A 57,671-nucleotide genomic window follows, 5' to 3' on the forward strand; every position below is an offset into this window, starting at 1 on the left:
ATGCGGTGGCAACGGTTGGGGCCAATAACACGTCCCTTAAAGGCCTTCCGGCTACATTGATGAAAGAAGCAAGTAATGTTCGCTATCTATCACACATCAAAGCCCTATTCAGCTTGGCTTATTAATTTTTAAGATATAGCCTCATTAAATTTAAGAGGACCATTCATCACTTGGATGAATGGTCCTCTTTTGCAATTAAAGGGCTATATTTAACGAAATCAAATGTTAACCTGGTTGATGCTGAATCTAAGGAAAAATCCCTCAGGTAATTTTGCATTTGTCAAGATCCGGGTTTCTTTTAAACGTTTATCATTATATGAGGAGACTTCCATCAATTCTTCATCCATATAAGCAGGATGGGTCATTATCTCCACGCTCGCCCCATCCAATACCCTCCCCTTCAAGTTTTGAAAGTATTCTTCAACCACCATTTCTCCATAAAAATCATCCAGGAAAACATCTGTAACGGTTTGAATCCCAGCAAGGTGCGTTCCGGCATTACGCACTGGCAATCCATATTTATCTGACAGCTTTTTAATAACCGGTAGAAATGCTGTGATCCCGTGTACATGATGATGGCTGTCGAAATGAGTCGGGAATAGACCAAATTCCAAGAATCTTTCAATTTGTGCTGACCACTCCCTCTCCAATTCGCTCAAGGAAATACCGGCAGGATCCCCATATACCAACCCCTGCTTCTTAAAGAAACCTGATTCGTCAACCAAACTCGGAACATCACTCAACAAAGGTTTTCCCCATGTCAGCACTAAGTGTATACCTACCTTCAATGATGGAGTCTTCTTTGCGATTTCAATCGCATGCTCCGTTGCTTTCGCATTCATCATAATCGTTGCCGAATTGACAATTCCATATTTGTGGCTATCCAAAATCCCATAATTCACCGCTTTAGTTAACCCGAAATCATCTGCATTTACAAGGACTTCAATCATGATAAATTATCCTGCAACTCCTTTTTTTCAAAAAACTGCGGCAGATAAGCTTTATGTGCCTCCAGCATTTCGTCTAAGATAAGTTTGGCAACCCGGTCACTTGGAACGAGTGGATTGATCGTCATGGCAAGCAACGCAGTATCATAGTCCCCTGAAATTGCAGCTTCAATGGCTACCCTTTCAAAGGATTTGATTTGCTGTATTAATCCGCGGACAGCGACAGGGAGCTCTCCTACATTGATTGGCTTAGGACCATCCTTAGTTATCACGCAACTGGTTTCGATCGCCGAGCCGTAAGGAATGCCTTCAATCGCACCATGATTGACCGTATTTACCGCTTGAATATCTCGCTTATCCGTATGCATCGAGCAAATCAACCGCACAGCCGCATCGCTGTAATACGCACCTCCGCGCTCTTCTAACTGCGGCGGCTTGATAGCCAGCTCCTGGTCTTTGTATAACTCGAATAAACCTGCTTCAAGTCTTTGAACGACCTCTGCACGTGTTTCCCCTTTTTCTGCATCCTTCAATTCTTGGGCCAGCACATCTCCCGTTTTGTAATAGTAGTTATGGTATGGACACGGAAACAGGTTTAACGCTCTAAGGAATTCCGGCTCCCAGCCCATTGCATGGATATTCTTCATCGTGACAGCTTTAGCTGGATCCGTAATTAAATTGATGATTTGATCTTTGACACTCTCGCCATCAACGAATACATCCAATCCGTAAACCATATGGTTCAAGCCAGCAAAGTCTATCCGGACTCTTGATGGCTCCACATCCATCAAATCCGCAACACCTCGTTCCATACCAATCGGCACATTGCAAAGTCCGATGATTTTGGAAATATTACTGTGACGCAGAACTGCTTCCGTTACCATTCCTGCAGGATTCGTGAAGTTAATCAGCCATGCTTCCGGACATAATTCCTCCATTTCATGAGCAATATCCAAAATGACGGGAATCGTTCTAAAAGCCTTGAAAAGCCCGCCAGGTCCATTCGTCTCCTGTCCGATCACTCCGTGTTTCAATGGAATCTTTTCATCAAGTGCCCTTGCTGCGAGCTGGCCAACCCGCAGCTGGGTTGTTACATAATCTGCATCTTTAAGCGCTTTCTTTCTATCTAGCGTGAGATGGACATCAATATTCACACCAGCCTTTTCAATCATCCTTCTTGCCAAATTCCCGACAATTTCAAGCTTTTCCTTTCCCGCTTCGATGTCCACAAGCCAAATTTCACTTACGGGAAGTTCTTCATGATATTTGATGAAACCTTCGATCAGTTCAGGCGTATAGCTCGAACCTCCGCCAATCGTGACAATCTTCAGCCCCTTGTTCATTCAGCAGTCCTCTCCTTCACAGCATCCGCATGCAGGAATTCTTCGCGTAGGTCAATCATTTCAATTGCAAGATCCTTTAAAGTCATCGCTGTCATTAAATGATCTTGGGCATGCACCAGGATTATGGGAAGATCAAAATGATCCCCGCCCGCTTCAGCATGAATTAATTGGGTTTGGTATTTATGGGCTTGCAGTAATTCCGTTTCAGCCTCGGCTATTTTCTCGCGGGCAGAATCAAAATTCCTTTTCTTTGCTTCCTGCATCGCTTCCATTGCAAAGCTTCTCGCATTCCCGCTATATAAAATCAATTGAAAGGATAGTTGGTATAATTCTTCTTTTTCCATTTTCATCACTACTTTCTTAAACGCTTAGCGTTTCTGAATCTTTTGTAAGCTCTGTTTTATTTTTGGTATCTATCTTCACTTGAGCATAAACGAATGGTAAATAAATCGCTGTTGAAATGACTAAGTTGATCGCAGCCAAGACCGCTCCAGACACATGCCCGCCTGTGGCCAGGAATCCACCAACAATCGGAGGGGTAACCCAAGGAATCTTAGCAACGATCGGGAAAACCATTCCGCTGCTTACCGCAATATAAGAGATCACCGTTGTAATTACCGGGCCAAGAACAAATGGGATGAACCACATTGGATTCAAAACGATAGGCAAACCGAAAAGAATGGGTTCGTTAATCTGGAACACCCCTGGTGCCCCTCCGAGTGCAATCATCTGTTTATACCGTTTCCGGCCGGCAATGATCATGGCAATGATGAGGCCCAATGTTGCACCAGATCCGCCTAAATAAACAAATGCATCCAGGAAAGAACCAGCCAATACCCCGTATTGGTCCATGTCTTTGACGCCTTGTGCATATAAATCGATATTTTTCACTCCCGAACTTTCAAAAAGCGGTGTCGTTATTCCACCAAGGATATTGGGTCCATGCAAACCGATCATCCATAATAAATGAACAAGAAATACTAGTAAAATAGCGAATGGCAATGAATCTACTGCACTTTGTAATGGAGATACAATCACTTTGCCCAGCCAGTCATTCAGTACCTGCCCATCCGTAGCTTTACGGAATAGCAGTCCGAATACTCCAGCGATAAAGATCGTTGCCATACCCGGCACTAACTTTGCAAACGAACGGGCAACTGCAGGAGGTACCCCATCAGGAAGCTTGATGACTAAATATTTCACCCGGGAAAGTCTCACAAAGATTTCAGTGGCAATCAAGGCAACGACAATACCTGTAAACAGGGCTGTAGCATTAAAATAGTTAACGCTTACAAAACCCCATGCACCGCCTGTTACATCCTTATCGTCGATGGTTAAAGTGACATTTCCGATTTGAGGCAATAATAAGAAGAAACAGGCTGCGGATACCAGCATCGCTTCAAAACCATCGTCATCATATGATCGTGCCAATTTATAAGAGATGCCGAATACCGCGAATACCGTCATGAATGCAAAGGTTCCAAACCAAATATCACCGCCGAGCGTATTCCATGCAGGACCGAAGATGGCCTCCATCATTCTTCCATAAGGCTTGATGACTTGCCCGAGATTATTAAACAGGACGGCGAATGACCCGATCATTGTAATCGCTATCATTCCAATCAATGTGTCACGAATCGCAAGCAAATGCCGGTTATTTCCTACCTTTACCGCCCCAGGCATAATATACTTATCAATAAAAGTCATCATATCCTTATTCTCCTTTTATTAAAGTAGTGGCTTGTTTTAGCACTTCTTCACCATTACATAGTCCATAGAACATTGGATTGATGGTTGCGACTGGAATTCCCTTTTCTTTTCCCGCTTCCTGGAGCTTAGAAAGAAGATATCTAACCTGCGGACCTAATAAAATCACATCGGCCTTATCTATTTCATTGTTCACTTCTGTAGAACCAACCGCCCATATATGACACTCTACCCCTTGTTTTTTAGCACTTTCCTCCATCTTGGTAACTAATAAACTAGTAGACATCCCTGCAGAACAACATAATAAGATATTCATTGAAATTACCCCCCCTTTTTAATGATTGATTATTCAGTATTTTTAAGTAAGTCTAAACCGCATTTTGTGTACACTCATGTTACTTTGTTTTATCACTTCCCTTGAAAGGCTATGAAATGGGTATTATTACCCTATACATACATTGTAGTTACAAATTGAAAAAATATCAACACAATTTTTAATTTGTTACTACAAATTTTCGATTTAAAGTTGATTATTGAACTTATCCAAGATAATCTATATGTATAGATTGGGAATGAACATAGGAGGAATCACTGTGGAGACTATGAATAAAGAAGCGGCATTGCATTCCATAGTTAAGGAATCGATTATCGATCTCATAAAAAATGGCGAATATCAACCGAATACAAAATTACCGACCGAGGCTGAATTTTGTAAAATATACGGAGTAAGCAGGACAACAGTTCGTACGGCCTTACAACAATTGAACGTCGAAGGCTACATCTACCGTGTTCAAGGCAAAGGGACCTTCGTTTCGGAGAATAAAGTGAAGCAATTTCTTTCAAGCACGGTTGAAAAATTCTCTGAGCAAGTCACGATGCAAGGAAAAAACCCTTCTACAAAGGTCATTAGCTTAAAGGTGATTGAAGCAAACGCTACCCTTGCCAAGCTTTTCAAACAAAATATTGGAGACCCCGTAAACAAACTGGAACGGATACGTTACGTTAACGACATTCCCCTTCAATATGAAATTGCCTTTCTCCCTTGGTATAAAACACCTGGGCTTAATATCGAAGCCTGTGAAAGATCACTCTTTAAAGTACTTGAGACACAATTCAATTTAAAAGTAAAAAAAACAGTCGAACACTTGGAGTTTTCACTTGCCGACGATTCCATTTCTGACAAATTGGATGTACCGAACGGTTCACCTTGTTTTTCATTGGAAACATACACATATGAGAATGACGGATCGGTCATTGAATTCTCTAAAACTCTCTTTAGAGCCGATCGTGCGCACTTTGTCATCGAGCGGAACTATTGAATATTATTATATAAAAAAAGACGGCTGCCTTATTAATTAAGGCAGCACATTTTTTTGAGTACTACGGCACTTTGATTCTAATTCAGTATGCTCTCACACCGAATCATGATTTTATAAGAGACTTTTTTACCTTTTACGCTTTACCTTTTTATGGATGAAACCCTCATTGAATTGAAGAGATTTGCGACACTCCGAGAACCCACAGCCGATAGCATTGATGAGGCTTTGCAGACAGTCGGGAGAAAGGGGAGCGGATTTCTGAAATCAACTGAAACAACTGCATGCAAACTCGTTTTTCTTCTAGTGGCAATCATAAAGATCGCCTCTTTTCTTTGCGAGCCTGGATAATTGTTTGCACACTTACAAATACATTCATTAAGATAACTTGGGTGCTTTTAATATTTACTTGTTTATCTCCAAAAAACAATCAGTTTATCATTGCAATCCCGATTATTAAGGGTGGTTAATGCCACCTACAAACCAATTTGAAGGAACACGATAACTGTTGTAATCGTAGCTGAAATTTACTTAGTCCTCATTCTGATCAAGCCATTTTTTTGTGACAGCTATCATCTCTTCTTGTTGTTTCTTTGCTGAGATAGTCGCTTCATTATCTCCCTTTTGCTTTCCGTATATACCAAATTGACCGTGGTTTCCCCCTGTTATTTTATGCATGTTTGCCTCTTTAGATAGTAAGTGCTTTGTCTTCACAATCTTTTCTACTGTAGACAGCCCATCATGTTCTGCATATAACGATAGCATAGGAACTTTCATTTTTGAAAAGTCATTCGAGTTACTGGGATATGAACCGAGGAGGATAATTCCTTCTACCTCTTTTGGATTTTCATAGGCATATGTGGAAGCGGCTACTCCTCCCAACGAGTGTCCGGCAACGTACCATTTCTCCACAGCTGGATATGCATCTTTAGCCTCCACCGCTTTATTTTTATCAAACAAAGCGAAATTGAACCTCATATCCGGGATAACGACTGTATATCCCTCTTTCGCTAATTCTTTTGCATAATAGCCGTATGCTTCGGGCTCAACCTTAGCACCTGGATACAGGACAATGCCCACTTTCTTGGTTTTTGTCGGTTCGAATGTAACAAACCCATTTTCCTTTGTTATATTCCCCCTTCCAACTAACTCATACAATTCATCTGATGGTTTGTATGTTTGTTCTGACCATATGTAAAAGCCGCCGAAAGCGATAATCATTAATAGAATTATACTAACGAGAATATATTTAATAACTTTTTTCATTTTATACCTCACTATACTAGTATTGCTTTTCATTTTCCTCATGTAGACGGATAAGTCATCTCCATTTAGACTAAAAAAGAAAAAAGGTGCGAAATGAGCTGGCTATTATACGAGTATATAGACTTTCCTTAATCTCAGTTTGCGTGCTTATTTATTTTCTTCTTTTGGATTATCACATATTGTTTCTGTGCTATATATCCCACCTTATTAGGTGTAACCTACAATCTTTCCTGAATATGAATTTCACTTTAAACTAAAATTATATTTAAAGTTATTTCTTGTGATATATATATAGTATGAAAAAACAAAATTGGGGGTAAGTAGTTGGATACTATTTTATATTTTTGTTATTCAATTGTTTATATTATTCTTTTTATCATGGGAATAATGTTACTTCGGCAGGACCGTAAACTCTTTTCGTATTCAAGCTTTCTTCTTCTAGTTACTTTCGGGCTTATCGTGGATAACTTAATTATTGCCTCTGGAAAGTTCATTGGTGATGGCCCTTTGTTAGAGTCATTAAATGCTTTACGTTTCTGGAGTCATGGATTTATCACTCCCACATTGATCTTGTTTGGATGGGGAATGGCGAAAAGAATACATATTCCTTTTACAAAAAAAATGATAGCACTCTGTTTTTTCCTTTTCCTTACAGCTGGACTTATCATCTATGAATTTATTGAAAATATGCATAAGACATTTGTACCAATCTACGAGTATGGAGTTTTAAGATATGTTAGTGAGGAATCTTCAGGCCCGCCTTTCATGGTGCTTATAGTAACCTTTATATTATTGGTAATTAGCATCAACATATATATAAGAACACGTTGGATTTGGATGCTTTTAGGGGTCATAATCATGATAGTTGGAAGTGCCATACCTAATCCCATAGAAAGCTCAGCTGTTACCAATGCATTTGAATTAATTTTTTTATGTTTACTATGGCTTACAAACTATAAGCTAGAACCTCGCTCCCTACAAACAAAGTGAAAATGGAAGAGCATAAAACTAAAAGATAAAAGTGGTTATAATGATTCACAATTTGCTTTAGATACTCTTTGCACCCAAGCATCAATGAAAGATTGCTTGGGTGCTTTTATCACCAAAAAACGAGTATCCATTCAATTTAACAGTTGGTATATGACGAATTTCTCAAAAGGATTAGATTCAGTCAAGCCAGGTAACATCACTTCGTTTTTCAGTTCGAAGGCGGTTTGATTTTCGAGGAAAAAAATATAATCCTGTGAAGCATAAAATAAAATCAGTTCGATTTGGCGCGGTTCTTTTTCAAAGGAAAGTAATATGTTATTGATGATTTTCATGAAGATCTGTACCGAGAACGGGTTAAAGAAATAAAAGCGATTGTCTTTCGTATCAATATCATATTCTTCCGCCAAACAACACCGGAATTCTATATTGTTATTGTTGTTTTTCCTTTTCTTCATGTAGCCATTTAGATTGTCGATCGCTTCTTTATAGAAATTTTCATTCATCTCCACGCCAACCACAGATGATTGATATAAATGATGGATGAAAAAATTCAAGCGTCCTTTACCGCATCCAAAATCCACAATGCGATCATTTCTTTTCAGTGCATATTTTTTGAATAAATGTTCTAATGCGCTGTAAGGCGTAGGTTCGTATCGGTGATAATGCAAAGAATCATTGAATTTTTTTTGTTCACCTTCCGTTTTGATGTTCAACATTTCGTCATAATTCGTTTCTTCCATTGTTAATGCACCTGCTTCATGGTTTTTCAATAAAGGGATTCCTAACTAAAAACCCCGGAATAAGTTGATCTAATCCAGGGTAAGGTTTTGTTATAGGAATGTCCAGACAATTAATTGGATTTTGCTTTAGTTACATATTCATTAAAATCAGAGATGCTTGGGTTGGCCATATAATGACCGCCTTCCACTTGGATCGTCTGACCTGTAATGAACTTGGACTCATCAGATGCAAGGAATAGAACGGTATAACCGATATCATCCGCTTCACCATGATATGGCAATGCATTAAATTTGGCAAAAATATCGAGTACGGCCGGAGGCATATTATTTTTCGCTGCCGGAGTTAAAATAAGGCCCGGTGCCACTCCATTACAACGAATATGATCTTTACCATACTGTGCAGCGATATAACGGGTCAAATTCACTACCCCCGCTTTGGACGCACCATATGCAGATCGTACGGAGTCACCTGTAAATCCAGCCATGGAGGCCGTATTGATTATCGAACCTCCTCCCGCTTTAATCATGTGAGGAATCGCGAACCTGCTTCCCAATAGCACACTTTTTAAATTCACATCCATAAGTCGGTCCCATTCTTCCAAATCTAAATTCACGACATCCAGATCTTTATGCAGGTTCGTTAAACCCACATTATTAACAAGTACCGTAACCGTTCCATATTGTTCAATGGTAAAGTCGACTGCTGCCTGGATGGAATCTGCTTGCCCAGCATCCAAGAATACTCCAGCCGCTTCCCCACCTTGTTTTTTTATGTTTTCTGCCGCTTCTTTCGCTCCTGCTTCGTTAAAATCAGCAATCACTACTTTTGCGCCTTCTTTAGCCATTAGTGTGGATATGGATAACCCTATACCTGAAGCTCCACCTGTCACTAATGCTACTTTACCTTGTACTCTTCTCATAATAATCCACCCGCTCTTCAAAAATATGAATATTTTTTCATGACTAACAGTACAAGAATACACCATATATAAAGTTGTTACAAATAATTATACTCGCAGTTCATTTTTTGTAAACATGCCGATTATTAGAATCTGTAAACCTATGAAAAAGTTTAATTCACCAATTTTAAAACAGAAAAAAGCTGAAGCATCAAAAAGTGCTTCAGCTTTTTTCATTTTTCTTCTTCATCATTCCATATGATCCATTCATGAGCCTCAAGAATTTCCAGAAATTTCATCAAGCGAGGTAAGGCTGGTTCCGCTTCCTCACCAAAATGTTCACTCATCGCTTCAGAAATCTGATTTACATTTCTTTGGAACTCCATCTGTTTAATGGCATATGCCCCAAACTTATCAAGCTTAATTTTACGGACTGATGGTTGTTTAAAGAAACGAATGGTAATTCGTTCCACAAAATTGGTCCTTTGAATGACCAAAAAAATTGCTTCCGAAGATTCTTGTACCATAGTGACGCGTTTTTCCAAAAGGGGAACCATGGTTAACAGGTTCCTCTTTTTTGATTGGCGTTTACGAAGCATCTTCTTTTTTCCCTTTGCTGGATATGAACCATAGCAATCCAGCTAGAGCAAGGAATAATAGGAAAGGTAGCAAATTGCTGGCTAATTTAGCCGCAGCCGGAACTTGGACACCTGCTGCGATCAATATGGCAATAAGTACACCAATCAATGATTCACCCGCTATTAAACCAGATGCAAATAATACACCTCTGTCAACCCGTGCTTTAAGCGCTTCTTTTGTTTTCGCGAAGAATTCAACGAAGAAACGAATAAATCCACCGATCATGATTGGGGCACTAGTATGAACCGGCAAGTAAATGCCGACAGCAACAACAAGTGAATTTAGACCGAAAAATTCTAATGTGATCGAAATAGCCGCACCGATAAAGATAAGAGTCCAAGGTAAATCTCCCCCAAGGACACCTTCAGCAAGTATTTTCATTAGTGCCGCTTTAGGTGCAGGCAGTTCTGCAGAACCCATCGTATATGCGTTATCCATCAGAACCAGGATAAAACCAATGACTGAAGCTGACGCAACAACACCGATCATCATGGCAACTTGTTGCTTCCATGGTGTTCCGCCGACGATATATCCTGTTTTTAGATCTTGGGAAACATCACCTGAAACCGCAAGTGCTGTACAAATGATCGCGGCAACCGTTAAAGCGGCTACCATTCCCGTCGTACCAGTAAAACCAGTTGCTTTATAGACAATCGCTACAATCAATAGTGTGGCTATCGTCATTCCTGAGACTGGGGAAGAAGAACTACCGACGATCCCAACAACCCTTGAAGCCACTGTCACGAATAAAAATCCAAAAATCGCGATTGCAATCGCACCAATGATTCCTACATCTGTTATAGGTGTGAAAGCAATGATTAAAATAACGATGATCGTTCCCAGCCAAACGTATTTAGCCGGTATGTCTTGTTCAGTACGGATAGAACCCGATTTTAGTTGTCCTTTATTGGCTTTTACGCCTTTAAAAGTATCAATAACTGAACTGAAAAGTATAGGTAATGTTTTGATCAATGTGATCAATCCGCCAGTTGCAACGGCACCAGCACCAATATAACGTATATAATTATCCCAAATTCCCCATGCATCCAATTCACCGATCGGTACATCAGAAGGGAAAATCGCCGTTCCATTGCTTCCGCCAAAAAAGCTGATGGCCGGTATTAGAACAACCCAGGCTAATAAACCCCCACCTAGCATTTGTCCTGCAACACGCGGTCCAATAATATAACCTACACCCAAAAGGGATGGAAAGGCATCAAGACCAACCACTGCATTTTTAAAATTCGTGATTCCTGTTTCAACCTCAGTCTTGAAAAGCTTAAACCCATCACCAAGCCCTTTAACCACACCGCCGATAACCAAACCGGCTCCGATTAGCTTGGCGCTTGTACCACCCTTTTCTCCTGACTTCAGGACCTCGGCACATGCCGTACCTTCAGGATAAGGCAATGTTTCATGTTCCCTTACAATCAAAAGCTGGCGAAGGGGAACCATCATGAAGACCCCTAAAAATCCCCCAGTTAATACAACGAAAATGATGAATGCTTGACTCACGTCCATGTCCCACATGAATAATGCCGGAATGGTAAATACAGCACCGGCACCAATAGCCTCACCTGCCGTGGTCATCGTTTGCACAATATTGTTTTCTAATATTGAATCCCTGCGAAAAACCCCTCTTAATATAGCCATTGAAATTACCGCCGCGGGTATTGAAGCAGAGACAGTTAAACCAATAAGTAGGCCTAAGTATGCATTTGCCGCCCCGAATACGATTGCAAGAATGATCCCTAGAATGATTGCAGTTGCAGTCAATTCCGGTAGAGATTTAGATGCAGAGACGTACGGGACGAATTTACTCTCTTTTGAATTGTTCGACAATTTAGCCACTTCCTATGTTAAACTTTAAAATCACAGAGAACATTATATCACTGTAATTTAAAGTCATGCAATGGGAAAATTACGCTCATCAAAAGTTTGATTATATCAAAAATTCAGTTTAGTAGATTAGGTTTTAAAATATATAAAAATAATATTTTTCTAATAACCATCGATTTTTGGCTTATTCGTTACACGAAGTCACTGCCTATCATTCATTCAATGACAGTATTTATTAGCTCCATAGGCAAATAGCCCACTGGGTTATTGCACACTAAAATGAGATCTAACATATCCTGAAAAATCAAGTCTTAAAAAAAGGAATGATAATTCATGGTCTCCTATATGGACTATACTTCACCATCCACACAATACTTTTTCGATATTAATAAAAGCAATTTAATGAAAAAAGACAATCAAAACTATATAAATGTATTAGGTATCAAACAATTGAACACACTCGAAAATGTTTCATTATTAGATATTTACCTTAGTACGGACAATGTCGTAGAACCGCATTATCACCAAAATGCCGCAGAGCTCGTGTATTGCATTTCTGGAGCGGCAACCGTTTCATTACTGAATCCTTTTACAAAGCAAATACAAAATTATCCCATTAAACCCGGTCAAGTAGCCAACGTCCCACAAGGTTGGTGGCATTATGAAATAGCTAATACGGATAATACTCATTTGCTCGCCATTTTTAATGCACCAACACCTGAGGTGATCCTCGGTTCCGATATATTGAAATTAACGCCTGCAAATATTATGGCCCATACTTATTGCATGGATGAAAACCAATGGAAAAAAGCAATTGCACCGGTTCAGCCATCAACATTCATCGGTCCGCCAGTCAACTGCCATCGAGCAGATGAAGAGATGCAGCAATATCCTCAATATATTAATCACTATGATAACCAAGTGTATACTGCCCCGGCATACAACTATCAATACCAGCCCAATCCCCCATATTATTATTGAAGATAGTTGTTGGGAACATGATCAACCCTGTTCAAGGCCTATACACCTTCATGGATGACGTCTAAGGGAGAACCTCATTACATATGGGTTCTCCCTTGCTTTTAAAGTCGAATTCATTTTACTTCGCCCCAACTTACATTCTGGCGCCCACCCAATGTCGTTTATGGGTATTAAAAAATCCATAACATGCTGGATACAATTATCCGTTATACAATCTTCATATATTCTACCGAGTTTCTTCTTATAATACAAAAAAACTCTTAACTTGCTCCTCCTAATACAGCACAGATTACTCACTTCAATTTTGCGGTCAGAACTCCTCCTATCTTTAAAGGAATCTATCCTTATCAAAGTGCTCAATCTAGCTCTATAAAATTTAATCATCCATAGTTTAATCGTGCATCAAAGGTTCCATCTATAAGGCTTAATGGAATTTTTATCAATGCAAAATATTTTCTTGGATAAACAGGAAAAATTACCCTACAATTGAAATAGCCGATAAACAGTTTTCACGGTTGGATGATTTATTAGAAAAGAAAGAAACTAAAAGAGGAATGAAATCTTTAAATTACTGAAAGCAATAAAGTTAATTACTAAGAAATATGGAGAGTGTGATACTTGGAATCTATTTTTGAAGAATTCGAAGATATGGATTTTGATGAATACAAACTAAATGAATTAACAGCAGGAGATATCCTTGATGCTGAAACAAATTTAAACATTAATCTCCCAAAAGAATATATTGAACTATTAAAAATCCAAAATGGGGGATATTTAAAATACAATGCTTTACCAGTTAGTTTTAAAAATTCCTACGCTGATGATCATATTGCTGTAGACTTTCTGTTTGGAATTAAAGAGAATGAAGGAATTTATAAATCAAAATACCTTCTTAATGAATGGGGAATTAAAGAAAAAGATTTTGTAACAATCTCCGGGGATGGACACACGTGGCTTGTATTAGATTATAGAAAAAATAAAGATGAACCAGAAATCACTTTTATAGACTCTGAAGGGAACAAAATTTTCGTTATCTTTAAGACTTTTAAAGAAATGATTGAAAATTTATATGAACCCCCGACTGAAGATTTGTCCGCATACATTGGTGGATATGAGTTATCCGTTGAACGTGCAAAAGAGTTGTGTAAAAGTAATGATTCTGAGGAAATTTTAGATGGTATAAGCATATGGGAATGTAGTTATAAAGATTTGACAGAACTCGCATCTATACTGCTTATGTTTCTTGAAACTAACTCAGATATATATATTCAAGAAAGCGCATCTCAATGTTTAGTTAAATTAATTACAAATGAGTTTGTAACTGATGAAATCATAATAAAAAAAGCGTTGCATATTTTAGGCTCTGTAGAAGATAGTGAAATAAATAGTGATATAAAATATTCACACACATTATTACTTGACTTTATAAACAGGAAATAACTCATTTACTCAGAATATTCAGGATCACTGCAGAAAACTTCTCAAGAGCCCTAGTAAAAAAGAGCAAGGACCAATAAATGGGGTCATTTAACTAAAAAAGCAATGAAGAAACCTATTTAATAAGGGTTCTCCGTTGCTTTTAATTACATGATCCGCTTTAAAAACCGGAGTCTTTTAACCTCGTAACACCTCATAATAGATTTATGTTTTTTGCTTCTGTAATAATATTTTTCATTAATGATACAACAGATTGATTTTTAGCTAAGCTTGGACTCTGGCCAGACCATAGGGACATGAAATCTTGATTATTTTGTCCACTGGACGTTTTTCTAATTACTTGAGTTAATAGGTTTTGAACAGGAAAATCGGGTACAAGCAATTCATGCTCCAGCATATCTGCAATAAATTTGTTTTTAATACCTCTTGCCCATTTACCAGAAAAGGCACGAGTAAAGGTTGTCTGGTCTTCATCAGCATTCAAAATGGCTTCTTTATGTACCTTATGTGCCCCACTTTCTATACAAGTCAAGAAAGCTGTACCCATTTGTACACCTTGTGCTCCTAAGAAGAGTGAAGCCATTAATCCTCTTCCATCCATAATTCCTCCTGCAGCAATAACAGGAATGCTTACATTGTCAACAGCCTGCGGAATAAGTGACATTAAACCTACTAGGCTCTCCTGATGACCATCAATAAAGTTCCCGCGATGCCCGCCAGCTTCGCTGCCTTGCATAACAACCATATCCATTCCCGCTTTTTCATTTTCAACGGCTTCCCTTACCGTTGTAGCTGTTCCTATAAGTGTGATGTTATGCTGTTTTAATTCTTCCATCACTTCCTTAGGAGGAATACCAAATGTAAAGGAACAAATAGATACATTCTCTTCAATGACAACCTTCACTTGCTCAATGAAGCTTTCATAAATTTTTTTATACTTAGGAATGTCCATGCTGTCTGTTTGTTCTAAATTTAATTGCTTACGAATGGTGTGTAAAAGCTGGTTAGCTGATTGGACTGCGTCAGGCGTTACGTTAAATTCGTTTGGCACGAATAGATTGACACCAAAAGGACTTGAGGTTAACTGCTTGATTTCTCTAATCTGCTCTCTCGTTTGTATGGGTGTCTGATAGCCTGCTCCGATCATTCCAAGTCCCCCAGCGTTGGATACCTCGGCTACTAAATCCGAAGTGGTGATCCCGCCAGCCATAGGAGCTAGTATAATAGGATTCTTAATCTTCAAATGCTTCATCATTTCATTATTTAACATCAATGACTCCCCCTTTTTTGTATATTAATCTTAATTAATTCCCTTCTGTTTTTTTTATATTGGATGGATGAACGTTAGGGTTGATCTCGAAGTGAATCCCACTTGAAAGCAAAATGGCACCAAAGAAAACAACACTTGCTGCGCCAATAAAAGCAGCATTAAAATCATTTGAGAGTGATGATAAAACCCCAGCAAGGATTGGTCCAATCAACTGTCCAGTAGCATAAATAGCCGTCAAAATGCCAATAGTCCGACTGCTATCAGATGGATTCATTTCCCGTCCCAATGTTGTAGCCAGAGTGGTGATACCCATAAACGTGGCTCCAAATAATAAAGCACTTATGACAAAACTAGTTTTTGACATCCAAAAGGCTGGCATCGCAATACCAAAGGATTGCAGAGCCATTGCAAGCACTAAAGATTTAATGAATCCCCATTTTTTAGCTAGTAAAGACCAGATAAGACAGGATGGAATCACAGCCAAACCCACCATCATCCAAACTAAGGTGGCACCATTATGAAAGTATGGGGTCTTTTCAGCGATGGATACGATAAACGTTCCGGTAACAATGTAACCCAATCCTTCTAAACCATACGCAATAATCAACCATATAAGCCATTTAGCGGGAGGCACTTTTACAATCATAGCTTGTTCATTTTTCTTCTCGACAACGGTAGGGGTTTCATCGAGCCAGATCCATACAAGGATCGCAAGAATTCCACTCACAACAGCTAATCCTATCCATGTTCCTTCCCACCGAAATAAATGGCTTAACCTCGGAATCATTAGACTGGATAAAAAGATTCCCAAACCTACTCCCCCATAAAAAATCCCCGACCAACTGGTTTTTCTTATAGTTGCAAGTTTATCTAACACGATACCGGAGGCTAAGACCAACACAAACGCACTGGCAAACCCTGATAGAAAGCGAAGGCCATTCCAAAGTAAATGAGAGTATGAGAGACCCATTAGGGCAGTGGTCAAGATACTGATGATTAGACTGATTCTTAACAATATGGTTCTATACTTCTTAAAAGGAATGGCACCTGCTAAAATTGCTCCAAGCAAATATCCTGCGTAATTACTGGATGCTATATAACCAGCAGCTGAATTTGATATAGAAAGTTCTTTTTGCATAAGGGGAAGGATGGGAGTATAGGCAAATCTTCCAATCCCCATAGCTATGATTAAAGAAAATATTCCCCCTATTAAAAAAAGATAAGTTTGATTCTTCAAAGATTCTCCTCCAATGAAATTGTATACGTTAAGCATACCTTTATAGCTATAGTGAACCTGTTAGAAACTGTGCTTCCCCTCGTCCAAAACTCCAGTCAGCATCACTGTTTTCTGTTATAGAAACCATCAAGTCCTGTGGAGAAATCCCACAGTCCGATTCAAGTTTATGTGCAAGAAGTGAGTATAAGGTTTCTTTCTGTTTTTCCGTTCTTATTTTACTTACAATACTAATGATCACTAGGTCTCTGCTTCTTTTAAACCCCAGTCCGGTATCCTCGATTATTAGCTCATGCGGGGGGTGCTGATGAACGATTTGATAACGATCTCTTTCAGGCACTTGAAAAGCTTCCACCATCGCATGGTGAGCCGAATCCAATAATTTTTTTAACGTTTCTTCGTTTCTTCCTTCTACCAAATCAAAACGTAATAATGGCATTTTGTGTATCTCCCCTCAAAAGAAATAATGGTTTTAGAGTGTCCAATTGAAATGTAGGATATTATAAGCATATCTTCTTTTTGCCATATGGTATAATACTAAAAATCGATATTTGGTATCACTCAGAATGATGGCTTAAGGATATATCAACTAAGGAGAGATTATTTTGGATTTGCATTCATTAAAAATTTTCCAGAGTGTTGCTAAGATGGGAAGTATTTCTCAAGCAGCGAGGGAACTTCAATATGCACAGTCAAATATTACGATGAAAATACAGCAGTTGGAATCGGATCTTCAAACAACTCTTTTTTATAGACATAATCGCGGCACTGAATTAACTGACAAAGGAACCATATTACTAACATATACAGAAAAAATATTCGACCTTATAGAAGAAACCAAAAATTTGATGAAAGATGATCAAACACCTAGAGGTCCGTTAATTATTGGTTCAATGGAAACGACCGCAGCAGTTCGCCTACCAGTCTTATTTTCAAAGTATCACAAAGATTTTCCAGAGGTCGATTTAACTTTAAAAACAGGCTCCACTGAACAAAATATTCAAGCAGTGCTTCAGAATGAATTGGATGGAGCATTTGTGGCTGGACCCATCAATCATCCAGATCTCATTCAGAAAGAAGTATTCGAAGAAGAACTAATGCTCATTACAGATACAGTTCATCCTCCGATATCTTCTATCAAAGATATTCAAACAAGGACGCTGCTTGTATTTCATGCAGGATGTGCTTATCGAGAAAAGTTTGAACTATGGTTAAAACAAGAGAAGATGATACCCAATAAGATAATGGAGTTTGGCACGATAGATGGTATCATCGGTTGCGTCGCAGCTGGTCTAGGTATAAGTATGCTTCCGCAAAGTGTTGTTTCAAAACAGGTACAAGACGGAATCATTCGAAAACATTCAATTCCGAATGGAAAAGTTAGGACAGTTTTCATTTATCGAAAAGATAAGTATGTACCTGCATCCTTAGTAAAATTTATAAATATGTTGAGTGAAGATGAGGAACTGATTAATAAAATAGACGGGTAACCATGAAGATATGTCGATAAGGAAGAATAAAAATAATTTCGTTTTAGGCGTTGAAAGTTGAACAATATTATCAAAGTTCACTTACATTCGAAGGGTTCTTATCAAGAGCATGACGGCCACTCCTAACACGCTCGGGCACATTATTCTTACGTGCCCATTTAATTCAAAAAATGGGAACGTCCGATTTGGACGTTCCCGTTCTTATTCCATTAAAGTCCCCTATACGGCATATCACTCCCTTACGGTAATTTTTGTTCTTTAAGGAACAAACGTTTGATAAAATCAAATAAAAACATTTTCTTTAACAAAGCTAATAAAAGGTGCAGGCATTACCCTCTCTTAAATTTCTTTAATGACTGGTTTACCTAGCTTGTTCGCAGACGATTTCATGATTTACGCCATACACACACAACTATAATGTTGGAAATCCAGCAAGGACCAATAAATGTGGTCCTTTAACTAAAAAAGCAATGGAGAACTCCATTACTTATGGGTTCTCCATTGCTTTTAATTACATGATCCGCTTAAACATTTTCTCCATTTCATAAATGGAATAAGAGATGATGATAGGTCTTCCATGCGGGCATGTGAAGGGATCGGTTGTCCGCCTTAGTTCATCCAACAGCGCTTGGATTTCATCATTGCGCAGATGGCGGTTTGCCTTTATGGAGGCTTTACAGCTCATCATGATAGCTGCTTCCTCGCGCAATTTTTTGATGTCGACCTTTTTCATCGAGAGCAATTGTTCAATCATTTCTTCAAGGATTTCCTGTTCAATTCCCTTAGGGAACCATTGTGGATGCGATCGGACAATATAGGCGTTGTAGCCAAATTCCTCTAAATAGACGCCGACTTTTTCCAACTCATGCCGATATTCATTTATCCGGATACATTGGTCTGTTGAAAATTCTAGGGTGATGGGAACTAGCATGTCCTGTAGCTCGTTTTCAACACGCCCGACCTTCTCTTTAAAATATTCGTATTTGATCCGTTCCTGGGCAGCATGCTGGTCTATGATATATAAACCTTTTTCGTTTTGGGCGAAAATATATGTTCCATGCATTTGCCCAATCGGGTACATGGGAGGAATGCGGTTGGCATGTTCATTCGCCTCGATTTCTTCCTCTTGTTCGACAGTGTAGGTGGTATACTTTTCAGCTGACTCGAAATATGGTTTGCTTTCATCATCTTGGAAGACCGGTACATAGACATCTTCCATTTGCTGCTGTTGTTCATGGCTATAGATTATTTCCTTAACTGGTTCAAAGTTAAAATCTTCATTATGATCACCATAACTCTTTTGTTCCTGCTTTTCCCGAATCAATTTATCCTTCAAGAGTGAAGCTTCTTTCTTGGCTTCTTCAAGGACCCGCTTGCCGCTTTCCACAACATGGTCCAATTCCAGAGTAGTTTGCTCACTTTTCACCTGTTCCGGCTTTGCTGCAGGTGTATATCCACTTGGAATTAGAGACATCTTTTTAAACGAAGATTTGATCGTTTCCGATACAAGACTGAACAATTCCTGTTCCTTGCTGAGTCTTACCTCCATTTTGGACGGATGTACATTGACATCGACAAGAATCGGGTCCATTTCAATATTCAACAATGCAATTGGAAAACGCCCTATTGGTAGAAGGGTATGGTAACCATCCAATATTGCTTTCACGAGCGCGTAGTTTTTAATGAAGCGGCCGTTTATCATGGTTGAAATATAATTCCTTGAAGCCCGGGTGACTTCGGGCATGACGATATATCCGGTTAATTTGAAGTCCAGTGAGCTTGCCTGAACCGGAATCATCTTTTTGGCAATATTCGTCCCATAGATTGCGGCTAGCACCTGCCTGACATCGCCGTTACCATTCGTATGCAGGATACGCTTCTCATTGTGTGTTAACCGTATAGAAACATCCGGGTGCGAAAGTGCGAGCCTGTTAGCGACATCCGTGATATTTCCTAGCTCGGTATGAATGGTTTTCATATATTTCAACCTTGCAGGAGTATTATAAAACAAGTCGGAAACAAGGATATCCGTTCCTTTACGGCTGGATGAAGCCTCAAGTTCCTTGACCATGCCGCCTTCAAGAAGTATGCGCGTTCCTACACCTTCGCCAGTGCTGCTTTTCATTTCAAAACGGGAAACTGAGGCAATACTGGGCATTGCTTCACCGCGGAAGCCGAGTGTTCGGATTCGGAAGAGATCATTTTCATCTTTTATTTTACTTGTGGCGTGACGTTTAAATGCCGCTTCTATGTCATCAGCCAAAATCCCATCGCCATTATCCACGATCCTAATGGAACCGAGTCCCGCCTCCACCAATTCAATCTCTATAATGGTGCTGTTTGCATCTATTGCGTTTTCCACAAGTTCCTTAACGACTGAGGCTGGGCGTTCAACAACTTCGCCAGCTGCGATTTTATTAGATAAAGCCTCGTCGAGCTGTATGATTTTCCCCATTTTTATCGCCTCGCTTTAATTCTCATTTAAGTTTCTTTTGTAACTTATAAAGGGTATTCATCGCCTCAAGCGGCGTCATTTCAAGGATATCCAGTGATTTTATGTCATCGAGCACCTTTTTTTCCTTAGGGGAGGAATTCATTTTCCCTTTAGGAGCCTCTTCCCCGAAGAAGGAAAGCTGTGCCTCATTGACGGATATTACCGGGGCGACTTCGGCAATAGGTGCTTTTACAGCAGCAGGCTGTTCAGGCATCTCCTTTGCCTGTCCATTTTCATTTTCCAGCTGGGCTAAAATAGCGGCCGCCCGATCTATTAACTGCTCCGGTAAATCAGCTAGCTTTGCCACATGAATCCCATAGCTTTTATCTGCTGGACCTTCTTTAATTTTATGAAGGAAAACGACATTTCCATTTTGCTCAATGGCACTGACATGGATATTTTTCAATTTTGGCAGTTCTGCTGACAGCACTGTCAATTCGTGATAATGAGTCGAAAAGAGAGTCTTTGCCCCAATTTCCTCATGAATATATTCAATGATGGCCTGGGCAAGCGCCATTCCATCATATGTTGATGTTCCCCGCCCGATCTCATCAAATAATATCAAACTGTTTTCTGTCGCATTCATGATGGCATTTCTAGCTTCAAGCATCTCGACCATGAATGTACTTTGACCGGAAATCAAATCATCTGCCGCGCCAATCCTAGTAAATACCTTATCAAAAATAGGCAATTCAGCTATACTTGCGGATACGAAGCATCCAATTTGCGCTAGAATCGATGTTAGCGCTATCTGACGCATATACGTACTTTTACCCGACATATTGGGTCCTGTGATCAAGAGTAACTCCCGGTCTCCATCCATGAAGCAGTCATTCGGGACATACTCCTGTGATTGAAGGACTTTCTCGACAACTGGATGCCGGCCTTCCTTCAGTACGATCCTTCGATCATCAGAAAAGACAGGCTTCACATAATGGCGTTCTTCGCTAATTGTCGCAAAGCACTGCAAGACATCCAGTTCACTTACACCTTTCGCTAAATCCTGTAAGCGTGGGATATAGCTTTTGACCTCTTCACGAAGATTGAGGAATAGGTCATATTCCAAACTGATGCTTTTTTCTTCTGCTTGTAAAATCAAAGCTTCCTTTTCTTTCAACTCAGGTGTGATATAACGTTCGGCATTCGTTAAAGTTTGCTTCCGTTCATAACGGCCTTCTTCAAGCAGATGCAAATTGGCTCGTGTGACTTCAATATAATAGCCAAAAACACGATTATATCCGATTTTCAATGATTTGATCCCTGTGCGTTCCCGCTCTTCCCGTTCAAGCTGTGCAATCCAAGTTTTCCCGTTTCTGCTGGCATCTCTGTATGTATCCAGCTCCTTATGGAAACCGTCCTGAATGATATTTCCTTCCTTCACGGACAATGGCGGGTTTTCTACAAGCGAAGTTTCAAGCAAATCCGTCACTTCTTCGCAAGGATCCAATTTATCGGCCAGAATTGAAATATCCTGATTTGAAGCCATTGACTTCACGATTTCCCGAATGATCGGCACCTGTTGCAATGAACGTTTCAGTTGGATCAAGTCCCGAGCGTTTACATTCCCGAAGGCCACCCTTCCGGCAAGCCGCTCCAAGTCGTACACTTCCTTCAGTCGTTCACGTAAGTCCTGCCGTTCGAAGTATTGATTTTTTAGGGTTTCAACAAGGCATTGTCTCCGCTCGATCTGTTTTTTATTAATGAGCGGTCTATCAATCCATTGTTTCAACATTCTTCCGCCCATGGCTGTTTTCGTTTCATCAAGCAGCCATAATAACGAGCCTTTTTTACCTTTGGAACGAATGGTTTCAGTTAATTCCAAATTACGTTTGCTATAATAATCAATTTTCATATATTGAGATGTTTCATATGCAAGCACTGGCTGTAAATGATCCAGGCTGCGTTTTTGGGTACGGTATAGATAATTCAATAAACGCGAAGTCGTCGTCGCCAGTTTCTGGTCTTTTAACAGATGAAGCAGTGCAACGAATGACTCGCTTTGATCCAAATTATTTTCTAGGGATAGAGCGGCAGCGCCCCGTTCTTGCAGCTTTTTTTTCCATTCTTCATTGAAATCCTCAGCAATGACCACTTCACTTGCACCAAGGATGGCAAATTCATTCAGAACTTCCTCGAAACTCTCAATTAAAGTGACCTTATTTTCCCCTGTCGATAAATCATTGTATCCAAAGCCAAACTGACCATCCGTAAAATAAGTGATCGTAGCAATATAATTATTTTCCTTTTCACGAAGACCCTTACTATCCATTTTCGTTCCCGGAGTAATCAGCTGGACAACTTCCCTGCGTACCACGCCTTTGGCTTGCTTCGGATCTTCGGTTTGTTCACAAATAGCTACTTTAAAACCTTTTTCTATCAATATATCAATATAATTAGCAGCCGAGTGATACGGAATGCCGCACATCGGAATTCGCTCTTCACTACCGCCTTCTCGACTTGTTAATGTGATTTCGAGCTCTTGAGATGCATTCAGCGCATCTTCAAAAAACATTTCATAAAAATCGCCTAAACGAAAAAATAAAAAGGCATCCTGATACTCTGCCTTAATTTTTAAATATTGCTGTATCATCGGAGTATATCCAGCCATTCCTTCAAAACCTTTCCAAACTATAATCTATTACACATTTATGTCCTTCATTATAACATACGGGAAAGCAACATTGCCTGTATTCGAAATTGCATGGTAAATCAATTATCCTTTAATTTGTAGCTAGCTGTATCTGCAAAGCCATATGCACGGATATAGTAACATTGCATTCCTATTTTTTTCTCATAGCCAGGCCTGCAAAGGACTTGTCCCGCTTCAAATTAAATAAAACCGGATGAAGGGAATGTCATCCGGTATTAATTTCTATATTCTATTCGTCTTCGAATTCATCAAGGAAATCCGGATCTAAATCTTCGAAATCCTCATCATCGAAATCAGAGCCCCAGTCATCCTCACAGCGGCCATCTGGACTTACAGCGACACAAATTTTCGTTTCGCCGACGACTTCCACAAAGAATTCCCTTTCCACATGGACAATGATTTTTTGTCCACATGGGGAGATGCAAGCTTCTAAACAATTCGGCTGTTGGACAGCTTTTGCAACGATTTCATGGTCATCAAGACAATCGGGATCACGGTATTTCAGCGAAATAACGTCGGTATATTGCACTTTTTCAGTTACAACTTCCGTCTTCGAATTTTGGTTATAGGAATACCAGACGTTGATTTCGTAGCTGCCGTGAATTTCTACCTTTTTGCCGACTTTCTTTGCATCGTATTTATGGTTGATGATCCAACAACCTAGAATGCTAGAAGGATGATGAGCCGGGCAAATGGTGTGAGAGGACTTTGTGAATTTGCGTCCTTTTGCCACCACCGCTTTAGTAATTATCTCTCTATATTGTGACATGCTAGCGAACCCTCCTCATACAGTTTCCATTCATCCTATGCGTGGTAAAAGTCTAGTGTGCGTAGAATTTTAATTGTTTGAAAACTGCTGTAATGTTTTAAACCTAGGTTATTTTATGCGCATGTTTTGGGATATGTGTCACGAATGGGCACTGTATAAGGATTTCTGCATCTAAAAAAAGCCCTTCTGAAATCAGAAGGGCTTTTTGATATTCATGAACAGCTTCCGCCGCCTGCTTGTACCTTTGAACCTGTCTCACCGCGAAGGACGTCACCCTCAGTCGATTCAATGATCAGGTCCGTCACCTTATTCGATACCTGTGAGGAAACCATTTGTAAAAGGTCATTTACATCCACTTGGGATTGTTTGAATTCTTGCACGATCGGAAGTTCATCCAATTGTTTTTCCAGTGCATCAATTTTGGCCTGTACTTGACTGTATGCTTTCTCTTTGCCGTAATGCTGGAAGTTTACAGCCTGTTTTTGTAAGCTCTTGATGCTGGCGATCATTTCACGGATTTTTTGATTTTCATTGATGTGAGCTTCTGCCCGTTTAAAGAAATCGACTTCTTCCGTGCTTGCGATCATTTCAGCAAGCTCGGCAGCTTTGTTCAGAATGTCATCTTTAGTATATTTCGTCATATTACTCCACCTCAATCGCCGTTGCTTCTTCAACCATATCCCCATTCAGTGACCATGTTTTCGTTCCGGTGATTTTCACTTTTACGATTTGGCCAATGGCGGATTTTGGTCCTTTGAAGTTCACGAGCTTATTTTTCGTTGTATAACCTGCTAATACTTCCGCATTCTTCTTGCTCTCGCCTTCAACGAGCACTTCAACAATCTGCCCATCATACTCCTTCATTTTCAATGCACACGTTTCATTGACAAGGGCGTTCAAGCGTTGCAGACGTTCCTTTTTCACTTCCATTGGTACATTATCCTGCATTTTCGCAGCCGGTGTTCCCTCACGTGGTGAATAGATGTAAGTATATGCCGCATCGAAACCAACTTCACGGTATAATGACATCGTTTCTTCAAAGTGCTCTTCCGTTTCATTCGGATAGCCTACAATGATGTCAGTGGTTAGCGATGCACCTGGGATAGCTTCCTTGATTTTTTTTACTAGCTCTAAATATTGTTCACGTGTATATTTACGGGCCATGATTTTAAGTGTGTCCGTACTTCCCGATTGAACTGGAAGATGGATATGGTCAACGAGATTACCGCCCTTCGCCAATACTTCAATCAAGTGATCATCGAAATCACGGGGATGGCTTGTCGTAAAACGAATACGCGGAATATCGATTTTGCGGATTTCATCCATCAAATCACCGAAACGGTATTCGATATCCGTAAAATCTTTACCATAAGCATTCACATTCTGTCCAAGCAGGGTTATTTCCTTGTAACCCTGTGCCGCTAAATGACGGACTTCCTGTATGATATCTCCAGGCCTGCGGCTTCTTTCTTTCCCTCTTGTGTACGGTACGATGCAGTATGTACAAAACTTATCGCAGCCATACATGATATTGACCCATGCCTTTGTTTTTCCTTTACGCACTTTCGGAAGGTTCTCGATTACATCACCTTCTTTAGACCAAACCTCAATGACCATTTCCTTGGAAAGATAAGCTTCATTAAGAATTTGCGGCAGGCGGTGGATATTATGCGTTCCGAAAATCATATCTACAAAATGGTGCTTCTCTAGAATCCGCTTTACAACTGACTCCTCTTGTGACATACATCCGCAAACCCCAAGCAATAGATCAGGCTTTTCCAATTTCAATGATTTTAAATGCCCCAATTCACCGAACACTTTATTCTCTGCGCCTTCCCGAATCGCACAAGTGTTAAGTAAAATGACGTTAGCATCATCCACCGTGTCTGTCGGCTGATAACCAAGTGCCATAAAGATGCCCGCCATGACTTCTGTATCATGTTCGTTCATTTGACAGCCATAAGTACGAATGTAAAACTTTTTACCTTCTCCCATTCCACGGAAAACTTCAGGAATGGCAAAGTCATCATGATATTCTACTTCTTCTTTGCCTCGCTTTTTCGCATCTTTTAAGGAAGGCGGAATATAAACGGCTTGAAAGTACTTACTGAAGTCCTTTTCGGATTTTTTGTCCGCTGGATTCTCAGCCTGTACTTGTTGTGATTCTAATCGTTGTTTCTCGTTCATAGTTAATCTCCTTTCAAAATAGTTAGTTTATTTCTTTCACCAACTATTTCAAGACCTATCTTCTAATGGTTTTATACGGATTCCTTTTTAGGAATTACCAGTAAATATTTGCTTTTAAGTGTGATATATCCACATTATTATAGTATAAAGCTTTTAACAGCAAGAAACAATCATTCTGACATGGCTTCTTTAATTGTAAGAAATTTTTCACAAATACAGAAAATAAGAACATGAAAGAAGAGGCTAAAACGAAATTAGCCCCTTCTTATTAAAATGATAGGATTATACTATTCCTCACAGCCATTTCTAATGCAGATCATGACTTTACTCGTGAATTTGAGCGATTTACTCGTGAGTTTGGGCACTTTACTCGTAAAAATGAGCGATTTACCCGTGAGTTTAGGCACTTTACTCGTGAATTCGAGCTATTTACTCGTGAGTTTGGGCACTTTACTCGTGAAATTGGGCACACTACTCGTGAATTTGAGCGATTTACTCGTGAGTTTGGGCACTTTACTCGTGAAATTGCTTTTTACTCGTAAACCTTCTCACTCTTTAAGGTATTAGGAGAACCTTACCACACTGACCTTTGATCATCAGTTCAAATCCCTTTTCAAAATCGCTTAGTGGAAAACGGTGGGTAATCATTGGTTTTACATCAACCTTGCCGCTTTCAAGCAGGCTTGAAACCTGTTGCCAGGTTGAAAACATCTTCCTTCCTGTTATTCCTTGGACAGTAAGGCCCTTGAATACTATATCCTCCGTTATATTAAGCGTGACGGGCTTAGACGGCAGACTTAGAATGGATATTCTTCCACCATTCGTCGCCATCTTAAACCCTTGTTGGATAGCTGCCGGATTACCGCTCATTTCGCAAATGACATCCACCCCATCCCCACTTGTGAGGCTTTTCATTATTTTCAATGAATCCTGTTTAATTGAATGAATGAGGTCTGTAGCACCCATCTTTTGGGCCAGCTGCAGTCGATAATCATTAATATCAAGAGCGATTACTTTATCAGCACCTGCGGCCTTTGCTACTGCAATCGCCATCAGCCCAATTGGACCACAGCCGATTATTGCCACCGTTTTACCCAGCACCTCGCCAGCTAGCACGGAATGGACTGCATTGCCCATCGGTTCTTGTATGGTAGCCATATCAAGTGGCATATCACTTGGATTTTTCCATAAATTTTTGGCGGGGAGAGCTATATACTCTGCAAAGCATCCTTGTTTATCGACACCGATAATGTTTGTTTGTTTACAAATATGGAATTGCCCGGTTAAACACTGCCTGCATGTACCGCAAACGATATGTGTTTCTGCAGATACGCAATCACCAACCGAAACATTGCTTACACTTGCCCCTATCTCCATTACTTCCCCAGCAAATTCGTGCCCAAATACGTATGGTGGATTCACTCTTCCCTGCGACCATTCATCCCAGGCGAAAATATGAATATCCGTTCCACATATCGAAGTCATTTTCACTCGAATCAATACTTCGTCATCACGAATATCCGGAATATCGACATTTTGTAATTGAGCCCCATAACCTCGATGGTGTTTGACGACGGCTTTCATTTTCCCTCTCAACATGTACACTCCCCCTGAACTAGGGCTGCTACTTTCATCTACCTTAATATGTAAAGATATGAAAAACTAAATAAAAAAATACCATAAACGCTTTTGTATCGGCTGGGGAATTCGTACATTTTTGTTAAATGGGTCATGTTTCTATAGCATCTTGTCCGCTCTCGAATAAGATATCTTGTAAAACAAAAATTATTAAGGAGTGACTTATATGTCATGTGGATGCAATAATCACGATCATCACGATCGGGACAGAGATAACGATAGAATCGCAAACAATTTTTGTCGTGCTGTGAGAGGCTGTAATAGGCGTGACCGTGACCGCGATCACCATCACGATTGCGATCACCACCACGATCGGGATCGGGATCGGGATCGGGATCGGGATCGGGACAACGATAGAATCGCAGACAATTTTTGTCGTGCTGTGAGAGGCTGTAATAGGCGCGACCGCGACCGCGACCGTGATCGCGACCGTGATCGGGACCGCCATTGTCACAGAAGGAACCGTTGCAATATCTTCGGCTGTGGATGCAATAACGGTTGGTGGTAAGCTAATTTAGAGAGTATAGTGATTCTCTCTACTTGAGCTTTCCAATTAGTCACAAAAAAGGTTCACCCCATCTTAAGGGGTGAACCTTTTACCTTTTACATAAATTCAGCGACAAGCTTATCAAAGTGCGCTTGATCAAGAGTCAAATCTGATTTATTTAACGCTTTTTCAGCATAACCTGGCACTAATTCCTGGTACGAAGGGCGCGAAGAGTCTTGATAAATAATCCCTGTCACAAGGCTGTCATGCTGCATCAAAGTCTGCATGGCCTGTTCTTTATTTGATGAATCATAGCCTTCAATCGTGTTCAACTTAGTCAAGTTTTGTTTAAACCAATCATACGTATTGATTTTATTGTATGTTACGCAAGGAGAGAAAACATTGATAAATGAGAACCCTTTATGGTTTATCCCTGCTTCAATGATCGCCGTCAGGTCTTTCAAGTCTGTGGAAAAGCTTTGGGCGACAAACGTAGCGCCAGCTGATAATGCTAATTCCATAGGTGAAATAGCCTGTTCTATTGATCCTTCTGGAGTGGATTTCGTTTTAAATCCAGCAGCGGACCTCGGAGAAGTCTGGCCTTTTGTCAATCCATATATTTGGTTATCCATGACAATATACGTAATGTCGATATTACGGCGGATTGCATGGATGGTGTGTCCCATCCCGATTGCAAAGCCATCTCCGTCTCCGCCTGAAGCTATGACGGTCAATTCACGATTGGCCATTTTTACGCCTTGGGCAATTGGCAGTGAGCGGCCATGGATGCCGTGGAAACCATATGACTTGATGTAACCGGAAATACGCCCTGAACAGCCGATACCGGAAACAACAGCCAAATTCTCCGGCTCCAATCCCACATTCGCTGCCGCACGCTGCATGGCAGCCTGAACGGAGAAATCTCCGCAGCCAGGACACCAGTTAGGTTTTACATCATTCCGAAACTCTTTAAACGTTGCCATATTCGAACATCTCCTTGCATTGTGTGTGAATTTCATGCGGGAGGAATGGATTGCCATCATATTTTAGGATGCTTTTAATTTTATTAACATGTCCGACATTCATCTTGATGATATTAGCCAATTGTCCAGTCGCATTATTTTCAATAACTACTACTTTCTTAGCACTTTGCACCAATGATAGGACTTCATCAGCTGGGAAAGGATGAATCAAACGGATTTGCGCATGATTCACTTTCATTCCATCCGTTTCTAACCGGCCGATCGCTTCATCAATCGTCCCGCGTGTTGAGTTAAAGCCAAGAATTAATAAATCCGCTTCTTCATGCGGTGTGTTTTTGTATACTGGTGTTTGGAATGTGTTAGTTAAATTATTCAGCTTACGCATCCGTTTATCCATTTGCAATTTACGATTCAAAGCCGTCTCGGAAGGTCTTCCCGTTTCATCATGTTCAACACCAGTAACATGGTGAATTCCATTTTTCATCCCAGGCACCACACGCGGTGAGACTCCGTCTTCCGTTACTTCATAACGCTTGAAATAAGATTTGTCTTCAGCCTCTTCAATTTCAAAGTCCACCAATTTACCGCGTCTTATCTCCACTTTGCCGTAATCAAGCGGCTGAACCGTTTGTTTACCTAATGATAGCTGTAAGTCGGATAGAACGATAACTGGACATTGATATTCCTCTGCAAGGTTGAATGCTTCCGCCGTATCATAAAATGCTTCCTCAACCGTACTCGGAGCCATGACGATTTTAGGTATTTCACCATGTGTACCATAAATCATGGCCATTAAATCGGATTGCTCCTGTTTTGTAGGAAGTCCCGTAGATGGACCGCCACGTTGAGTATCGACGATGACAATTGGCGTTTCGGTAATGCCCGCTAAACCAATCGCTTCCATTTTCAAGGAAAGTCCAGGTCCAGCTGATGCTGTGATGGCACGTACGCCGCCATAGTTTGCACCGATTGCCATTGTAGCCGCCGCGATTTCATCTTCAGTCTGGATGACCGTTCCGCCAAATTGAGGAAGTTTTTTTATTAAGTATTCCATAATTTCCGAGGCAGGAGTAATCGGGTAAGCTGCCATAAAGCGGCAACCGCCTGCAACTGCACCTAAAGCGATAGCATCGTTTCCAATCATGAACATTCGTTTTTGACCGTCTGCCTTTTCCAGCTCCATGGCGCCCAGTTTTTCTCCAAGCAACACTTCCATCGCCTTATAGCCAGCAGTGATGGCATCCATATTCTTCTTAACGATTTCTTCACCCTTACGGCCGAATATTTCATCAACCACATCGTTGAATACGGAAATTTCCATTCCTAGAACAGCACATGTCGCACCGATGGCGACCATATTTTTCATTAATGATGTTCCTAATTCGGCTGCTATTTCCGTAAAAGGAACAATATATAATTCTGCCTTTGTATCTTCTGGGCAGACAGGTTTGAATTTTGCATCTGCAATTATGATGCCACCCTCATGTAATTCTTTATAATTGACGTCAATTGTTTCTTGGTCAAAAGCAACTAAGATGTCTAAATCATCAGAGATAGCACGAGTTTCCGTAGTACTAACACGAATTTTGTTATTCGTGTGTCCACCCTTGATTCGGGATGAGAAATGACGGTAGCCATACAAGTAATAACCTAAGCGATTGAGGGCAATACAGAAAATTTCTCCTGTACTTTCAATACCTTCACCTTGTTGTCCGCCAACTTTCCATGAAAGTTGATTGATCATGTCTTACACTCCTTTAGGACGTTCGTATATAAATGCATTTAACCGCACCTCTCTTCAGAACATTCAACTATGTAAAATTATCGTTCTATTTTAGGAAAGGTGTACTAAACGCTTTCAATTCTATCGGTTAAATCAACAAATTGCAACCTTTTTGCTTTTATTTTTTATATTTTCAGAATATTTATTCATATCTATATAGTAAGAATTGAAAATCACTTAAGATATTTCCTTTTCTAGCGGAAAATTACGAGTGAAATTATCAAAAAGGAGACCTTTAACAAACTCACTGGAATAAAGCCTGTTCAGTTCATTGATTAAGTTATGATAATCCTTATATGACATTAAATTTTCTACCATTTGATCGATTCCATCGAAGTCAGACCCTAATCCAATTTGTCTTTCCCCTCCCAAACTGCATATATGCTCAATATGTTTCAGGATATCCTTGATCGCAGCCGATTCACCATTTGCCAGAAATTGCGGGACAAAGGTTACGCCGATCACACCATTTTTCTGCAAAAGGGCTTTTATCTGCCCGTCTTTTAAATTTCGCGGATGCGGACAAAGATGGTAAGCATTCGAATGGGAGGCAATTGGGAATTTCGCCAAATTTAAGGTGTCCCAAAATCCAGCTTCGGATAAATGGGATAAATCGCACCAAATCGACTTCTCATTCAATTGCGCGACCACCTCGGTTCCAAACCCTGTCAAGCCGCCCCCTCTTGTTTCTAATGCCCCATCCGCTACCAAGTTAGCGTAATTCCAAGTAAGGCCTACGGAGGACACTCCAAGATGAATAAGGGTTTTCAGCTTCAACAAATCATTCCCTATGCAATCGCACCCCTCCAAAGTTAGCATTGCACCTATTTCCTTTTCTTTTAAGGATTCGATGTCTGCCTTGGTCTTTATAAATTTCATTTCCGGCTCCGATAAAATCTTTTCATGAAAAATATCGACCATGGCCAAAGCCGCTTGAAATCTCATATCAGGGTGGACTTTTTCAGGAATATATATTGCAAAACATTGGACCTTTCCCCCTTCATCCAATAATCCCCGCTTTGTTATATGTAACTTATCACTATTCGCAAAAGAAATATCCGGATCGATGAACATCTTCATCAGTACATCACAATGGGCATCAAAAATCGCCAATGTAATCCCCCTTCCTGTGCCTTTTTATGATTCTATACTCCATTATAAAGGGATATGGATTTTTCGTCATTTGGATTTCACGACAAAAAAGAGCCTGCTCGCCATCCGACAAACAGGGCATCCAAACATGGAATTATCTTGGTTCAATGATTAGTTTTATTGCCGTTCGCTCTTCGCCATCAATAAGTATATCTGTAAAGGCAGGAATACAAATCAAGTCAACTCCACTAGGTGCGACAAACCCTCTTGCGATTGCTACTGCCTTGACGGCTTGATTTAACGCACCTGCACCGATGGCTTGAATTTCGGCTGCTCCTCTTTCCCTGAGCACTCCCGCTAGTGCGCCTGCTACAGAATTAGGATTAGATTTTGCTGAAACTTTTAATATTTCCATTCCTAGTCCTCCTTGTTTTCCCTGCCGATTCTAACTTGGCTCAATAGTTATAACACTTTCCACTGCTACTATATTCATCAAGTAAAACTTGTATGACAAAGAAAACCGGGATTGTCCACCATTTATTAATGAATGGAAAAACGGATGGCCAGTTTGACTGTCCATCCGTTCGAATCAATGATAAAAGGGATGATCTTCGTTAATCAGTATTCTTTCTATTTTTTTAGCCTTGCCAGTTTTATCATCCATTTCAAGCAGAATTCCGCTTAATAGGGTCCGCCCCTCTTTTGGCACTTCGAAACGAACCGGAAGGCTGGTTAGGAACCGATGGATGACTGCATCTCTTCCCATACCAAGGATGCCATCATATGGTCCTGTCATGCCTACATCAGATATGTAAGCGGTGCCTCCAGGCAGTATACGGTTATCTGCTGTCTGAACGTGTGTGTGTGTCCCGACAACAGCTGTAACCTTCCCATCCAAGAACCACCCCATAGCCTGCTTTTCACTTGTAGCTTCTCCATGAAAATCGACAAAGATGATTGGTGTCTTTTTTTGAGCCTCTGCCACGAGTTCTTCAGCCTTTTTGAACGGACAATCCAAATCCGGCATGAATGTTCTCGCTTGCAAATTGATGACCGCTATTTCATATTGGTTCAATTTTAAAAATTTCATTCCTTCACCAGGTACCCCGTCTGGAAAGTTCGCTGGACGGACCAGATATTTCGCTTCATCGATAAAATTGAAAATATCACGATTATCCCATGTATGATTTCCCATGGTCACCGCCTGCGCTCCCCACTCTAAAAAACTGCGGTAAATCTTTTCTGTAATCCCCCGGCCACTTGCTGCATTCTCGCCATTGATGACCGTTATGTGCGGGCGATACTTTTCTTTTAACTTAGGAAGGTATTCTTGGACCATGTCACGACCAGGAGATCCCACTACATCTCCAATAAATAGCAATTTCATTGTAAAACCCTTTCTGGAATCATCTAATTATATGAATTATTCAAGTATGTATTGTAACATAATTTGGGGTAATTATAGGAATTACGCTAGACGATTAATATCCGAAAAAGAAAAAACGAAGTGGTTTGCACCACTTCGTCTTTCATTAACGATTATTTAGCGTATTCTACTGCTCTTGTTTCACGGATGACCGTGACTTTTATATGACCAGGGTAATCGAGCTCTTCTTCAATCCTTTTCCGGATATCACGTGCGAGTCGATGGGCCGAAAGATCATCAATTTGTTCTGGTTTCACTAGAATCCGCACTTCTCGTCCGGCTTGAATCGCAAATGATTTTTCCACTCCATCATAGGATTCGGAAATTTCCTCAAGTTTTTCAAGTCTTCTAATGTAATTTTCAAGCGTTTCACTTCTAGCTCCCGGTCTTGCAGCTGATAATGCATCAGCGGCAGCCACAAGCACTGAAATGATGGAAGTTGGTTCCGTATCGCCATGATGTGAAGCGATGCTGTTAATGACAGTTGGGTGCTCTTTATATTTGGTTGCTAATTCAACGCCAATTTCAACGTGACTGCCTTCCACTTCATGATCAATCGCTTTCCCGATATCATGCAATAAACCTGCACGGCGGGCAAGAACTTCATCCTCACCAAGTTCAGCGGCCAGTAAACCTGAAAGCTGTGCCACTTCAATTGAATGTTTAAGTACGTTTTGCCCATAACTGGTACGGAACTTCAAACGTCCTAGTATTTTGATGAGATCTGGATGGAGACCGTGAACGCCAACTTCAAAAGTTGTTTGTTCACCAATTTCACGAATATGTTCATCCACCTCACGTCTTGCTTTGTCAACCATTTCTTCAATGCGGGCCGGATGGATCCGTCCGTCCTGAACAAGTTTCTCAAGAGCCAAGCGTGCCGTTTCCCGTCTAATTGGGTCGAATCCAGATAAAATGACAGCTTCAGGAGTATCATCGATAATAAGGTCAATACCTGTTAGCGTTTCTAACGTCCGGATATTTCGACCTTCACGTCCGATTATCCGTCCTTTCATTTCATCGTTTGGAAGATTTACTACAGAAACGGTGGTTTCTGCAACATGATCAGCCGCACAACGCTGAATGGCAAGAGAAAGAACTTCTTTTGCTTTTTTATCAGCTTCTTCTTTGGCACGGGTATCACTTTCTTTAATCATAAGCGCTACATCGTGAGCAAGCTCGTTTTCCATTCGGTCTATAATGATTGCTTTAGCTTCTTCACGAGTTAAACCGGAAACACGTTCAAGCTCTGTTTGCTGCTTACGAACCGTCTCGTCCACTTTGCTTTCCATCTCTTCAATATGCTGTTGTCTTTGGTTTAGAGAATCTTCTTTTTTCTCCAAAAGGCTTTCACGTTTGTCTAACGTTTCATCCTTGCGGTCCAGATTCTCTTCTCTTTGCAATAACCGATTTTCTTGTTTTTGTAATTCGTTCCTTCTTTCACGGGCTTCCCGATCCGAATCGGCACGAACTTTATGAATTTCATCTTTTGCTTCCAACAAGGCTTCTTTCTTAAGTGCTTCCGCTTCACGTTTTGCATCCTCAAGGATGTGTTCAGCAGAGCCCTTTGCCCCTGCTATTTTACTCTCAAATTTTGATTTGTGAATAAAATAACCAACAACTGCACCGACGATTAGGCCAAGCAAAGTGAAGATGATTGTCATGGGTTCCATCGTTTCACCTCCCCTTGCTATGAACTTTTTACATAAAATGTTGAACTGTCGGCAAGTACATTGCACATAAATTCAATATACAGCACTTAATTTTCAAAATTTTAGTTTGAAAAATTGTAAAATATACATATTAATTGTATAGTTGAGAATTTTTATTGTCAAGCGTTTGTCCCTTATGTATCAATGATTATTCAAGTTTTCTTAATATCAACCATCATAATGTACAGCATTCTTTATGGAAGAAGTCTGTAATTCTGATTTCAATGCCATTTATTCCGCTGAAAATTTCACACTTTTCTCAAAATATATAGAAAAGGCCTAAGCGAACAAGCTTAGGCCTTTTCCAAATACCATTAATCAAGCAATTCAAAATGCTCTTCTGGCTCATTTTCTTCTGGCGGTAATTCATGCTCTCCATCGAGATTATAGTGATCTCTGATTTTCTGAGAAATTTCCTGAGCGATATCCTGATTTTCTTTCAAGAACAGCTTCGCATTTTCGCGGCCTTGTCCGACACGCTCTTCATTGTATGAATACCACGAACCGCTTTTAAGGACGATATCAAGATCTGCACCCATATCGATGATTTCACCTTCCTGGGAAATCCCTTGACCATACATGATGTCAACTTCTGCTTGACGGAATGGTGGAGCAACCTTGTTTTTTACAACTTTGATTTTCGTTTTATTACCGACGATTTCATTACCCTGTTTTAATTGTTCCGCACGGCGCACTTCCAGACGAACAGTTGAATAGAACTTCAATGCCCGGCCTCCCGGAGTCGTTTCTGGATTCCCAAACATAACACCGATTTTTTCACGGACTTGGTTAATGAAAATGGCAATGGTATTTGATTTATTAATGGCACCAGACAGTTTTCTAAGCGCCTGGGACATCATCCGCGCTTGAAGACCCATATGGGAATCTCCCATTTCGCCTTCGATTTCAGCTTTAGGAACAAGTGCTGCTACCGAATCAATGACAATGATATCTACAGCTCCACTTCGAACTAATGCTTCAGCGATCTCCAAGGCCTGTTCACCCGTATCAGGCTGTGAAAGAAGTAAATCATCAATATTCACACCAAGTTTTTCTGAATATGCTGGATCTAAAGCATGCTCTGCATCAATGAATGCAGCCGTGCCGCCAGTCTTTTGTACTTCTGCAATAGCATGTAATGCAACAGTCGTTTTACCGGAGCTTTCAGGTCCATATATCTCAATGACACGGCCTCTTGGATATCCGCCCACTCCCAATGCTACGTCCAATGCTAAAGAACCGCTTGAAATCGTTGAAATCCTACGATCAGACTGTTCCCCAAGTTTCATAATAGAACCTTTACCAAATTGTTTTTCAATTTGTTTTAACGCCATATCTAAAGCCGCTTGACGATCACTCACTCAATTTCCTCCTCTATATTCAAATAATCGGCTGTCCGATTAAAGGTGTACTTACGTTAGCAATTATTCGAGATCAAGGTTTGCATCCTGTCTCAAAACCTATCTTTACTATATACTCTTTTTACTATTTTGCCAAGCAAAAAGTCGAACATTCATTCGTTTTTTTCTTTTGGGACATTCTCTGTAAAAAAGCGTTTTATCTTAAGGAAATCCCCATTTCCTTTCACTTGCTCCCTAAAAAAAACATTTTCATTGAATTAACTTTTTTCTTTTTTTCCCTATTTTCCAAGAAACAAACTTCTTAAACCAAATAAAAAGCAGAGCTGTAAAAAGCTCTGCTTTTAGCGTTTATAAATCCCTTAATAGGTAATGACAGCCGTACTTCACACTCCGAATCCGGTTTTGCGCCCTGCTTCCGGAAAGATTCAACTCCTTGAAATGAGTGTTTCCATCCCGATAGGAAATGCCAATGAATACTGTCCCTACAGGCTTGCCTTCTTGTTCATCCGGACCTGCAACACCCGTAAAGCTTATGCCTACATCCGCATCGAGCTTGCTCCGGACATTAGAGGCCATTTCCATTGCACACTCACCGCTGACCACCCCATGCTCAGATATGGTATGATCGCTGACCCCAAGTACGTTCGACTTCGCATCATTCGTATAGCAGACAATTCCGCCTTTAAAGACTTTACCGGCGCCCGGTATGGTTGTCAGCTGTTCTTGGAACATGCCTCCGGTCAAGCTTTCAGCTGCCGCAATTGAAAGCTTGCGGACCGTTAATTCTTTTACAAGTTCCTTTATTAGCGAAGTATTATCACTTCCATAATGGAACTTACCGACCCTGCTAAGAATTTCTTTTTCCGCTTCTAGAATAAGCTCTTCACATTTTTCTTTAGAAGAGTCTTTAGCTGTAATCCTTAACGTCACTTCCCCTTCGGCTGCAAGCGGAGCAATTGTCGGATTCGTTTGATTGACAAGAAGATCTTCAATCACCGTTTCCAGTTCGGCTTCACCTATACCGTAGAACCGAAGAACCTTGGAATCGATCCGTTCATGCTTTTCCAGTTTATTCATGATCTTTTCATAACCATAACTTAAAAACATCGGTTCCATTTCACTTGGCGGACCAGGGAGAAGCATATATGTAATCCCAGATTTGGACAAGACCATTCCCGGCGCCATGCCATGATCGTTCGCCAATACTTCACTGCCTTCTAAGACAAGGGCTTGCTTTTTGTTGTTTTCCGTCATCGGCCGTTCCCGTTTTTGAAAGTAAGCTTCAATGGATTGCAAAGCTTCATCATTAAAAACGAGCTTTTTCCCTATATGGCGAGCAATCGTTTCTTTCGTTAAATCATCTTTGGTAGGACCGAGTCCACCGGTAAAGACAATCAGGTTCGCCCTCGATTCAGCAATTTCTATTGCTTGTTGTAAACGGCGGTCGTTATCCCCGACCACAGTATGGTAAAAAACGTTGATTCCCATTTCCGCAAACTGCTGCGATAAGAACCTTCCATTAGTGTTATTGATTTGTCCTAAAAGAAGCTCTGAGCCCACTGCAATGATTTCTGCATCCATCTTTTCAAAACCACCATTCGTTTTTACTTTGAATTAACAAATACTTCTTTGTTTTTTATAAAATAATCCAAGCCTGACCAGATTGTAAAGATTAATGCAATCCACAATGCGATATTGGCAAATGGAAGTGAAATGAGGGCAAATGGAAGGTTATGCAGCAATAAAGCCGAAATAGAAACGATTTGTGCCCATGTTTTAATTTTACCAAGCTGGTTCGCTGCAACCACTTCCCCTGTACCCGCTAGCACTAAACGCAAACCGGTGACTGCAAACTCGCGGCTTATGATCACGATGGCGATCCATGATTGACCGTACATTAAATCTAGATCAACCAAAACGATTAAGGCAGCCGAAACCAGAAGCTTATCAGCCAGTGGATCTAAAAATTTCCCTAAATCAGTAATCATATTATATTTTCTGGCAAAATGGCCATCGATCCAATCCGTAGTGGAAGCGATAATAAAGAGGATGGCTCCAGCTAAGTGCGCCACTGGCAAACTGTATTCTCCCCAAGTCAGCGTCCCCCATGAAAAAGGAACGAGCATGATGATTAAAAATACTGGTATTAAACAGATTCTTGCTACTGTAATCTTATTAGGCAGATTCAAAACTTTTACCTCCAAAATTTACGCCTGCCATTCGGGCCTGCGTCTTAGATCTAAAATACGCTTTTATGTATAATTTAACTCAAAATCCAATCTTATATGCCGGGTAATCCATTTCCCGTCGCCTTACTATTATATAGAGCAAAAATAGTCATCTATAAGATGACTATTCGGCTTTCGTAAATTGTATCGTAACCAATTGCGTATTCACTTCAGTCGGTGAAATGGAATACTCCAGCTTCTCATCATTCACATAAATCTCAGTTTCATATGCTCTGCCTATATTGATGACAGCTTCTTTTTCATTGGTGAAATCAATTTCCTGGCTTTTATCCTTTTCGATAGTGCCCTGGAATAGTAATTTACCTTCACCATTTTTTATGCCGACCCATGGTGAGCCTTTTGAGGTCACCTTTAATTTAAAGGTATCGGTATTTTTTAATTCATACGTACTATTTTTACCGCTGGAACTTGTGACGGCAAGTTTTTGCTCTTTCTTTTCATCTTTGACAACTTCATCATCTTCATTCTTCTCATCAGATGAATCCGGTTTTTCTTCATTCTGTTTTTTGTCTGCATTCTCTTTTTCTTCGTTAAAACCATCACTTTTATTATAGCCCACAGCTTCATTCTCTTTAGCGTTCATTTTATCATCATTATCTGGGTTACTCATATAATTCGATACCAGTACCCATATCAAAACGGCCGCACCAATTACTAAAACGACAGCCAGGATCTTAGGTAGCATTTCCACAACCTTTGAATCTCCTGCCGGTATAGTTTTCCGGGATTGGACCCTTGAGAGCTGTTCTGGCAATTCCTCGCTATAGACAGATGGCACTTCACTTTTATATTGTTCAAAAATCTCTTCTGAGTCCAGTCCGACCGCTTCACAATATTGCTTTATGAATGCCCGTACATAGAACTTTCCAGGCATCATGCTGTAATTTCCCTCTTCAATGCCTATAAGGTAACGCTTTTGAATCTTCGTTAATTCCTGCAAATCTTCCAAGCTAAGGCCTTTGGCTTCCCTAGCTTCCTTTAATCGATTACCTAACTCAGTCAAATAAAACACCTGCCATTTTAAAAGTCAAAGGAACCAAAATCGGACCCTGAAAACTGGTCTTTTTGGTCGACAACTTCATATGTTATTTCTTCTTCAGGATTGTTTCGTAATTCAATAATATAATCAAAGTCTTCGAGGGTATACTCTGTATTTTGGACAAAAACATCCGGATGTTCGATTACTTTGACAGCATCAAGCCTCATTATTTCGCGAATTAACTGCCAATGACGCTCATTTGCACGGCGAGTGGAAACAATTCCATCCAAAATGAACAAATTATCATTATTATATTCATCCTCAATAAGCTGACTGCGGATAGTCTGCTTTAAAAGGGTAGATGACACAAACAACCATCTCTTATTAGCACATACACTCGAGGCTACGATGGATTCAGTTTTCCCGACACGAGGCATCCCTCGTATTCCAATCAATTTATGACCTTCCTGTTTAAACAGCTCGGCCAGGAAATCGACAAGCAAGCCCAGTTCATCACGGACAAACCTAAAGGTGTTTTTCTCATCGGCATCGCGCTGAATATAACGTCCATGCCTGACTGCGAGGCGATCACGCAATTTAGGTTCCCTCAGCTTAATGACCTTTATCGTATCCATCGTACGGAGAATTGACTCGAATCTTTCTATATTACGGCTGTCTTTCGCCAACAAAAGTAAACCACGCCTGCCTTCATCGACCCCATTAATGGTGATGATATTAATGGAAAGCATACCCAGAAGGGATGAAATATCCCCTAATAAACCAGGACGGTTGACTTGGATTTCATATTCAAAATACCATTCTTTATTATCCACGATAACACTCCTTAAGCCTAAAAGCTTTCACCCTATTTAGGGGCAAAAAACTTATCCATCGTAAATTTCAAGGTCTGAACACTTTTTTATTAATTGTCTAGCTTCTATAATATAGCATTTCGTGATAAGTTAAAAGGAAAAACCCTAGAAAAATATTCATTTTTATATAAGAAGATAAATAATCATCCACTTAAATCCAAAAGGCCCTGTTAATTTATAACAGGGCCTTTTGAGGGATATTTTACTTCGTTCCATTGTTCTCGACTAACTTGACCATGACACTTGCCATGGCGTGTTTTTCTTCATCGCTTGCAACTGACCAAAGATCAGCAAGCACTTTCTCTTGATCATTCTGGGGCTCAACCTGATTAGCCAGGTAATCACCGATTTCGAAAGCCAAGTTGTTAACAGCGCCTTCTGACAAGCCTTGTTGTTCACCTTGATGTAATCTGTCGCCTAAAAAGTTTTTCCATTGATCCCAATTGTCCAGTACAGACATGAATGGTCACCCTTTCCTTCAAAATAGTACATAGTTATTTTGTGAAGGAACCGAGGAAATTATACATGCTTTAAAAAAATCATGTGTACCATCCGCCATTTACGCCTAAAATTTGCCCGGTTATATAGGATGACTTGTCGGAAAGCAAATAGTATACGGCCTCCGCGACTTCTTTGGAATGCCCCATCCTGCCCATCGGTATATCGCCTTTGATGATCTCCAGGTCTTCTGCACTGAAAGATTCGAGCATGGAAGTGGAAATCGCACCGGGGGCAACGGCATTCACCCGGATTCCATTAAGCGAGACTTCTTTGCTAAGCGCCTTGATAAAAGCATTTTGACTGCCCTTGACCATTGAATATAATACTTCACAGGATGCACCTGTCTGCCCCCAAATCGATGTGACCGCAACGATGGCAGCCTGTTCTTGGTACATAAGCTTTGGAAGCAGTTCCTTAGTTAATTGGAAAGGGCTCGTTACATGCAGCTGCACCATTTCATTAACGATTTTTTCATCCATATCTGATATTAGCCCATAATAGCTATTGCCGCTATTGAGGACGATTGCATGTAGGGCAAAAATATTTTCAGCCAATTTCTTATATCCATCCGGTGCAGCCAAATCCGCTTGAACCGGAATAAGTTCGACTTGATGGGGCTTCAGTTCTTCAATCAGTTCAAGTATCGCTTCTTCATTGCTGTTATAATGTAAATAAAGTGAATAATTCTCCTCGGCGAGCTTTATAGCGATTTCCCGGCCGATTCCTCCACTGGCTCCAGTAATAAGGGCAAAACGTTTCCCCACATTCGAGCCCCCTTTATATTATTTAGGAAGTACCTGACAGACTGTCATCCGTTCCTCGGATATTAAGTCCTTGGCGATCTCCCTGATATCTTCGATCGTTAGTTTTTCCAATACTGATACAACATCGAACAAGTTCATATCATTGAATGCATATCTGGTGAATTGATTCGCAATATATTCCGGCGAATTCAGAGAACGAAGGAACGAACCGATTTTTTTCTTGATTGTCCTTTGCAGGCTTTCTTCATTCAGGCCGGTTCCGGCTTTTGATTTTTGCAGGATACGAAATAAAGACTCCGTCAACTCATCAGGTTTGGCACTGTCCCCGCCAATTAACGCAAATCCAAAACCTTGTTCCTGTGTATAATCATATGAGAAGCTTTGATCAATCAACCCTTCCTCATATAGCTCTTCATGCAAAGGTGAACTTTTGCCGAACAGCATCTCCAGATAAATATTGGTTGCCAATTCCCTTTTCAAAAGCTGTATACCGGATTGATGGACATTGGTCGCCTTGATTCCTAGCATCACTTTAGGTGTCTGGACATTCATTCTTAAGACTTCCTTGTCCTTGGCAACGATTTCCGGCTCTTGGTCAACCTTACGTTCCACCTCAGGTTGTTCGTTGTACCCTTTATTATTTTGATTATCCCGGATCAGCTTCATGGTGCTTTCGACATCCACCGGTCCTACAACGAATAGGAGCATGTTGCTAGGATGATAAAACGTATTATAACATTCGTAAAGCATATCCTTCGTAATATCTGCAATGGATTCCACGGTACCGGCAATATCGATTTTCACGGGATGCTGATGATACATATTGGCTATCGTCCCGAAGTATAATCGCCAGTCCGAATTATCATCATACATATTGATTTCCTGCCCAATGATTCCTTTTTCCTTCTCTACCGTCTTTTCCGAAAAGTAAGGATCCTGGACAAAGTCGATTAAGGTAGTTAGATTCCTATCGAAATCGGACGTGCTGGAAAATAAATAAGCTGTACGGGTGAAAGAAGTAAAGGCATTTGCAGATGCTCCCTGCTTTGAAAATTGCTGAAAAACATCTCCATCTTCCTTTTCAAAAAGCTTATGTTCAAGAAAATGGGCAATTCCATCAGGTACTTTAGTGAATTCCGTTTCATTCAATGGTTTGAAATGGTTGTCAATCGAACCATATTTCGTCGTGAAAGTGGCAAATGATTTATTGAAGCCAGTTTTCGGAAGAATATACACTTCTAGGCCATTATCCATTTTTTCATGGAAAAGTTCTTCTTTCAATTGAGTGAATGCTATTTTTTCCATTACCCTTGCACCTCCTCTTCCGTTAGGAAATAAATCGTATCAAGCTGAATCTTTTGACCAACTGCAATGATTTCTTCCTTTGTCGTCCGCTCTGTGTTTGCAAACCACTCGTCGAGGGATATATCCTGCCCGGAAACCACATTATGATATAAAATTTCCACAAGTCCTCTCGAAACGTCAATGGTTTCAAGGAGTTGATTCTTAACGACAGCCTTTGTCTGTGCCAGCTCTTCTTCGGAAAAGTTCCCTTGCTTCATTTCCTTCATTTGTGCATGAATGATATCCAATGCCTGCTTGTAGTTGGCATTTTCAATGCCGGCCATGACCATTAATAGACCTTTATGACTTTCGAGCCTCGAAGCTGCATAATAAGCAAGGCTGGCTTTCTCCCGGACATTGATGAAAAGTTTTGAATGTGAAAAGCCGCCAAAAATCCCATTGAAAAGCTGAAGTGCATAATAATCCGGATCACCGTAGGCAACTTGGGTTCGATAACCGATATTCAATTTCCCTTGCTTCACATCCGAATTCTCAATGATTTCTTTTTCCTTCTCCACTACCTTGCCCGTGTTCCCTGGCAGTCTCACAGGAACTCTTTCTTGCAATGAAACATACTTGTCAGCCAGAGCCTGCACTTCCGATTCATCAATGTCACCGATTACATATAAATCGATTTCATCCTCCGCCAGCACTTTTTTATAATAGGCGAAAAGGGACTCAGGAGTCATCGTTTCCAAGTCTTGTAGATTACCGCTCGCTTCTAAAGCATATGGTTCGTTTTTGCACATTTCCTCTACAAGGCGTATAGCTGAATATCGCATTTTGTCATCGGAAATGGACTGAATCCGTTGTTTTAAAGAACGGATTTCATTGGAAACCGTTTTAGAGTCAAAGGCTTCGCCTTTCTTCTTCGGATTAAAGATCACCTCTGATAATAACCCAAAAGCCTTTTCGAGAAGAGGGGTTGAATCACTAAGGAATTTTTCATTGACGATATCGATCGTAAAACTTATGATTTGATATTCGCCTTTTTTAGCTACATCGACATAAAACCCTGCTCCATATAAATCATCAAGATAAGATCGAAGCTCGGGTGTTGTAGGATATTTACTTGTATTGCTTTGTAACACATATGGCAGCAATGCGCGATATGTAACGTCCTCTTTTGTCAACGGGGCTTTCATCTTCAGTACAAGAGTATTCGTTTTATATTTATCCGTCCGGACCACATGAAGCTTGTAGCCGCTTTTTTCCGTAATTGTATCGGAAGCAATAGACATGAATAATCCTCCTCATTATATAAATCACCTTTATTAGCTTATTGTTTGTAGATTGGAACCCTTTTAAACATCTACTTAAAATATACATGTGAAAGGAAAAATCATGCAAGTTACAGCTACTTTTTTTGGTTTTTGACCCGCTCACCTTCACCTACTGCTCCAATCTCAAGAGAAAAAACCGGCCAGCATAGTTTGCTGACCGGTTCAATCCTTATCTTTTTCCTTTGATGTATGGCTGTCCGGATGCTTTAGGAGCATCTGCACGTCCAATGAAACCAGTTAGTGCAATGATCGTCAGAACATAAGGAGCGATCAATAGGTAAACCGATGGAATATCCTTGAAGAAGGGAAGGCTCGATCCAACGATACTCAAACTTTGAGCCAAACCAAAGAATAACGCTGCACCCATTGCCCCGACCGGGTGCCATTTACCAAAAATCATGGCGGCAATGGCCATGAAACCTTGACCATTAATTGTCGCATGATTGAATTCATTCGAAAAGATGGTAGCATATATCGCTCCGCCGATACCTCCAAAAGCCCCTGATAATAATACGGCGGCATATCGGATTTTCGTAACATTGACACCCATCGTATCAGCAGCCATGGGATGCTCACCCACGGCACGGATTCTTAACCCGAATGGTGTTTTATAAAGTACATACCAGACGACAAAGGATATAAGGATCGCTATATATACGATATAATATCCATTCGCGAAAAAGATGGGTCCTATAAATGGAATATCACTTAGTAAAGGAACATCAATCCTTGGGAATGTTTCCGTGATTCTATCCGTTTGACCTTTGTCAAAAATCAGCTTCACCAAAAACATGGTCAGACCTACTGCCAACAAGTTGATGGCTACCCCACTAACCGTTTGGTCCGCCCTGAACGTAATGCATGCCACAGCGTGCAGAATGGAAAACAGCAAGCCGGCAATCATTGCCGCTAGCACAGCAAGCCAAGGAGTCCATTCCCCAAAAACATCAGCAAACATTAAGTTAAAAACAATCCCTGTAAAGGCACCGATGACCATCAATCCTTCTAAACCGATGTTTATGACACCTGCCCGTTCAGAAAACACTCCTCCGAGTGAAGTAAAAATAAGTGGTGCAGCTAGAGCAATCATAGATGGAATAATAATTTGTAATACTTGGTAAAAATCCACTTATTTCACCCCTTTCTTAAATCGAGCGGCAATCCAACGAATAAAATAACTGGATGCGACGAAGAAAATGATCAATGCTATGACAATATCTACAATTTCACTAGGTATGCCGGTTTCTAGCGGCATATTTAACGCCCCTGCTTTCAGTCCCCCAAATAATAAGGCTGCCAGCACTACACCAATAGCCGTATTCGCTCCTAGTAAGGCTACTGCAATCCCATCAAAGCCCATACCTGTGAACCCGCCTTTGACTGCGGCATAACCGAAAGTTCCAAGGCCTTCCATCGCACCCGCAAGCCCTGCAAACGCACCTGAAATAACCATGGAAAGTATGATGTTCTTATTTACACTCATCCCTGCATATTCGGACGCGTGCTGATTGAAACCAACCGCCTTCAGCTCAAAGCCGGTTTTTGTCCTTTCAAGAAGGAACCACATGATGATCACGCATATAATCGCTACAACTATCCCCCAATGCATCCGGGAAAAATCCGTAATGCTTTCAAAAAAAGGAGACCGCAGTGATGCTGTATCAGCAACTCTTTCTGTTTTATCCAGCTTGTCAGTCATTACATTCCGAATTAAATAATTCGTCACATATAAAGCTGTATAATTCAACATGATAGAAACGATTACTTCATGTACACGGAACTTAGCTTTTAAATAACCAGGGATAAACGCCCACAAGGCACCTGCAGCTGCACCAGCTAATATGGCAAACGGCAAATGGATGATCCTTGGTAGATCAAAAGCGATTCCGACCCAAACTGCCGCCAGCCACCCTACAATTAATTGCCCTTCTACACCGATATTGAATAGGCCTGTACGGAAAGCAAAAGCCACTGCCAACCCAGCAAGGATATAAGGGATGATTGTCCTGACGGATTCCCCTACATAATAAGAATCCCCAATAATTCCATTTATCATGGAGCCATAGCCGGCAACTGGGTCATAGCCGCTTACTAACATGATTATGGCCCCAACGACTAAGCCGAGGATAACTGCTATTAACGGACTCGTTAATTTAGATAAATACTTAGACATTTTGTTTTCCCCCTGCTTCCGTCCGTTTACTTCCAGCCATAAGAAGGCCAAGCTCCTGTTCAGTCGTTTCTTTCGGATCAACTATTGCGACGATTTCCCCTTCGTATATAACGGCAATTCTATCACTCACATTCATGATTTCTTCCAATTCAAATGATATGAGGAGTACCGCTTTTCCTGCATCACGCTGCTCAATCAGACGTTTATGGATAAACTCGATCGCCCCGACATCAAGCCCGCGTGTCGGCTGTGCGGCTATCAATAAATCCGGGTTCCTATCAACTTCCCGTCCAATGATCGCTTTTTGCTGATTCCCTCCAGAAAGCGCCCTTGCCGGAGTATATTCACTCGGAGTGCGAACATCGTAACTTTTGATCAGTGAACGGGCCTTTTCAAATATTTTCTTTGAGTTCAAGATACCAGCTTTTGAAAAAGGCTTTTGATAATAGGTTTGCAAGACAATATTTTCCCCAATGCTGTAATCGAGAACTAAACCATGCTTATGTCTGTCTTCTGGAATATGGCCGACACCTGCTTCAGTGATTTTACGCGGTTTCAGATTCCTGATTTCTTTTCCATTCAATTTTATCGAACCTGCGGTTGTCTTCCTTAGGCCAGCCAATGCTTCAATTAGTTCGGATTGTCCATTTCCATCTACACCGGCGATACCGACAATTTCTCCTGCACGGACAGTTAAATCCAAGTTCCGAACAGCTGAAACGCCCCGGGAATCCTTGACTTCCAGTTCTCGGACCTCGAGAACTACATCCGAAGGAATAGCTGCCGTTTTTTCCGTCTTGAACAGAACTTCCCTACCGACCATTAAGCTGGCCAATTCGTTAGGGTTCGTTTCGTTGACATTCACTGTACCAATTCCTTGCCCTTTGCGTATTACCGTTACCCGGTCACAAACCTCCATGATTTCCTTAAGTTTGTGTGTAATTAAAATGATGGATTTCCCCTCTTTGATAAGGGCTTTCATAATATAAATCAATTCCTTGATTTCTTGTGGAGTCAATACTGCGGTCGGCTCATCAAAAATCAATATCTCCGCACCACGGTAAAGCGTTTTAAGAATCTCGACACGCTGCTGCATCCCTATTGATATATCGGCAATTTTCGCATAGGGGTCAACACGAAGCTGATATTGTTCCGATAGTTTCCTAACTTCCTCGCTCGCTTCTTTTAAATCGATTTTACCTGCTTTTGATGGTTCTTTTCCTAAAATGATATTTTCTGTTACTGTAAAGGGGTCTACGAGCATAAAATGCTGATGGACCATCCCAATCCCTAAATCATTGGCAATGTTAGGGCTGGTAATCTTGACTGGCTTGCCATTCACACGGATTTCTCCCTGTTCAGGTTGGTATAAGCCGAATAAGACATTCATCAAAGTAGATTTGCCCGCGCCATTTTCACCTAATAATGCGTGAATCTCCCCTTTTTTAACCTGAAGGGTAACGTTATCATTTGCGACGATGCCGGGGAATTCCTTACGGATATTAAGCATCTCAATTACATATTCCACGTATTATCAACTCCTAAAATGAGTGTAAATATTCTTAAATCATATAATTACTTCTACTAGCTTATTGATTTTTTTAAAAAAACCAAATGAAAAACTACGAATCTATCATAGTTTTTCATTCGATATTTTTCAGTTGCAAAAAGCAATTGGGAAAAGAAAGAATAGAGGGCAATTCGCCTCCCTATTCTTTCTGGCATTACAGCTTATAAATCAAGTTTTTTGAATTCTTCATCCGTGCCCGGAACAACGAATTCACCTGATTTAATTTTTTCTGTCCACTCTTCGACCGCTTTTAAAGATTCTTCTGTTACGTTATCTTTTGTATCGGAAATGCCTACACCATTTTCTTCGATACCGTACTCAATTACTTTTCCGCCTGGGAAGTTTCCTTCTTTCGCTTTCTCGGAAAGGTCTTTAACTGCCACGTCAACACGTTTTAGCATGGAAGTAAGTGTGATGTTGTCGTCAGTTCCAGGAACTGCCCCTAATTTAGCTTGATCGCTATCTACACCGATAACATAGATTTCTCTCTTAGGATCTTTTTGCTTTTGTTCTACTGCTTCAGTGAATACACCTTTTCCAGTTCCGCCAGCAGCATGATAAATGATATCGATACCTGAAGAATACATGGAGCCTGCCGTGGATTTACCGATATCAGCTTTATTGAAATCTCCGGCATATTTAACTTCGACTTTCGCATCAGGATTTACAGATAAAACCCCAGCCTTAAAGCCCACTTCGAATTTCTTGATTAATTCAGATTCAACTCCGCCGATAAAACCGACCTTGTTTGTTTTCGTTTGCAGACCTGCAATTACACCTACAAGGAATGAACCTTGCTGCTCTTTAAAATTGATGCTGGCTACATTCTTTTTATCTACAACTGTATCCACGATAGCAAAGTGTGAATCCGGACGTTGGTCGGCCACTTCACCAACAGCTTCGGCTAAAAGAAAACCGATACCATAGATTAATTGGTAATCTTCACGTACAAGCGTATTCAGGTTTTTAGCGTAATCTGCATCAGATTTAGATTGCAGGTAGTTGTAGCCATCCTTACCTTTTTCCAGACCATTATCCTTACCGAATTCCTGGATGCCCTTCCATGCGGATTGGTTGAACGACTCGTCATCCACGCCGCCAGTATCAGTTACCATTGCAACAGTGAAATTATCTTTGTTTTTCCCATTTGAAGATTCTTTATCATCATTCTCTGAATTACCACATGCTCCTAGTAGCGTACCGGCTGCAAGAACAAGTGAAAGAGCTAGTCCTAATTTGCGCTTTTTCAATTTTTATCCCCCTAATTTACATAGTTTTTTGAGCAGGAATGTTCTGAAAAGTCATTTATGTTTGCGTTTTCACTTCTCGTTAATTTTTTTTGCATCCGCTTGATCGACTTTTTCGGAATCGAAACAAACGCTTGCATTCACCCGTTTGCAGAGTCAAGGCCTACACACGTTTACGAAGAACATGAAAGCTGAACATATTGGCTTTAAAGTAGTTTACAGAATACAGGATAGGCTGGTCCCAATCATCCAGATGCATCTGCTTAAGAACGAGTAGTGCGGCTTCTGGCGAGCATTTAAGGATAGGAGAAACTTTCTCATGATATCCAATAGGCTCAATCTCAGCTACGGCATGCGTAATTTTTCGATGCGCATCTCTTTCCAATATATCTAAAAGAGACTCATCATTACGGTCAAAATTTTCTGATAGTATAGATTCAGGAATTTTGTCAATACAGTAGACAACTGGCTCCCCATTAGCAGTCCTTACTCGTTCGATGATGACGATGCGTTCATCTGTCGAACACGAAAACCTGCGTATATCCTCTTCTGTAGGTTCTTGGGCCGTCGAGCTTAAGAAAATCGTACCCGGTTTCATTCCTGCCTCTTCAATCATGTTCGTGACACTTTTTAATTGCTCGATACCTGAGGTGAACCGAGGTTTCGGATTGACGAAAGTCCCAACTCCGTGGCGGCGAATGATGATGTTTTCTTCTTCTAAAATTCGCAGCGCTTCTCGAAGTGTCGCCCTACTAACTCCCAATTTTTTTGCAAGATCGAATTCTGAAGGGAATTTTTCATTTTCCTGATAGACTCCAGCTTCAATATCCTGCTTCAGGTAATCAATGACCTGCAAATATAAATGTCGACTATCTGATTTTATTGACATACAGTTTCCCCCAGCTAATTTCTTAAGACATCAGACCTCTGATGTTGAATCATTCCTACTAATCGAAAATAATATAACATTTTTTTTGACATAAATAAATAGTGTTTTACTATTTACTTTAAAAGAATTTAGGAGAAATTACCCTTCCCTGTGTCTTTTAATCTAGAAAAGGCCGCGGGATTTGTACGATTATTCTCCTAAATCAGATAATTTTTTTAAAAAAATGCAAAATGAATGCAGCTCTGTTCAAGATGCTGTTTTCCTGTATAATAGGATTTATCTTCTTTGAAGGGATGTACACAAGATGTTAAAGATTACAGAATACACAATCGAAAAATTGAATGATCCATTTGGTATTTTGTCCGGGGAACGTTACGAGTTGTTCTTGGATATTGAAGTGCCTGAAGAGGATGAGCTCTTTTCAGAAAATGGTTTATATATCCGGGTGCTTTTTGCAGTGGAAGAGCAAGCAGGAAAATTGATTAAATATGATATTTTTGAAAAAGGTAATGAGGGCGCACTCGAATTCGATTTAGAAGAAGATGAAGAAGCGATGATTACCGATTTCTGCCTTAAACATTTAGACGAGGCGATGAATAATTAAAAAACCGGGCTGCTGCCCGGTTTTTTTACTTATGATGAATGCGCTTCATCTTGTTCATCTTGAGTGACCAACACATTTCGTGGTTTACTGCCTTCATATGGACCGACAATTCCCCTCGCTTCCATTTCATCAATCAATCTCGCTGCCCTCGTATAGCCAATCCGGAAACGGCGCTGCAGCATGGAAACCGATGCAGTCTGCATTTCTACGATCAAGGACACGGCATCCCCATATAAATCATCTTCGACTTCACCATTTGAAGTTTCTGCAATTTCATCGGGTATCATCTCTTCGTTGTATTGTGCTTTTTGCTGTGAAATGACATATGTGACCACTTCCTCGACTTCATTGTCGGATAAAAAGGCACCTTGAACGCGAACCGGTTTTGAAGCTCCTGCAGGCAGGAAGAGCATGTCACCCCGGCCTAACAGTTTTTCAGCTCCGCCCATGTCGAGGATCGTTCTCGAATCAGTCATTGATGAGACACTAAAAGCAATCCGAGATGGGATGTTCGCTTTAATGACCCCTGTAATTACATCTACGGATGGCCGCTGAGTGGCAATTATCAAGTGGATGCCAGCGGCACGTGCCATTTGCGCAAGCCGTGTGATGGCATCCTCTACATCATTTGAGGCGACCATCATCAAATCCGCCAGCTCATCGACAATGACTACGATATAAGGCAAGAGCGGTTGTTTGGCATCTTCTTCGATGTTATACCGGTTAATATAATCATTGTAGCCTTCAATATTACGCGTACCGGAATGAGAAAATAGCTCATAGCGCCTTTCCATTTCACTGACCACTTTTTGCAAAGCCTGTGCAGCTTTCTTTGGATTTGTCACTACAGGTGCGAGCAAGTGGGGAATTCCATTATAGACATTCAGCTCCACCATTTTTGGATCGATCATCATCATTTTCACTTCATGCGGTTTTGCCCGCATCAGGATACTCGTGATAATCCCGTTGATACAAACGGATTTCCCGCTGCCAGTAGCACCAGCCACTAGTAAATGCGGCATTTTATTAAGCTCCGCCTTAACCGCTTCACCGGAAATATTCCGACCTAGGCCTATTTGCAGTTTTGCGTCAGGCTTGTCAACTTCCTTGGCCTCTAAAACTTCCCTTAATGACACCATCGCCACTTCGGAGTTCGGCACTTCTATTCCGATAGCCGATTTTCCAGGAATCGGAGCTTCGATTCTAATATCCTTTGCGGCCAGTGCAAGGGCCAAGTCATCGGATAGGCTGACAATTTTACTTACCTTCACCCCTACGTCCGGATGAACTTCGTATTTGGTTACGGCTGGGCCTAAATGAACTTGAGTGACCCTCGCTTTCACTCCAAAGCTATGAAAGGTACGCTCAAGCTTCGCCGCATTTTCATGGATCAATTGGTATTCTCCGCTTTGGTCCGTTTTTTTGGGCTGCAATAATAAAGAAAGAGGCGGTAAAAGATATTCTTTATTCTCCACTTCCGTAAAATTCATAGGCGGAACGGCATCATCCTGGTCCTCTTTATTATCAGCTGCAGGTTCCGTAGCGACCGGAATTATTTCGTCTTCGTCGCTATAGGCTTTATCAGCAAAGCTGGAAATGATCCGCTCCGTCGCCATTTGCTGTGTATCCTCTTCTTGAAGAAGGGGCTGATCCGTTTCTTCCACCGGTTCTTTTTCCCGTTTCTTCTTTTTAACCGGATTCTTTTTCTTTTCTTTTTTGTCTTCATTCCACGTTCTCATATCATCTCTGAATGCAGACCATTGCTTTTTGAAAAAGCCTCCAAGACCCATGAAAAACTTCCCGAGGGTTTCACCTAACGTTTTCCCTGTCAATAGAACGGCACCTACAATGATAAAAAGGAATGAAACGATTTTTGATCCAGCTTCGTCGAATAAAAAGTATGAGGCTGCAAATAATATCGCTCCAATCATACCGCCCCCTAGATCCTTTGTGCTGGCCTTGCCGGTCACTTCCATCCAAAATAGTTCCCATGTATTCGAAATGACGCTGGGCTTCGTGAACGGCCCTCCATCTGCAAGCATGTTGAACAGCGTCACATGACTTAGTAGGAGCATGCTCGCAACAAGGAAATACATCCCGACGAATTGCCGTTTTAACAGGTAAGGGACCTCCCTCTTTATCATCAAATAGAACCCAGTTGCAATTGCTCCCAACAAAAAGAGGATATACCATTCCCCCATGAAGAAGCGGATTAAAAAGACCGACCCATTTCCCACTGCCCCAAGTTTGGCAATGGCAATGATGGCCAAACCTATTATAGTGAGGCCAATCAATTCATATTTAAGCGTTAGTTTTAACTTCTCTGTACTATTCTTTTTTCTTCGTTTCTTCTTTGCCATAATATCACCTGATTCTTCATGAAACTATTCTAACTTTCCTATTCAACACCACTGCATGATTTCCCTTCACGAAACAAACGTTCGCTACTGATTATACCAAATAAATATGAGCCTGTCCTTGATATATATACCATTCATTCTTAAGGCGGACATTTTTCCCATATAATGAATAAAGCAGCCAAGCGGCTGCTGATTTTCATTCCAGTATATCATAATTTACCTAAGTTAGTCTTTTTTACTAAGGATTCATCTGTTGGAACACATTTATGACAGCTCCTGGCTGAATGTGTACATTCATATAATCCTCAGGATCCGTGCTCACAATTCGATCAATGCGAAACGTGCGGCCTCCGTCATGTTCAACCATCACATGTACGCCATTATAGATCATTTCTATTAAATTTGCCGTCTTCTCATGGTGATGAGGGAAAATTATTTCTTCAGGAACGATCGTATAAAGCGTCATTGCAGAAGCCCCTCCTCTTCCCCGGCAATTTTTGGTCTTCTTTCTTCCATGAAGCTATTCAGTTTTCTCATCGCCTGGCCTACTCCACCTACATCATCGATCATTCCGATTTCAACTGCCTCGGCCCCAATTACATTAGTACCGATATCACGAGTTAAATTTCCTTTAGCAAACATTAAATCCTTAAAACTTTCTTCCGTAACGTTGGAGTGCCGCGTAACAAATTTGATGACTCTTTCCTGCATTTTATCCAAGTATTCAAAGGTTTGAGGCACGCCAATGACCAGACCTGTCAAACGAATGGGATGAATCGTCATCGTTGCTGTTTCAGCAATATAGCTATGGTCACACGAAACCGCAATCGGCACACCGATCGAGTGACCTCCCCCAAGTACAATCGAGACGGATGGCTTTGAAAGCGAAGCCAGCATTTCTGCGATGGCTAGTCCCGCTTCGACATCTCCTCCCACTGTATTTAAAATGACTAGCAGCCCCTCTATATTGGGATTTTGTTCAATTGCCACAATTTGCGGAATAACATGTTCATATTTGGTCGTTTTATTTTGAGGCGGCAGCTGCATATGTCCTTCAATTTGTCCAATGATCGTCAAACAATGGATTTTTGAGTCCTGAGATAGTTGCGGAACGTTGGTAGCTCCCAGCTGCTGGATTTTCTCGATTAAAGTTGAATTCTTACCTTCCTGCTTGCCTTCATTTTCATTTGGTAATGGTGCATTATCCACTATGCCAACCCCTTTCTCTTATAGCCTATAGCTTTATTATGTCTCGAGACTCGGACTTCATTCTTCAAGATATAAGAGGTTTGACACAGAAAAAAGAACCCCTGACTGCTTAAATCAGGGGTTCCTTACTTAATATTCCATGATGATCGGCAAAATCATTGGACGGCGTTTCGTTTTTTCATAAAAGAATTGGTTTAACGCATCACGCATTTCCTGCTTCAGCGTGGACCAATCAAAAGGTTGGCGCGACCCATTTTTCTTTACGATTTCACTTACTATTTCAGTTGCTTCGCCAATCATTTTTTCTGATTCGCGAACATATACGAAGCCCCTTGAAATGATTTCAGGGCCAGCTGCAATGCTTTTATCCTGACGGTTCAACGTGACGACTACAATCAAAATGCCATCCTGGGATAATAAGCGCCGATCTCGAAGAACGATATTACCCACATCTCCAACACCGCTGCCATCTATCAAGATATTTCCTGCAGGAACTTTACCGGAAAGACCCAGTTTATTGCCTTTAAGTTCGATGACATCACCTTTTTCGGCAATGATGATGTTTTCACGCTTAATCCCCGCTGCAACCCCAACTTTTTGATGGGCATATAAATGGCGGTATTCCCCATGTACAGGGATGAGGAACTTAGGATTCATCAAATTGATCATCATTTTCAGTTCTTCCTGGCTGCCATGACCCGTTACATGCACTTTATATTTATTTGCAGATACTACTTCCGCACCTACCCTGTATAGCAAATCGACGGTTTTGGATAAAATAAGTTCGCCGCCCTGTAAGGGTGATGCACTGATCAAAACTGTGTCTCCCTTTTTGATCGTCACCTGCTTGTGGGTCTGTTTTGCCATTTTTTGAAGTGCCGCAATGGGCTCCCCCTGATGACCAGTCGATAACACGACGATTTCACGGTCGTCATACTGGCTTATTTCATTAATTGGGATTATCAGCTCTTCTTCGACCTTTAAGTAACCAAGGTTCAAGGCTGTTTCATAAACGCGCTGCAGGCTTTTCCCTACAACTGCCACTTTTCTGCGACTTGCTGCCGCTGCATTGAAAACATGTTGAATCCGGTTGATATTCGAAGCGAAGCACGCAACGATGATCCTTCCGGAAGCAGCATGGAATACCTCTGTAATATCCTTCGCCACAACTGCTTCTGATGTCGTATAACCTGGCCTCTCGGCTCCGGTACTATCCGAAAGCAAGCATAGGACACCTTCTTCACCGATACTCGCCATTTTACCGATTTCCGGTTTATATAGATCTGTTGCTGCTTGATCGAATTTGAAATCCCCTGTATAAACGATTGCACCTTCACGAGTGTGGATCACGACTCCGACGGAATCAGGAATACTATGGTTTGTCCGGAAAAAAGACACGGCTGCTTGAGGGAAACTTAAAAGAGAATCCGAATCGATTTCAGTGAATGTCGCCCTGCCGTTAAAGCCATCTTCCTTTAACTTCGTTTTGATTAAAGCCAGAGTAAGTTTTGTTCCATAAACAGGGACCGGTAAATATTTCAAGACATAAGCAAGCGCTCCCATATGGTCTTCATGACCATGGGAAATGAATATCCCCTGCACCCGTTCCTTATTATCCATCAAATACGTAATATCTGGGATAACCGCATCAATTCCGAGCATTTCGTCCTCTGGCAGCATTAATCCTGCATCAAGAAGATAGATGTCCTCGTTCACCTCAACGACGTACATATTTTTACCAAGTTCCCCTTGTCCTCCAAGAGAAATCACTTTTATTCCATTATTTTTATCTTTACCCAATCGAATATCCTCCTTAAAAAATCCCGTTCATAATTTCCCAATGATTTCATTATAACCGATGTTCAAAAAACATGACAACACTTACCATTTTCAGAAGGACTTTTTCATTTAATCCAATAAAACAACCCATTATGTAAGAGATCCTTTGTACCTTCGGTTTCTATTGATAAAAAAATTCAAATATTTTCATCCGAAATCGGAAAGTATATCCCATTCATATACATGATTATGTAAAAACAAGCCAATCTTCAACGATCAGCTTGTTCCGTGTCTTTTTATTTTTTTAATACCTTGGTTAATGCAAGGCGCTCTTGCTCAGTCAATGGCACGATTGGAAGTCTCACCGATCCTACGTCAATTCCATATAACTGAAGCGCTGTTTTGACAGGTGCAGGGCTTGGCGCTGCAAACAAACCTTTTATAAGCGGTAACAGTTCCTGATGCAGCCTGGCTGCCTCTTTCAAGTTCCCGCTGATGAAGGCCTCCACTATTTTCTGCAACTCATTACCTGCAATATGTGAAGCAACCGAGACTACACCCACACCACCAATCGCCAATACTGGGAGTGTTAATGCGTCGTCACCACTATATAATGCAAAATCTTCATCCGTGCCGGCTATGATTTGGGTCATAGCGTTTAAATCCCCGCTCGCTTCCTTAACGGCTACGATATTAGGAATTTTTGAAAGGCGGATGATCGTTTCCGGTTCAATATTAACCGAAGCGCGCCCAGGGATATTATAAACCATAACAGGGAGAGTCGTACTAGATGCAATAGCCTTAAAATGCTGGTACAGACCTTCTTGATTCGATTTACTATAATAAGGGGCAACCAGCATTATCGCATCGGCGCCATTTTGTTCCGCTTTTTTTGTCAACTCGATGGACGCATACGTATTGTTGCTTCCTGTACCCATGATGATGGGCACACGTTTTTCAACAATCTTTGAAACATGACGCAATAATGCAATTTTCTCCTCCGAAGATAAAGTTGGAGATTCCCCTGTCGTTCCCGAAAGCACAAGCGAATCGGTTCCATTCGCTAATAGGTAATTAACCAATGAAGTCGTCTTTTGAAAATCAACATTTCCCTTGCTATCGAAAGGGGTGACCATTGCGGTTGATACTCTACCAAATATCATTATCT

General features: G+C 40.8%; 51 protein-coding genes and 2 pseudogenes. 7 read left to right on the plus strand and 46 right to left on the minus strand.

Features of this window, described 5'->3' with window-relative positions:
* A pseudogene (locus tag MPH60_RS13675) lies at nucleotides 1-125 on the plus strand (NAD(P)/FAD-dependent oxidoreductase); the annotation flags it as partial.
* A gap of 93 nt (nucleotides 126-218) precedes the next feature.
* Here MPH60_RS13675 and chbG read toward each other — a convergent pair.
* From chbG to MPH60_RS13700, 5 genes are read right to left on the minus strand one after another with little or no spacing between them, the layout of a single operon-like run.
* A complete protein-coding gene (chbG, locus tag MPH60_RS13680; protein WP_241591292.1) occupies nucleotides 219-950 on the minus strand; it encodes a chitin disaccharide deacetylase in 732 nt (243 codons plus the stop codon).
* On the minus strand, nucleotides 947-2,290 hold the full coding sequence (locus MPH60_RS13685; protein ID WP_241591290.1) for a 6-phospho-beta-glucosidase: 1,344 nt from the start codon (nucleotides 2,288-2,290) through the stop codon (nucleotides 947-949). The genes chbG and MPH60_RS13685 overlap by 4 nt, the downstream gene beginning before the upstream one ends.
* Nucleotides 2,287-2,634, minus strand: coding sequence for a PTS lactose/cellobiose transporter subunit IIA (locus tag MPH60_RS13690; RefSeq protein WP_241591323.1), 348 nt, complete (start codon nucleotides 2,632-2,634; stop codon nucleotides 2,287-2,289). The genes MPH60_RS13685 and MPH60_RS13690 overlap by 4 nt, the downstream gene beginning before the upstream one ends.
* 16 nt (nucleotides 2,635-2,650) lie before the next feature.
* A complete protein-coding gene (locus MPH60_RS13695; RefSeq protein WP_241591289.1) occupies nucleotides 2,651-4,000 on the minus strand; it encodes a PTS sugar transporter subunit IIC in 1,350 nt (449 codons plus the stop codon).
* A gap of 4 nt (nucleotides 4,001-4,004) precedes the next feature.
* Complete coding sequence (locus MPH60_RS13700) at nucleotides 4,005-4,313, minus strand: PTS sugar transporter subunit IIB (RefSeq protein WP_048684685.1); 309 nt, start codon at nucleotides 4,311-4,313, stop codon at nucleotides 4,005-4,007.
* Nucleotides 4,314-4,599: 286 nt separating this feature from the next.
* Between MPH60_RS13700 and MPH60_RS13705 the strand changes: the two genes are divergently transcribed.
* Nucleotides 4,600-5,316 (plus strand): GntR family transcriptional regulator, encoded by a 717-nt coding sequence (locus tag MPH60_RS13705; RefSeq protein ID WP_241591321.1) that lies wholly within the window; start codon nucleotides 4,600-4,602, stop codon nucleotides 5,314-5,316.
* A gap of 528 nt (nucleotides 5,317-5,844) precedes the next feature.
* Here MPH60_RS13705 and MPH60_RS13710 read toward each other — a convergent pair.
* Nucleotides 5,845-6,579, minus strand: a complete 735-nt coding sequence (locus tag MPH60_RS13710) for an alpha/beta fold hydrolase (RefSeq protein WP_241591286.1) — start codon at nucleotides 6,577-6,579, stop codon at nucleotides 5,845-5,847.
* Nucleotides 6,580-6,903: 324 nt separating this feature from the next.
* Between MPH60_RS13710 and MPH60_RS13715 the strand changes: the two genes are divergently transcribed.
* A complete protein-coding gene (locus MPH60_RS13715; RefSeq protein ID WP_241591284.1) occupies nucleotides 6,904-7,569 on the plus strand; it encodes a hypothetical protein in 666 nt (221 codons plus the stop codon).
* A gap of 131 nt (nucleotides 7,570-7,700) precedes the next feature.
* Here MPH60_RS13715 and MPH60_RS13720 read toward each other — a convergent pair whose 3' ends face one another.
* The 4 genes from MPH60_RS13720 to MPH60_RS13735 all read right to left on the minus strand — a co-directional run bounded on the left by MPH60_RS13720 (nucleotide 7,701) and on the right by MPH60_RS13735 (nucleotide 11,689).
* Nucleotides 7,701-8,309, minus strand: coding sequence for a class I SAM-dependent methyltransferase (locus MPH60_RS13720; RefSeq protein WP_241591319.1), 609 nt, complete (start codon nucleotides 8,307-8,309; stop codon nucleotides 7,701-7,703).
* A 110-nt stretch (nucleotides 8,310-8,419) separates the two neighbouring features.
* Entirely contained in the window at nucleotides 8,420-9,229 is an 810-nt protein-coding gene (locus MPH60_RS13725; protein WP_241591282.1) for an SDR family NAD(P)-dependent oxidoreductase, read from the minus strand.
* A gap of 212 nt (nucleotides 9,230-9,441) precedes the next feature.
* A complete protein-coding gene (locus MPH60_RS13730; RefSeq protein WP_241591280.1) occupies nucleotides 9,442-9,807 on the minus strand; it encodes a PqqD family protein in 366 nt (121 codons plus the stop codon).
* A complete protein-coding gene (locus MPH60_RS13735; RefSeq protein ID WP_241591278.1) occupies nucleotides 9,797-11,689 on the minus strand; it encodes an OPT family oligopeptide transporter in 1,893 nt (630 codons plus the stop codon). The genes MPH60_RS13730 and MPH60_RS13735 overlap by 11 nt, the downstream gene beginning before the upstream one ends.
* A gap of 330 nt (nucleotides 11,690-12,019) precedes the next feature.
* Between MPH60_RS13735 and MPH60_RS13740 the strand changes: the two genes are divergently transcribed.
* Nucleotides 12,020-12,667: a cupin domain-containing protein gene (locus MPH60_RS13740; RefSeq protein WP_241591276.1), complete on the plus strand. Its 648-nt coding sequence runs from the start codon at nucleotides 12,020-12,022 to the stop codon at nucleotides 12,665-12,667.
* A 618-nt stretch (nucleotides 12,668-13,285) separates the two neighbouring features.
* Nucleotides 13,286-14,107, plus strand: coding sequence for an SMI1/KNR4 family protein (locus MPH60_RS13745; protein ID WP_241591274.1), 822 nt, complete (start codon nucleotides 13,286-13,288; stop codon nucleotides 14,105-14,107).
* A 190-nt stretch (nucleotides 14,108-14,297) separates the two neighbouring features.
* On the opposite strand, the gene MPH60_RS13750 is transcribed toward MPH60_RS13745, so the two are convergent.
* From MPH60_RS13750 to MPH60_RS13760, 3 genes are read right to left on the minus strand one after another with little or no spacing between them, the layout of a single operon-like run.
* Nucleotides 14,298-15,374 carry an NAD(P)H-dependent flavin oxidoreductase gene (locus MPH60_RS13750; protein ID WP_241591271.1) on the minus strand — a complete coding sequence of 359 codons (1,077 nt, stop codon included), beginning with the start codon at nucleotides 15,372-15,374 and terminating at the stop codon, nucleotides 14,298-14,300.
* Between the two features lie 34 nt (nucleotides 15,375-15,408).
* Entirely contained in the window at nucleotides 15,409-16,611 is a 1,203-nt protein-coding gene (locus MPH60_RS13755) for a YbfB/YjiJ family MFS transporter (RefSeq protein ID WP_241591269.1), read from the minus strand.
* 46 nt (nucleotides 16,612-16,657) lie between these two features.
* Nucleotides 16,658-17,047 carry a tautomerase family protein gene (locus tag MPH60_RS13760; protein ID WP_241591268.1) on the minus strand — a complete coding sequence of 130 codons (390 nt, stop codon included), beginning with the start codon at nucleotides 17,045-17,047 and terminating at the stop codon, nucleotides 16,658-16,660.
* Between the two features lie 166 nt (nucleotides 17,048-17,213).
* Between MPH60_RS13760 and MPH60_RS13765 the strand changes: the two genes are divergently transcribed.
* Nucleotides 17,214-18,098, plus strand: coding sequence for a LysR family transcriptional regulator (locus MPH60_RS13765; RefSeq protein WP_241591266.1), 885 nt, complete (start codon nucleotides 17,214-17,216; stop codon nucleotides 18,096-18,098).
* A gap of 79 nt (nucleotides 18,099-18,177) precedes the next feature.
* Here MPH60_RS13765 and MPH60_RS13770 read toward each other — a convergent pair.
* From MPH60_RS13770 to MPH60_RS13905, 28 genes and pseudogenes are all read right to left on the minus strand, one after another.
* Nucleotides 18,178-18,261 (minus strand): annotated as a pseudogene (locus MPH60_RS13770) (hypothetical protein); the annotation flags it as partial.
* Between the two features lie 348 nt (nucleotides 18,262-18,609).
* Complete coding sequence (mutL, locus tag MPH60_RS13775; RefSeq protein WP_241591263.1) at nucleotides 18,610-20,553, minus strand: DNA mismatch repair endonuclease MutL; 1,944 nt, start codon at nucleotides 20,551-20,553, stop codon at nucleotides 18,610-18,612.
* Nucleotides 20,554-20,575: 22 nt separating this feature from the next.
* Nucleotides 20,576-23,200, minus strand: coding sequence for a DNA mismatch repair protein MutS (gene mutS / locus MPH60_RS13780; RefSeq protein WP_241591262.1), 2,625 nt, complete (start codon nucleotides 23,198-23,200; stop codon nucleotides 20,576-20,578).
* Between the two features lie 271 nt (nucleotides 23,201-23,471).
* Nucleotides 23,472-24,011, minus strand: coding sequence for an outer spore coat protein CotE (locus MPH60_RS13785; protein ID WP_034313495.1), 540 nt, complete (start codon nucleotides 24,009-24,011; stop codon nucleotides 23,472-23,474).
* A 212-nt stretch (nucleotides 24,012-24,223) separates the two neighbouring features.
* On the minus strand, nucleotides 24,224-24,652 hold the full coding sequence (locus MPH60_RS13790; protein WP_101224709.1) for a RicAFT regulatory complex protein RicA family protein: 429 nt from the start codon (nucleotides 24,650-24,652) through the stop codon (nucleotides 24,224-24,226).
* Nucleotide 24,653: 1 nt separating this feature from the next.
* Nucleotides 24,654-26,198, minus strand: a complete 1,545-nt coding sequence (gene miaB, locus MPH60_RS13795) for a tRNA (N6-isopentenyl adenosine(37)-C2)-methylthiotransferase MiaB (RefSeq protein ID WP_241591260.1) — start codon at nucleotides 26,196-26,198, stop codon at nucleotides 24,654-24,656.
* A gap of 555 nt (nucleotides 26,199-26,753) precedes the next feature.
* A complete protein-coding gene (gene tdh, locus MPH60_RS13800) occupies nucleotides 26,754-27,794 on the minus strand; it encodes an L-threonine 3-dehydrogenase (RefSeq protein ID WP_241591317.1) in 1,041 nt (346 codons plus the stop codon).
* 211 nt (nucleotides 27,795-28,005) lie between these two features.
* A complete protein-coding gene (locus tag MPH60_RS13805; RefSeq protein ID WP_241591258.1) occupies nucleotides 28,006-28,290 on the minus strand; it encodes a hypothetical protein in 285 nt (94 codons plus the stop codon).
* 149 nt (nucleotides 28,291-28,439) lie between these two features.
* On the minus strand, nucleotides 28,440-29,306 hold the full coding sequence (locus MPH60_RS13810) for a 2-oxoacid:ferredoxin oxidoreductase subunit beta (RefSeq protein ID WP_241591256.1): 867 nt from the start codon (nucleotides 29,304-29,306) through the stop codon (nucleotides 28,440-28,442).
* Nucleotides 29,293-31,050 (minus strand): 2-oxoacid:acceptor oxidoreductase subunit alpha, encoded by a 1,758-nt coding sequence (locus MPH60_RS13815; protein WP_101224707.1) that lies wholly within the window; start codon nucleotides 31,048-31,050, stop codon nucleotides 29,293-29,295. The genes MPH60_RS13810 and MPH60_RS13815 overlap by 14 nt, the downstream gene beginning before the upstream one ends.
* Nucleotides 31,051-31,266: 216 nt before the next feature.
* Nucleotides 31,267-32,202, minus strand: a complete 936-nt coding sequence (locus tag MPH60_RS13820) for a dipeptidase (RefSeq protein ID WP_405389960.1) — start codon at nucleotides 32,200-32,202, stop codon at nucleotides 31,267-31,269.
* Nucleotides 32,203-32,335: 133 nt separating this feature from the next.
* Complete coding sequence (gene spoVS / locus MPH60_RS13825) at nucleotides 32,336-32,596, minus strand: stage V sporulation protein SpoVS (RefSeq protein ID WP_029281188.1); 261 nt, start codon at nucleotides 32,594-32,596, stop codon at nucleotides 32,336-32,338.
* A 174-nt stretch (nucleotides 32,597-32,770) separates the two neighbouring features.
* Complete coding sequence (locus MPH60_RS13830) at nucleotides 32,771-33,568, minus strand: TIGR00282 family metallophosphoesterase (protein ID WP_241591255.1); 798 nt, start codon at nucleotides 33,566-33,568, stop codon at nucleotides 32,771-32,773.
* Between the two features lie 152 nt (nucleotides 33,569-33,720).
* The gene (gene rny, locus MPH60_RS13835) at nucleotides 33,721-35,280 is read right to left on the minus strand and encodes a ribonuclease Y (protein ID WP_063231807.1); all 1,560 of its coding nucleotides are present in this window, start codon (nucleotides 35,278-35,280) and stop codon (nucleotides 33,721-33,723) included.
* Between the two features lie 353 nt (nucleotides 35,281-35,633).
* Nucleotides 35,634-36,680: a recombinase RecA gene (gene recA / locus MPH60_RS13840; protein ID WP_101224704.1), complete on the minus strand. Its 1,047-nt coding sequence runs from the start codon at nucleotides 36,678-36,680 to the stop codon at nucleotides 35,634-35,636.
* A gap of 348 nt (nucleotides 36,681-37,028) precedes the next feature.
* On the minus strand, nucleotides 37,029-38,261 hold the full coding sequence (locus MPH60_RS13845) for a competence/damage-inducible protein A (RefSeq protein WP_241591254.1): 1,233 nt from the start codon (nucleotides 38,259-38,261) through the stop codon (nucleotides 37,029-37,031).
* A gap of 23 nt (nucleotides 38,262-38,284) precedes the next feature.
* Complete coding sequence (gene pgsA, locus MPH60_RS13850; RefSeq protein WP_034313524.1) at nucleotides 38,285-38,869, minus strand: CDP-diacylglycerol--glycerol-3-phosphate 3-phosphatidyltransferase; 585 nt, start codon at nucleotides 38,867-38,869, stop codon at nucleotides 38,285-38,287.
* Between the two features lie 163 nt (nucleotides 38,870-39,032).
* Nucleotides 39,033-39,941: a helix-turn-helix domain-containing protein gene (locus MPH60_RS13855; protein WP_336275411.1), complete on the minus strand. Its 909-nt coding sequence runs from the start codon at nucleotides 39,939-39,941 to the stop codon at nucleotides 39,033-39,035.
* Between the two features lie 8 nt (nucleotides 39,942-39,949).
* The gene (locus MPH60_RS13860; protein ID WP_034313530.1) at nucleotides 39,950-40,741 is read right to left on the minus strand and encodes a DUF3388 domain-containing protein; all 792 of its coding nucleotides are present in this window, start codon (nucleotides 40,739-40,741) and stop codon (nucleotides 39,950-39,952) included.
* A 241-nt stretch (nucleotides 40,742-40,982) separates the two neighbouring features.
* Entirely contained in the window at nucleotides 40,983-41,240 is a 258-nt protein-coding gene (locus MPH60_RS13865; RefSeq protein WP_241591251.1) for a DUF3243 domain-containing protein, read from the minus strand.
* Nucleotides 41,241-41,319: 79 nt separating this feature from the next.
* On the minus strand, nucleotides 41,320-42,045 hold the full coding sequence (ymfI, locus tag MPH60_RS13870) for an elongation factor P 5-aminopentanone reductase (protein ID WP_241591249.1): 726 nt from the start codon (nucleotides 42,043-42,045) through the stop codon (nucleotides 41,320-41,322).
* Nucleotides 42,046-42,063: 18 nt separating this feature from the next.
* Entirely contained in the window at nucleotides 42,064-43,350 is a 1,287-nt protein-coding gene (gene yfmH / locus MPH60_RS13875) for an EF-P 5-aminopentanol modification-associated protein YfmH (protein WP_241591247.1), read from the minus strand.
* On the minus strand, nucleotides 43,350-44,630 hold the full coding sequence (gene yfmF, locus MPH60_RS13880) for an EF-P 5-aminopentanol modification-associated protein YfmF (protein ID WP_241591245.1): 1,281 nt from the start codon (nucleotides 44,628-44,630) through the stop codon (nucleotides 43,350-43,352). The genes yfmH and yfmF overlap by 1 nt, the downstream gene beginning before the upstream one ends.
* 211 nt (nucleotides 44,631-44,841) lie before the next feature.
* A complete protein-coding gene (locus MPH60_RS13885; protein WP_214750719.1) occupies nucleotides 44,842-45,801 on the minus strand; it encodes an ABC transporter permease in 960 nt (319 codons plus the stop codon).
* On the minus strand, nucleotides 45,802-46,845 hold the full coding sequence (locus tag MPH60_RS13890; RefSeq protein WP_101224696.1) for an ABC transporter permease: 1,044 nt from the start codon (nucleotides 46,843-46,845) through the stop codon (nucleotides 45,802-45,804). It abuts the gene before it with no gap.
* Nucleotides 46,838-48,373 (minus strand): ABC transporter ATP-binding protein, encoded by a 1,536-nt coding sequence (locus MPH60_RS13895; protein WP_101224695.1) that lies wholly within the window; start codon nucleotides 48,371-48,373, stop codon nucleotides 46,838-46,840. Before MPH60_RS13895 ends, MPH60_RS13890 begins: the two co-directional genes overlap by 8 nt.
* Nucleotides 48,374-48,576: 203 nt before the next feature.
* Nucleotides 48,577-49,665, minus strand: a complete 1,089-nt coding sequence (locus MPH60_RS13900) for a BMP family lipoprotein (protein ID WP_241591243.1) — start codon at nucleotides 49,663-49,665, stop codon at nucleotides 48,577-48,579.
* Between the two features lie 160 nt (nucleotides 49,666-49,825).
* Nucleotides 49,826-50,551, minus strand: a complete 726-nt coding sequence (locus MPH60_RS13905; RefSeq protein ID WP_101224693.1) for a GntR family transcriptional regulator — start codon at nucleotides 50,549-50,551, stop codon at nucleotides 49,826-49,828.
* Nucleotides 50,552-50,855: 304 nt separating this feature from the next.
* Here MPH60_RS13905 and MPH60_RS13910 point away from each other — a divergent pair, with 304 nt between their 5' ends.
* Nucleotides 50,856-51,155, plus strand: coding sequence for a DUF6509 family protein (locus tag MPH60_RS13910; RefSeq protein ID WP_241591241.1), 300 nt, complete (start codon nucleotides 50,856-50,858; stop codon nucleotides 51,153-51,155).
* A 29-nt stretch (nucleotides 51,156-51,184) separates the two neighbouring features.
* Here the strand turns inward: MPH60_RS13910 and MPH60_RS13915 are convergent, their stop codons facing one another.
* The 5 genes from MPH60_RS13915 to dapA form a co-directional block, all read right to left on the minus strand.
* The gene (locus tag MPH60_RS13915) at nucleotides 51,185-53,515 is read right to left on the minus strand and encodes a DNA translocase FtsK (RefSeq protein WP_241591240.1); all 2,331 of its coding nucleotides are present in this window, start codon (nucleotides 53,513-53,515) and stop codon (nucleotides 51,185-51,187) included.
* Nucleotides 53,516-53,753: 238 nt separating this feature from the next.
* On the minus strand, nucleotides 53,754-53,981 hold the full coding sequence (locus MPH60_RS13920; protein ID WP_241591238.1) for a YlzJ-like family protein: 228 nt from the start codon (nucleotides 53,979-53,981) through the stop codon (nucleotides 53,754-53,756).
* Nucleotides 53,978-54,724 (minus strand): ClpP family protease, encoded by a 747-nt coding sequence (locus tag MPH60_RS13925; RefSeq protein ID WP_034313566.1) that lies wholly within the window; start codon nucleotides 54,722-54,724, stop codon nucleotides 53,978-53,980. The genes MPH60_RS13920 and MPH60_RS13925 overlap by 4 nt, the downstream gene beginning before the upstream one ends.
* 129 nt (nucleotides 54,725-54,853) lie before the next feature.
* Nucleotides 54,854-56,524 carry a ribonuclease J gene (locus tag MPH60_RS13930; RefSeq protein ID WP_241591236.1) on the minus strand — a complete coding sequence of 557 codons (1,671 nt, stop codon included), beginning with the start codon at nucleotides 56,522-56,524 and terminating at the stop codon, nucleotides 54,854-54,856.
* 275 nt (nucleotides 56,525-56,799) lie between these two features.
* The gene (gene dapA, locus MPH60_RS13935; protein ID WP_245406336.1) at nucleotides 56,800-57,666 is read right to left on the minus strand and encodes a 4-hydroxy-tetrahydrodipicolinate synthase; all 867 of its coding nucleotides are present in this window, start codon (nucleotides 57,664-57,666) and stop codon (nucleotides 56,800-56,802) included.
* Nucleotides 57,667-57,671: the final 5 nt, after the last annotated feature.

The sequence above is a fragment of the Peribacillus sp. Aquil_B1 genome (assembly GCF_022603275.1).
GTDB lineage: Bacteria > Bacillota > Bacilli > Bacillales > DSM-1321 > Peribacillus.

Bases quoted from the DNA above. Each gene is read 5' to 3' on its own strand.
- MPH60_RS13845 (WP_241591254.1), bottom strand. From the start codon at position 38,261: ATGGATGCAGAAATCATTGCAGTGGGCTCAGAGCTTCTTTTAGGACAA.
- MPH60_RS13815 (WP_101224707.1), bottom strand. From the start codon at position 31,050: ATGATCAATCAACTTTCATGGAAAGTTGGCGGACAACAAGGTGAAGGT.
- mutS (WP_241591262.1), bottom strand. From the start codon at position 23,200: ATGGCTGGATATACTCCGATGATACAGCAATATTTAAAAATTAAGGCA.
- MPH60_RS13730 (WP_241591280.1), bottom strand. From the start codon at position 9,807: ATGCTTCGTAAACGCCAATCAAAAAAGAGGAACCTGTTAACCATGGTT.
- MPH60_RS13695 (WP_241591289.1), bottom strand. From the start codon at position 4,000: ATGATGACTTTTATTGATAAGTATATTATGCCTGGGGCGGTAAAGGTA.
- dapA (WP_245406336.1), bottom strand. From the start codon at position 57,666: ATGATATTTGGTAGAGTATCAACCGCAATGGTCACCCCTTTCGATAGC.
- MPH60_RS13920 (WP_241591238.1), bottom strand. From the start codon at position 53,981: ATGACGCTTTATACGATCGTTCCTGAAGAAATAATTTTCCCTCATCAC.
- MPH60_RS13810 (WP_241591256.1), bottom strand. From the start codon at position 29,306: ATGGCAACGTTTAAAGAGTTTCGGAATGATGTAAAACCTAACTGGTGT.
- MPH60_RS13890 (WP_101224696.1), bottom strand. From the start codon at position 46,845: ATGTCTAAGTATTTATCTAAATTAACGAGTCCGTTAATAGCAGTTATC.
- spoVS (WP_029281188.1), bottom strand. From the start codon at position 32,596: ATGGAAATATTAAAAGTTTCAGCAAAATCTAATCCTAATTCTGTAGCA.
- MPH60_RS13830 (WP_241591255.1), bottom strand. From the start codon at position 33,568: ATGAAATTGCTATTTATTGGAGATGTAGTGGGATCTCCTGGTCGTGAC.
- MPH60_RS13710 (WP_241591286.1), bottom strand. From the start codon at position 6,579: ATGAAAAAAGTTATTAAATATATTCTCGTTAGTATAATTCTATTAATG.
- MPH60_RS13700 (WP_048684685.1), bottom strand. From the start codon at position 4,313: ATGAATATCTTATTATGTTGTTCTGCAGGGATGTCTACTAGTTTATTA.
- miaB (WP_241591260.1), bottom strand. From the start codon at position 26,198: ATGAACGAGAAACAACGATTAGAATCACAACAAGTACAGGCTGAGAAT.
- MPH60_RS13750 (WP_241591271.1), bottom strand. From the start codon at position 15,374: ATGTTAAATAATGAAATGATGAAGCATTTGAAGATTAAGAATCCTATT.
- mutL (WP_241591263.1), bottom strand. From the start codon at position 20,553: ATGGGGAAAATCATACAGCTCGACGAGGCTTTATCTAATAAAATCGCA.
- MPH60_RS13915 (WP_241591240.1), bottom strand. From the start codon at position 53,515: ATGGCAAAGAAGAAACGAAGAAAAAAGAATAGTACAGAGAAGTTAAAA.
- MPH60_RS13685 (WP_241591290.1), bottom strand. From the start codon at position 2,290: ATGAACAAGGGGCTGAAGATTGTCACGATTGGCGGAGGTTCGAGCTAT.
- chbG (WP_241591292.1), bottom strand. From the start codon at position 950: ATGATTGAAGTCCTTGTAAATGCAGATGATTTCGGGTTAACTAAAGCG.
- MPH60_RS13725 (WP_241591282.1), bottom strand. From the start codon at position 9,229: ATGAGAAGAGTACAAGGTAAAGTAGCATTAGTGACAGGTGGAGCTTCA.
- MPH60_RS13865 (WP_241591251.1), bottom strand. From the start codon at position 41,240: ATGTCTGTACTGGACAATTGGGATCAATGGAAAAACTTTTTAGGCGAC.
- MPH60_RS13690 (WP_241591323.1), bottom strand. From the start codon at position 2,634: ATGGAAAAAGAAGAATTATACCAACTATCCTTTCAATTGATTTTATAT.
- MPH60_RS13705 (WP_241591321.1), top strand. From the start codon at position 4,600: ATGAATAAAGAAGCGGCATTGCATTCCATAGTTAAGGAATCGATTATC.
- yfmH (WP_241591247.1), bottom strand. From the start codon at position 43,350: ATGGAAAAAATAGCATTCACTCAATTGAAAGAAGAACTTTTCCATGAA.
- MPH60_RS13790 (WP_101224709.1), bottom strand. From the start codon at position 24,652: ATGACGAAATATACTAAAGATGACATTCTGAACAAAGCTGCCGAGCTT.
- MPH60_RS13760 (WP_241591268.1), bottom strand. From the start codon at position 17,047: ATGCCATTATTACGTTTTGATTTGGTAGAAGGAAGAAACGAAGAAACG.
- MPH60_RS13785 (WP_034313495.1), bottom strand. From the start codon at position 24,011: ATGTCACAATATAGAGAGATAATTACTAAAGCGGTGGTGGCAAAAGGA.
- rny (WP_063231807.1), bottom strand. From the start codon at position 35,280: ATGGAACCCATGACAATCATCTTCACTTTGCTTGGCCTAATCGTCGGT.
- yfmF (WP_241591245.1), bottom strand. From the start codon at position 44,630: ATGTCTATTGCTTCCGATACAATTACGGAAAAAAGCGGCTACAAGCTT.
- MPH60_RS13740 (WP_241591276.1), top strand. From the start codon at position 12,020: ATGGTCTCCTATATGGACTATACTTCACCATCCACACAATACTTTTTC.
- MPH60_RS13905 (WP_101224693.1), bottom strand. From the start codon at position 50,551: ATGTCAATAAAATCAGATAGTCGACATTTATATTTGCAGGTCATTGAT.
- MPH60_RS13910 (WP_241591241.1), top strand. From the start codon at position 50,856: ATGTTAAAGATTACAGAATACACAATCGAAAAATTGAATGATCCATTT.
- MPH60_RS13720 (WP_241591319.1), bottom strand. From the start codon at position 8,309: ATGGAAGAAACGAATTATGACGAAATGTTGAACATCAAAACGGAAGGT.